Consider the following 47,522-nt stretch of genomic DNA (forward strand, 5'->3'; position numbering starts at 1 on the left):
GGTTAGCTTGACGGAATCTTCCCGGGAGAGCGTCTGAAACTTCCCTCAATCGGTGGCAAAACAAGGCAGCTCTCCTTCTTCATCCACCTCCCAATTCAGGGTCCCGAAGTAATGTGCTTCGCAGAGCTGGCGGACTGCCTGTGCATCCGTTACGACTGCGCCGGTCGATGTCGTCGCTGCTTGGAGTGTTGCCATTGTTCGTACTCGAGGGCGTTTATCTGGCCCTCGCACCCCTTTGGGGATAACAAACTGACCGTGAGAGATGTTGGATCGGTGGTGTGCGACTAAGTCTTCGCTCAGGAGTCGACCGTGACGTTCGCTTCCGCCGAAGCACCTGGTTGGCTGAGCAGTCCCACCTGTTCCAGAAGCATCGTAGCTTTCTCGATTCGCTCTTGGTCGGGCGAGTCCAGTTGCTCGGTGTCGATGCTGTTGAGGTTGCTGAGCGCGCGATGCAGCCGGTATCCAGGTGTGTCTCGTGGGTCCATGATGTACGCCTCCGCCGACTTCTGGCGCAGAAAAAACGGGAGAGACGCTGATGTCTCCCGCCGAAGCCCTGTACCTGTATTAACCAACAACTTCGGGAAGCCTCATTCTACGTTGGTTAAGTCGTTGTTCTGCTGAGTATTCTACTCGGGGGTTGGTCCGTGACGAGGCGACTGACACACCTGGCACTCCCACATCGGCTGGCCAGACCACTCGTCATCAGAGACAGTCTCGAACTCCTGGAATTGATGCTCAGTCTTTCGACCGCACTTGCGACATTCAAGATGTGTTCTCGAGGGAACGCTGGGTTGCCGATCCTCGGAGTGCTCGTCAATGATAGCGCGCTGGAGTGCAATGGCTGGCACCAACCAGACGTCGTTCTCGGCGCTCTCAAGTAGGACTGTAAGCCGATCTCCCTCACGAACGTTGCGGCCTCCCTCATCGTAGAGGAACGTCGTGTGCGCCCCATCACTCCGCGACTGGTTCGACTCTGTCTGTCCCGTCCGTTCACGAGCGACTGCGAGAAGCTGTTCGCCGCTTTCGGAGGTGACTCGAACTGCTTCGGGAAGCGAGGGCCACTGCTCGGTCAACTGTGCGGCGGGCTCTGCATCAAGGTCGTAGATCAGCTGGCAGTCATCGACCGCTGGATCCCTGTCAGCCTTCGTAAGGAGCGTGGCCGCAGCAGCACCCTTCGCGATGGCGGCGTAGAACGTCGACGCCTCGACGAGTAGATGGACGACATGGAGGAGTGTCCACTCCGTATCTGAGGTGGATCTCTCGTCGCTGGTTCCATCAAGATGGTTCGAGAGGCAGAACCGGCACTTCGTCTGGGCAGTAGGAATGGAAGTACCACAAGAGGAACACTCCTTCTGTGTCGATCTCGTTCGGTTTGGATACGATTCCTGCGTTTCTCTTCTCCGCTGTCCTATTCGCCTAGAAGTACCACGTCCAGAAAGCTTGTCGTCGGGAACGTGGGTCGCCTCACCAAGTGGTCGCAGTTCTTCAAAGTCAGATTGTCGCCCGTTCATAGAGTGGTCTGGCAGCACTTTCTTTCGTTTCTGTATTTAAACCTCAGCCACAAACTCTGAATCTCCGCCGGAAGAAGATTCGCAGATAGCGTCTTCAGACCGCTAATTCGTTCAATGTGTCTCGATGCGACCGGATGGTCGTTGACGTGACGCTCGCCGCCTCAGCGACTTCTGCCTGCGTTAGCCATCGTCCCTCTTCGCGACCCGCTTTGTAGAGACAGGCGGCTGCGAATCCTGACGGGTTGACACCCGACGCGGCTCCTGACGATTCTGACTGTTCAGCTAACCTCCGAGCCCGCTGTCGGATGTACGCTGGAACATCGAGTTCTGACGCGAGACGGGGGATGTATTCACTCGGGCGAACTGGCTGAGTCGGGAGCCCAAGTTCTGTATTCAGGGTCTTGTACGCATTCGCGACTCTCGATTGTTCGACGCGTGCTGTGTCGACGACGTCGTCGAGTAACCGCGAGTGGCCGTTACAGCGACAGGCTCCGTACACGCTTGCTGCAGCTATCGCCTCGATCGACCGGCCTCGAAGCAGGTCTTCATTCTGAGCACTCCGGAACAGTTGACACGCTTGGTCACGAATCGAGTCGGAGAGTTCGAGGACACTTGCGACTCTTCGAACTTCGCCCAGCCCGTGTGCGAGGTTTCGCTCGGCTTTCGACTGGAATCGACCACGGTTCTGTTCCCGCCGCATTCGAGATAGCCGCTGGCGCTTTTGCCCAGAGAGTTCGTTCCCGTTCGCATATTTTCGCCGACCGATTTCCGTTGACAGCCCTCGGTCGTGACGTGCCGCAGTCAGTGGAGCGCCCGTCCGCTTTTGCTGGTCTTGATCGTGAGCTCTCCATTCAGGGCCATGATCGATTCGTTGCTCATCGATGACCAGGCCACAGTCCTCACAGGTCGTTTCGATAGCGTTCGTAGTGACCCGCCCGTCGCACTCGGGACATTGGTTCGCGTTCGAGTCCGTACGGACGTCCTCGTCGAAGCCCGTTTCGTAGATGTCTCTGGTTGCCATTGTTCTCATCGTGTTACGGGGAACCCACCAGTACGGTGAGCCCCCCACCCATTGAGGGGACGAAAGACTCTGTGCAGGACTGCCGCATCTACTGAGGGATTTGGCGGGATTGAATTACGGTGTCGTAGTCCTCGAAAACGTAATGAAGGGCACTATGAGCGCCGAGGCCGTTTCTCCTATGTATGCCCATACGGGCATCAACTTTTCAGATATGTTGCTCAACCGGCTCCAAGGCGTAGGACTCCTCCAGTTTGTCCCGGCCGGTCAGGTTTGAATCCGCCATCGCCACAATCAGTTGGTAGCTTTCCAGAATTTCAGGAAGCTCCAACAAGAAGTCCGTAACGTCTGCTGCGTTCTCATCGTCCGGACCATTCCCGTACGGCGAATCAATCAACAGCAGTTTGAGCGGAACCGTCTCGCGCTCCTCCTCTAACTCTGCCAAAACCGTAGTGTGGAAAAGCAGCATATGCAGAAGGAGCTCTGCATCAGTCTGTCCCAACAGTCCTGGCGATTTCTGTGTGTTGTCTGTCCGGTGGATCGTGTAGCTGTACGAATCGCCTCTGTCGAAGCGGACACCGGTGGCATTGGCAAAGGTGCCGCGTGTGAAGACGTCCAAGAGGGATTCCATCCGTTCTTCCAGCCTGTTCTTCAACCGTCGACGGGCTTTCTTCCGCTCCTCGGATATAATGCTTTGATAGGACTCCAACGCATCCATCCGCTGTTCCTTCCTCTGTCTTTCCTCGTCAATTTGGTTCCACTCCCATACCTGCCGGGCAACACCATGCAACGTGCCCTTCTTTGCGTCAATACTGAGCTCAAGAGAAGTGTTCTTGTCCCGCAAATTTTCGATTTCCTGCTCTATCTTCTCCTTCTCACGCTTGTACTCTGCAAAGCCAGACTGCTCCTCCCGCGATTTTAGGGTTTCAAGCTGGTCTCTCTTCTCCTCCAGTTCCTCTTCCAAGAACTTGATCTCACCCTCCAGTGTCCTCTGCCGGCTCTCCAATTCTTCCAGCTCTTCCTGCCTTTTCTCCCGCTCCATTATCTCGCCTTCCTCGTCAACCTCAGACACCGTTTCGTAACGGTCGTCCGGAACATCCTTTCCACAGAGTGGGCAGTCGCCGTGGTCGTTGAAACGTTGCTGCTGCTCCGGATCAACATCCCGGGTGCAGACCGGACACCGGTTCGGCAGCGAGATCAGCTGCTGAATTTCCTGTAAAGCAGGGGCAATCTCGTCGGTTGCGGTCTCATCCTTCAACTTAGAGATCTCCTGCTTCACACTCCGGAACTCGTCCTCCTTCTCTTGGAGACGAGACTGAGTATCCGATATCTCATCCTTCAAATCGATTTTCTCGGAGAGAGCTGAGTCTGCCTCGCTCTTATCGAGAAGCCGGTCAAGTTCCTCCCGTCTTTCTACCTTCTCGGAAAGTTGGTCCTCTACCTGTTCCTGCTCCTGCCGCAGTTCCTGGATTTCGTCATTGATCCGTTTAGCCCGCTGCTTGTACTCCAGCAACCGGGTCTTCGCTTCCTGTTCCTCGTCCTCCAACTTGCACTCATCAAGTTCACTGCGTATCGCCCTATCCACCTTGGTGAGCTTGATACCGAACAGCAGATCAATCAGATCCGTGGCCTCGTCCCAACCATAGAAGCTGCGGAGATCGCCGGAGATAATGCTGAACAAGGAGAATATGTTGAACCGGTTGAAACCCTGCTCATACAGTGGTGTGATTCCGATTAGGTCGTCGACTTCTGACTGGGTGCGCTGTTCCGCCTCGCTGTGTTCACTGTCCTCCGGATTTTCGATGACGTTGGGCTTATTGTGGCCTTCATAGCTCTGATTCCGCTCCATCTCCCGGTGGACTAGGTAGTTGCGGCGGCCCTTCCGCCAGTACCCGTCGGTTTTCAGCTTCTTGTAGTTCCGGTTGATCGGTCTCGTGATCAATGGATCGTCATTATCTCTGCCGAAAAGGTTGAACCGGGTGGCCTCAATGAAGCTGCTCTTTCCTTTCGAGTTTCGTCCGTGAATGATGGTGGCCCGGTCAGAAATGGAAACGTCCAACTCATCGATGACTTTGAACCCTTCAATATCCATCCGTGTCAAGGAGACCAGCTCATCGTCAAACTCGAGGTCCCGGTACTTGGCGTCCAATAGGTCGATGAACTCGTCTACGTACTCGTCGTCGATTGCCTCATCTTCCCGTATCGACTGTCGGACTTCTTCCTTAATTCTGGGTTCAGACATGGCCTATCTCTCCTCCAGCAGAAATCGTGATCCAGGGTTCAGAATCATACTTCACTCGTCTCCCTCTTAGCAGCAGGTCCCGGTCCTCTGCTTCCTTGACCGGGTCCAAGTCCATGATGTATTCGTGGAGTTCTTCCACGGTCATGTGACCGAACTGGAGGACGACGTGGTCAATTGCATCCTCCCAGTCCGACAAGACCTCTGTCTCCAATGATTCAAGCTGGGAAGCGAAACGGTCCATCACCACTTCACCCGACCGTCCCAGTGTGATCCGGTACCGGCAGTTCTCCTCGTTTATCTCCGGTGTCTCCACCTTCGCCATCACCTCCTCATCAATTAGATTGGAGGCGTAGAGACGGCGTTTATCCTCTTCCAATGTCTTGGCGAAAGGTCCGGAGCTCCGCATCCGGTATGTGTAGCGGAATCCGGTTTTCTCCAACTTGCCGTGATCGTATGGCGCAGTGTCACGGTCCATCCGATTCTGGTCTGCGAGCTCTTGGTTCACCAGGTAGACCAGTTTCTGGAACTTGTACCGGCTATCAATCCCCTGAGAAAGGGTTTCCGGGTTTTCCGAGCAAGAGTGAACCAGTTTAAGCAGCATCGTTAGATCCAGAATCTCGTTAACCGAGTACCGAATCTCATTCCAGCTCTGGTAGACCTCGTCGAAAGGAATCTCTCCGGAACTGAAATCCTGGACGATGTCTTCCCCGATGCCGGCCTCCTCCAAGTAGCTGAGTACCTCATCGTGGGTGAAGACATCCTGTTGTAGATGCTGTAAATACTGCTCGTCATAACGGGTGTATGTCGTTTCCTGACGAGAGGAGACCCTTTGAGCCGTATCGATGAACTCCTGACGCCCCGAACGCGAAAGATCCAACCACTGAGACACTCTGAGCAAGGCTTTCTCGTGGCGAGCCATGTTAATTTTCTACCCTGTGGTACGCGCCTTGGCACCAGCTGAGAACCCATGTGCGAGCGGCTCGACCACTACACTCTGGGCAGATAGTCCGGAAGTAGTCCTTGGCTTCGTCCATAATGTCCTGCTTCGATGACGCCCTCTCAATCGGGCGCTGGATCTGGTTCAACTTTAGACCTGGATTCGGGTGGTCTGAATCGTCTATAATGGCTACAACACGGGACGCTTTAGGAATTGTTGTCCCATTGAGATAGTCCTCCATCTTCGTCCCAATGATGAGATCGCAGTGTACCAGGATCAAGCTATTAGGGATAATCTCCTTGTCCCTCTCGATATTGGTCTCGGGTAACCTCTGAGTGTCCGCAGAGAGATCGTTATCTACGTGCCTCCCATCCCCGTTCAGATGTTCACAGTCTAGGACCTCTGCCATGACATCGCCGATTGGCTCTCCAAAACAGGTGTCTGAGCCCGTCAAGAAGAGAACCATCTCCGTATGTGGCCAGACAGACTCGACATCCACAGGTTCATCCATGATTGGCGATCCTCTTTATCCGTTTAATTACTGAGTTAAGCTCCTGTCTCCGATCTTTTAATTCTTGCTGCTCTGGAGATTGCGAACTCCCGGCGATCAGATGCTTCGATGGCTCTGGTCGACCACGGAGATCATCCAAGCAAGCCTCAACATCCTGAGCTAGCCTTGATCCGTCCCGGGTCTCTGCCTTCTTCAGCACATCCGCAGTCTCCTGCATCGAATTTTCCAGTGCTTTGTACCTCCCGGTCAAGTCGATAGGCGGTAGCTCGGTTTTCTCTAAGAATTCCTTCGCCTCGATTAGCCCCTCAGAGGCCTTTTCAAACTGGTAGTAGTCATCTGGAGCTTCGATCTCGTATCGGTCGAAGTAGAACAGAATTGAGAATCCGAAGATCACTCCGATGCAAAGGCCGACCCAGATCTCATTGTTGGTCGGGGAAAGCGACGTCTGGTAAACCCAGGTATGGAGCAAATATCCGACTCCAGTCGCCAATCCACCAAGAAACAGGTAACCTGCTGCGATAAGACCCGGGACAAAATCCGTGTGTAGAATGGAGGAGAACGAGTCCTTGGCAGCACTCCGTGATATGAGATATACGCCGAGACCGGTTACAACGGCGGCAACAGTGAGCACCTCTGTAAACCGCGGCACGACACTGGTATCCAGTAATCCTTCCGAGGTGAAGCTGAAAAGACCGAGAAGGAATACACCTTCCAGAATAACAGCGTAGAAGATACGTCGAGGTGGACCTCCAAACGTGAAGCAGTCCAGATAAAGAGAAAGCCGGTTATCAGACATTTTCCAGCAGTAGATGATGTATCCGCCTGTGATTAACCCATTGGAAAGACTATCCCGTGACTGATTCCCTCCGTCAGTTTGTTTAAACGTCAGGTTCTCGTAGATGCTGAAAAGAGGGATCATCGTGGCCGTGCTCGGCAAAATACAGTCAGGGCTGACTCACCAATATGCCAAAATCCGGGGCGGAGTAACCGATACCAGCGAATACACTGCGGGCGGGGTCTCACGGACAGTATACTGGTTCCGCAACGACAGCAAGCGGATGGGAGACTACTCTCCGCTCGGAACGCTGCTGATGAACGAACAGGCCAAAGACGATTTTTCAATGAACGTCGTTGACTACGTCTTCCTCCACGAAGTCGGACATGACCAAATGGGTTCGATCGGAAGAACCCTTTTCTGGGCGATCTACCTTTCCTCGGGACTGCTCCTCATCGCAGGAATCATAGCATTACCAAGTACTCTTCTGAAGGCAGTCGAATCTGCACCGTCAACCGTGATGCTCCCTGTCTACATTGCAGTCGCAGTCGGGATATCTCTCGGAGCTGTCATACCCTTCACCTTGGTCTGCTGGGTCGATGAGACTCTGGCTGAACTGTTCGCTATCTCCAAAATCGGGATCTCACAATACAGGTCTGTCCTGAAGGAAGTCAAAGAAGAATCTGAGGCCGGACTCCTCCGCAAGATCTGCATCCGAATCCAGTACCCGCCGGAAGCACTCATCTTCTGGGTCGCACGGAAGCGAGGATTCGGCGACACATAGATTTCAGCCGTGGGTTGATTTCCCCGATCAATAATTTTCAACGAGGGTCGCTTCTCTTCTTGTGTCAATTTACCCTGGCAAGCTAGGGAATGCATCATTTTACAGCAATTGGACGACCACGTCCCTGTAATGAGCGACTCCAACGAATCATTTTTCGGTCTCTCAGAGGAGACCCTCCGGGCAGCAACCGACGCACTCCCTTCTCAAGAGGAACTGGACAGCTTGGTAGAAGCTGTCCGCCGAGGACAAGAACGATTAGAACGATCAAGAGAGCACGCAGAAGAATACATCAACATCGGACCTCCCTGGAACTACGACCCTGACAATTACTCCCCCAGCGAGGAAGCAATTCTCACAGCGATGAAGTGGACGTACGAGGGACGTGAATACCTCGAAGGCACTGGTGATCCAGACCTCGAAATAATCGCAGGACGCATCGAAGAAGGCTCGAAATCTTTTGCAGAAGAATCTGACGACTCCGACACCGAATATCCGTACAAAGGACTCCACCTCCTGCTCTCATCGCTTGATGGGCTGATCACCTGGCTATGCGAGAACGATCCGGATATCGATCCCAACCACTGCAACGACGGGGACGAACCGGTTTACCTCGGTCGGCAGAAGAAATCGGCCCTAGAGAAATGGTACGACGAACACGCCATCTTCGGCGTAGAAGACGACGAAGGAGATGCCTTCCGAGAAAAGTGGAACGACTTCTGGCATCACCGACACCGCATCATGCACGGCTCCCCCTATGCCTACTACGACGAAAACATCGGAGTCGCAACTCTCTTTTTCGTTGGACTGACCGCGCACGTCGTAAAAGAACGCTACGACGAACTCAACTGACGTACCTCAAAGTGTTGCTTCTTCCAGGTACTCACAGTCCCCCATGTAGAGAGGGTGACCCTCATACTCAACAAGCTTCGCCTTCAACTCCTCAATTGTTTCCGCCATCTTATCCAAGATCTCCGCTGCTTCGACAGCGTGACTGTAGACTCCTTCGCTGTCAATGTCTTCGATTGCATCGTAGTAGAGTTCAAGAACCTGCTCCTTGATCTCATCATCCAATCCGCTCAGGACATCTAGGTCACCGGACTTCAACTGTGCCTCGTAGGTAATCACTTTCGACCCTCCACGGGCGTCAGCCGAATACGACACAATAGCAGGGTCTGGTCTTGCCGAAGTCTCGTTCTCCACGCTGTCTTCTGCTATCGCCCGCAACCGCTCCTTGTCCGATTCTAGGTGTTCACGGTGAAGCTTCACCGCTGACTTAAACACCCATAAATCGAAATACTGCGTCGACGTCAGTGTATAATCGTCTGTCTCGGCACTGGGTGCTTCAGGGAACTCGTTGCGGAACTGTGCCTTCTTGTCTTCGAACTCCCGATGCCGCTGTTCGATTTCCTCCTTTATTTGCTTGAGTTCGGGAGCGTGATTCTCCAATAGGTCTTGCAGATACCGATCATCCTCAATGGCTTGTGGAACAACTCGAAACTCGGTGTCTCTCCCGACAACATCAATCAGGGCAGGTGCAGGCTGGACAGAGGCACCATGAACCCTCGGAAGATTCGTGTTATCACTGAAGAACCCAGCATCATCGCTTACACCCAACTCGTCGATATCGCCATGCCATGAACGGATACGTTTCCGAAGCGTGTCTGTGTGGCTGTTCCGCACCTCACGGTTGAGTTCCCGCTTCAACAAACCCTGCTGCTGCCGGTAGAGATAGACCAGGCCACCAGTGAGGAAAAGAGAACCAAGCCCTGCGATGACCTGAGACCATTCCTGCAACCAATCAAAAATAGGTTCAAGAGACATACAACTATCCGAAACCTCCAGTATGATGAACTTTTACTGTTGAGAATGATCTTCGAATAGCTTCTCACTGAAGTTCCTCGTCAGAAAGTATGCTTATAATAGCTCAGTCTGTCGTCACATATAATGGTAGATATCGATTTGGACGGAGATGAGTACGTTGTCAAGGAACCGTCTACCGACAAGGAGAATCCAGCGCTCGATCCTGTTGTAGAACTCCGAATTAAGGAGACCGGTAAAACTCAGAAACGCATCTCGATCTGGGAAATTGTGAACCCGGGAGACAAGTACGTATTCAACTTCCAGGTCTGGAAAAAAGGGGGTAGTAGGTACGAACCTTTCCAGCAGGAAGAAGAGATTCAGATAACTGGAACTGATGCTGATGTTTTCCGTGAGTTCATCAAAGAGTTTGAGCAGGTAGAGGACATTGACTCCCAGGCCTATCTATTAACTGAGAACGACCCTGATTTTGCTGACCTACTTTCTCAGATCATCTCCCACGTAGATGGGGCAGACACAGATACAGCTCAAGCCGTCCTCACCAAGATGGTAGAAGGAATCGCAGAGTTCGGAGGAGGGGCAGATCAGATCGAACTCTCTGACGACATTCTCGAAGGCGAACAAGCACTGAAAGCGGAAGGAATGATTCAGCACGCCCGGATTCGACAAGGTGTGGAAGGACTTGAGAAGTTAGTTGAAGCTGAAGAGGTAGAACAAGAGTTTCAAGACCACTTGGACGACCACAAATGGTTCTTCGGGAGTCGATACATTAGGGACCACGATCGGTATATCCTCGGTAAAAAAGAGGTTGATTTCGCACTTGAATCGATCAACGGCTACCTGGACATTATCGAGCTTAAACGGCCCCAACACACAGCAGTTCGGTTTGACGATTCCCACGAGATGTACTACCCGAGTGGCAAGCTCAATCGAGCCACAGCACAGTTACAGAACTACATGAGGAAAGCCGAGAAGAAAGAGACCCATATTCTGGATGAGCATGACGTCCGACCCCTCAAACCCAGGGGAACCGTAGTAATCGGGGCTGATCTGAACGAGGAAGAACGAGAAGGTGTCCGCGTCATCAGCTCCCACCTCAACAACATTGAGATCATCACCTACACAGATCTGGTTAAAAGAGGTCGGCAAATGCTCAACTTTTACGAAAGGGACGACAATGAGAATGGTGAGGAGAAGTAGCGTATAACAGAGTGAAATACCCGATGAGTGCCGAAGTAAGCTATTTATTCATACTACTCTGTTGAACCCGTAGATGGTAGCGAGATTTACTTGATCGGTTGAGTAATTCTGTGCATTCAAAGGGATCATCCGATGTCACCGTTTACAGCGTTCGGCAGGATCACTTACGATCCTGTTTTGAGAAGTGTCACTGACGGGCTTGCTGAGAAACATGCTGAGAGACAATCTCTACGCCGTCAGTTGATTCAACAGAATAAAGATATAATACTGGGTTCGGTTATCCAGTACCGTACAGCTAGCTTCACTCTGCTATCACCGAAGTCCCTACTCGCATCTGTGTTGTTGAATCCGTTCTGGCAATCCAACTTTCTCACAGATCGGACACTCCTGTAACGGCGTTGGCGGCAGGTCGCCCCAGACGCCCAATGCGGCCGTCAACTGTGCCTCGACGACGGGAGAGGTGGTCGCTCGTCTCGCTTCTTCAAGATGAATTCGGAGTCGTTCACGGGCTGTAAGAGTGATTTCCTTGGACATGCTTCGGTGAGGGCACGCTATTGCTGTGCCCTCTGCCCTTCGGGGGGCAGAAAAACACACTCTCCACGGTGATTACGGGACCATCGGCGTTCACCAGTTGACCTCTCGCGAACGCCGGATCTGAGTTGCTCGTTTTAGTCTAGAGGTGACCGGTTCGTCTCTAGCCTAAGTGGGGAGGCTCGTTCCCATAGGCGATGATGCTGAACGCACACCGTCACGAGATTCTCAAGCCGATTGGCCCGCTCGAAGTCCACATCGTCATCCCTGTCCTCGAATGAACTGAGCGGCTGGATATGGTGAACGTGCAGCCCCTTCCCGAACGCCTCCCGATGGGCAGTCTGTGACCAGTCACAGCCCGGCGTTTGACATACGTATTTGTCTCGCTCAAGCGCCTTCGCTCGTTGGGCCTTCCAGTTCGGCCCATAGTATCGTCGCTCATCCTTTGAGTCTGCTTTCCAGTTGCCGTTGGCAGGGCCCGATGGACGACCAACTGGCTCGTAGCCAGCAGCTCGAACTGCGGCCTGCCAGCCGTCCCATCGATCAAAATAGCACCGACAAGAAAACCGACCGTACTCGTCCATATCGCTCGCTGTTGGGACCTTCCCCAGTGCCTCGACGAGCGTCCGGATTTCATCGAGAAGAGCATCGTCGGGGATTCCGTGTTCAAACTGCGGCTCTAACCCAGCAGCTGCTAGTGACTCATTCCAACTCCCAAACAAATTTTGCGCAAGGCTAACAGAGAAATCTCCTTGTTCACGGTACTCTGGCGATGTCGGTGGACGTCCAAGTTTTGTTGCGATTGTTCGGATGTCTTCTTTGACTTCCGTTGGCGGGATGTCGTATCTGTTGTTCGGTGGTAGGCCGATCGCCCGTAGTGCATCGGCCCAGGTACCGAACCGTTGCTTCACACAAGCTGCAGAATACGCACCTCGTTCATCCATCATCTTCGTTGTCGGTGAGCGTCCCGAGACGCTCGCCAGTCGCCGGAGTTCCGTCAGTAACTCTTCCCGGCTGATCTTGAGCTGATGCGCTCGTTTGTGACCGCCCTTTGCTCCTGGTGTTTCGAACTCGGCTCCACAGAGCTCACAGGTATACACTCGCTTCTCTGATTCCATCGAAAATCAGGACGCCGACGAAAGGTCAGCGCCTCGCCGCTTACGGCGCAGAAAAACACCATCTGGTCGGCTTTCGACACCGGCCCTCCGCGAATCCTTGACCTGCGTAACAAGGTCGTGGCTGCGCGCGCAGCGAAGCGAGCACGGAGCGGAGGGTGGGGAGGTGGGGTCTGGGTCGGTCCGGCACGTAGCAAAAAAGGAGACCGCGACGACTGGCTATTCCCACCACCGACCGCGCTCAGGGAAATGTATGGTGGTCCACCCAGTGACGGCCAGTGAGACGCGTCCTTCGTACCAGTTCCGTGCCGCCCCGTGAATGCGCACCTGCTCGCCTTCCTCGATCCACGGAGCATCTGACGCCTCCCAGATCGTCACCCGCGTCTGGCCACTGTCGTCCGCAATGAGTCCGACCTGGGCGATGCTCGGATGTGAGGGATCCCACAACGTCTCGACCCGACCTTCAATGCTCACCTCTTTGCGATTGACGTCCTCGAGCTTCCCGATGGGAACCACCGTCCCGGGCGCCGTCTGCAACTCCTCGAACACCCCGACGACCGCACTCATCATGTCTTTCCCCGTGACGACCGCCTCGGCCAGCCGCCGACTGATCGCCGCCCGCGACCATCCATCCAGCTTTTCGGCCAACCGCATCGATTGTTCGTTCACCGCTGCCAACTGCTCCTGTTCGAGTTCTGCACGCGGGTCAGCCCGTTCTGGGTCTGCCAGCGGGTCCACGCTCGCTCGCCGCTTCTGGAACTCTGCACGCCGCTCAGCGCTCCGCTTCGCCGCGATGTCTCGCGTTCGTTTTTCTCGCCCCTCTTGCGTCCCGAGTTCGGCTTGGGCACTGATGCGCTCTAGCTCAGCCTCTTGCGCCTTGATACGCTCTTCCTGTTCGAGGGTCTTCCCGAACATGTGATCCGGTCCTTCCTCGACTCGTGCGTCCGGATGGTTTGAATCGACTTTCGCCTGCACTTCCATGTCGACCGTCGCCTGGAACTCCGGTGTCTCATCGACGACTTCGAAACCGTCCTCATCGACCGTCGCTTCATCGTGTTTCTCGAATGCCTGTTCATCGACCGAAACTACTTCACTGGAGACGTTCTTACTTGACATTGGAACTCACTGGTTCCTGAAGGCGCTCACGCGTCCGACACCGCGATGCTGCTACATCGCGGATTTCTCTACGACGACAACGGCCAATAGACTCGTCTGCGCGCTCTCGCTCGCGCCTTCGCGAGCGCCCTCTTGGGCGCGAGCGAGAGCGCGCCCGAGGCGGCCAACCATCCAGCCGCGCGCGCCGACCCGCCCGGAGCGAGCGGCCAGCGCATTCCCCGTTCGCCGCGACGCAACCACTGTCCGTCGCGGTCGGCGGAGCCGAGGTCCGGAGGACCCGGACGGGTGAAGCGCTGGCGTCGAGACCATATTCATTTTAGCCCGGAACGGGCGCGGGCGGTGCAGAGAGCGCCCGCATGCCCGGAATGGTCGGTCGCGAGCGACGCGGAGGGCGGCAGCGGCGAGCGGGGCGAGCCGTTACGAATCACCTGTTCATCCACTCTCGACGCTCTGTGCTCCAGCCACTACCTGGTGGACTCAGAAAGGGCGAGGCCGCTTCGGTCGTCCCCCGACTCCGCAAGCACCGAGGGACGAGGCGCGCAGCGTGGGGCGTGGGATGCCGAGCGGCTGAGGGCTTTCGGAATGAGGGTCACTACTCGGTCTAGATCAGCCGCATCGAGTCGCCCGGGTCGTCGCCGATGATGTCCGCCAAGCCGTAGACCGTGATCGCGTCCGTGTACCCTTGCGCTCGAACGGCATTTTTGATGCCTTTTCTGGCGGGCTGATCGTCTGTGAGCACGACGACACCCGTTGTCGAGCGGTCTCTCACATACTGAATGACTAGGCCCGCAAGAATTGCGTCCGTCTTCTCGACCTCGTGCTCGGCTTTAGTCGTTTCACTCGCGATGGTCCGTCTGGCGATATCGCTTGCCGCGACAGCGTCCCCGTCCGTTGGTGATGGCGCATCGATGATCTCGGCCCATCCTTCGTCGAGCGCCGTCCGGACACGATCCGTCTCTGAGCCACCGAGTTCGCCGATCACGCGCCGGGGGAGTTTGCAGACGACGCCGGCGTGCTGGATGGCTCGGCGAAATCGTTGGTACTGCGGATTCGAGGGCTGGCCGATCGCGTAGAAGATGTTCGCGTCGACGAGGACGTCCTGGTCAGCGGATAATGGCGTGTCTCGACCCATCCGATGAACTCACCTATCGGGGTCCGACGAATCCGTCGGGGCACCAGCTATCTCGTCAAGATCGGGAAGATCCATCTCGTCATGCACATCCGGGAAGAGGTACTCGAAGAACGGATCGTGCTCCCGGCCGACGGCAAGCGCGGGTTTGAGCGCGTAGATGATCATCATCGCTTCCGTCTCGCGCACGTCGATGTCGCTGGCGACCATCCGCTGAGTCGTCTTCCCCGCGAAGTGGAGCCCGGCGCCGCGCAATGCAGCGATGAGCTTCCCGAGGCCGTACCGGTCCACGAAGTACTTGATGTCCTCATCGACCTCCTGGAGCCCGAGGGCGTGGAGGGCGGTCGGCGTGATGACGATCGGGACGTACTGCTCGACGATGATGATCGGGTCGGCGGTCAGCTGCTGGGGGCGTGTCGAGTCGTCGCGGTCGACGAGGCCGAGATCGACCAGTCGGTCGACGTACTCGTAGGCCGTCGATTTCGAGAGATCGAGCGCCTCCATAGTTTCCGGTGGGGTGACCGGGCCCCAGTAGCAGATGTAGATGTAGACGCGGGCGAGTGCTGGGCGGTTGAGCAGTTCCACGACTGTTTCGAGCCGGGGCGCGTTCTCGGCCAGCGTCTCCGGCTCGAGCGTGTCTTCGGTGAGGATGTCGATCGGTGGCGGGTCCAGCGTGTCGATTCCACCATCTGGGCGAATGTGCTCGTGATCAGGAGCCATAGGAGTTAGTCCGAAGTCCGTGTACTTCAGACTATCGGTGCGGCAAGTGACGTGCTACTGGCTTATGTGAACGGACGCTGAGGGACGCTCCACCGAGTTAACCGGCTACTCGACAACGTGTGACTCGAAATCTCGCGTCCAGTACGTCGCGGGCCCGCCGGGACTACATCGCCCACACAGCTGCAACGACCCCTCGAGATGGCCGAGTTCCACCCGGAACCGCGTGAGCGCCGCGAGGGCGTCGACGACGAGGCCACACCCGTCGCAGGCGTGATGATCGCGCTCCTCGGGATCAGGCCGCTCTTGGAGCGCACAGTCGACGCAGATCGGGTGGGTGACCCGCTCGTCTTGCCCCCAGGTGTGGGCCTCGCCAGTCTCGGTACCTGGCGGGGCGTCGCAGAACGCACATCCGTTGAGTTCCCGGCAGGTCCATGCAGGAATGTTCGCTTGCTTCCCCGACATCTGCTCTCAGCGTCGCTCCAGTTCCTACTCCTGCCAGAAATGACGTCTCCCGCGCGAACCGATTCAGTGTGACAGCACACTAATTATCCCGCTCTCCCCCGACCGAACAGCTCTGGAAGGGAAGACTACTGCCGGCGGAACAACCCTATGCGACCCCACATCCGGGCCGGACTACTGTGTATCGAGTAGCCGTACCGGATGTGCGGGCCGGCGCGTGAGGAGTGCGTCGAGTTGCTCGAGACACGACGTCCCGCTGGCGACGACAGTACGGTCCGCGGTGTCTTCTGTTGTGAATTCATCGACGAGCGTCTCGCCGACGTCCACGCTGAGCTCGTAGTACTCGGACTTGTAGCCGAAGCTTCCAGCCATCCCGCAACACTCCACGTCCGAGGTCGTCACGTCGAACCCGCAGTCTTCGAGCACCGCCACCGTGTACGGTTCGAGATCGAGCGTCCGCTGCTGGCAGTGGCTGTGGTAGGCGATCCGCTCGTCGTCGCCGCCAGGGAGTACATCGATATCCCCCCCGTTCTCCAGCAGGCCGTAGACGTACTCCATGAGTTCGTAGCTCTGCTCGTGCAGCGCGGCGTAGTCGTCTTCCGGAAGGAGCCGTTCGTACTCGCGGTGGAACATCGCAAGATCTGACGGCTCGATGACGACGACATCGTGACCTGCCGCGATGGCGGGCGCGAGCGCGTCGTAGACGGCATCGGCGTTGGACTGGGCCGTCGACACCATCCCCTGTGAGAGCGGGGCGCGCCCGCTCTCGCCTGCGGGCGGAACGTCGACGCGGATGTCGAGCGCTTCGAGGACGCGGACGGCCGCCTTCCCGCGCTCCGTGCGCACGTAGTTCGTGTACGCGTCGGGGTAGAGTGCGACCTGTCGGCGTGCCTCGTCGCGACCGACGTGTGGCCCCCGCTTCTCGAACCACTCCACGAGTGATTCACGTTCGAACTCCGGGAGTTCACGGCGGCTGTCGACGCCGAGAGTTCGCTCCAGCAGCGAGCGCGCGGGACCGGTCCGTGCGGCCCAGTTCGAGAGCGGTGCGAACGCCGACCCGAGTTTCGCCAGGGTGTCGAAGTTCCCGAACAGCCGTTTCTGGAGGTCGACCCCACCGGGCTCCTCGTCCGGGGTGAGCCCCTCCACGAGGAAGTCGAAGTCGCCGTCCTCCCCGCGATTGATGCGGTCTCGGACGACCGTGTTGATCCACGGGATGTCGATGTTCACCGGACACTGGTTCACACACCGACTACAACCCGTACAGAGGTCGTTGAACTCGGCGGTACTGTCCTCGCCGTGGACGCCGGCCTCCCAGCCGGTGGCGATGCCGCCGGAGTACGTCTCGCCACCGAAGGCGTGGCCGCCGACGTGCTGGAAGTTCGCACAGGAGTTCGCACACGCCGAACACCGGATGCAGTACAGCGTCTCGCGGAGCTGATCGTCCTCGCGCATCTCCATCCGCCCGTTGTCGATGAGCACGAGGTGGAACTCGCGGTCGTCGCCGGATTCGAGTTCGTTCCCGCCGAAGGTGGGGGAGTCACTAGGTGGGGTGAACAGCGAGATGTAGGAGGTAATGTCCTGGCCGGTCCCGGATCGCCCGATCAGTTCGACGAACGGTTGGAGATCCTCGACACTCGGGACGAGTTTCTCGACACCCGCGACTGCGACGTGGGTGTCCGTCGCCTGCACGCACTTGCGGGCATTCCCCTCACTCGTGACCAGCGCGAGCGTGCCGGTGTCCGCGGTGACGAAGTTCGCGCCCGTCATCCCGACCTCGGCGTCCAAGATCTTCTCGCCGAGGTACTCGCGAGCGAATCGCGTCAGCTCCTCGGCAGTCTCCAAGGGCTCTTCGGGATCGAACACCTCGTTGAACAGGGCTGCGATCTCCTCGCGGGACTTGTGGATCGCCGGGGCGACGATGTGTGAGGGAGCCTCGTCGGCGACTTGGAGGACGAACTCTGCGAGGTCGGTCTCCCAGACGTCCCCGTCGCGTGCCTCGAGCGACTCGTTGACCTCGATCTCCTCGCTCGTCATCGACTTCGACTTCACCACGTCGCGGCCGTCGACGACCTCCTCGATGTATCGGTTCGCGTCGGCGGCGTCGTCGGCGACGTAGACGCTGCCGCCGTTGGCTTCGACGGCCTCGGTGACTTGGTCGACCAGTTCAGGGAGGCGTTCGATAGCGTCTTCCTTGATGGCACGAGCCTCGTTTTTCAACTCGTCGTAGTCATCGAGATTCGCGGTGGACTCGTACCGGCCCTCGTTGAAGACCTGGGTGTTCTCGTGAACGGCGTCGCCCTCGGTGTCGAGGAGATGGCGGATGCGCTCGGCCTTCTGCCGGCGGGTGTCGGCGCTCATCTACTTGTCCTCCAGGAGTACGACCGTCACATCCATCGGGCCGTGAGCGCCCGTCACGAGCGAGCCCATGTCCGCGGTTGCGCTCGGCCCCGTCGCGATGATGGACTGTCCGACGCCGTTCCGGATATCCTCGGCGAGCTGGTCGAACGTCGCGTCCATGTCTGGCAGCACGTCGCTGGCGGCGACGACGGCGACGTGTTCGTCCGCATAGAGACTCACCGGCTCCTCGCCGTCGGTACCGCCCTGGATGATCACCGAGCCGTAGTCGGCGATACCGTAGCCGGCAGCAGTGACGCCGGTCGCCGCGGCCTCGAGGTCCGCGATCGACGGATCGGTATCGACGCTGTCCGGCAGCGAGACGGTCTCGAAGGGGAGTGAGGTGCCGACCGTAGGTGCGTCGAGCAGGGGTGAAAGCGTCGACGCGAACTCGTCGGCCGTGGTTCGCACGAGTTCGACGCCGATCTCGTCGAGCGACGACTCGAAGGTCGCAATTGCCTCAGCTGACATGTTCCCCAATATTGAACCAACAGTTAATGGATGTTTCCTCTCCAGCCTAAACATCTCCTTTCTTTCGTTATGAATATCCGCCGGCCGTATCTGCAGGTATATATCATATAGAAAGTAAATCATATATGGCTGGTTGTTCGATGGACCAATAGTGGAGAGATCCAACCATGCCTGATGTTCTCACACTAGCTCTCGTCGGCGTCGTCCCGATCGGCGTCGCGTTCGTACTGCTCGCTGGGTTCCGGTGGTCCGCCGCTCGCGCAATGGGTGTCGGGTGGCTGCTCGCGGCCGGAATCGGACTCACGTACTGGAGCATGGAGCCCACCTGGTTGGTAGCGTCGGCCGTCTACGGCGCGCTGCAGGCCGTCGACATCATCCTCATCGTCTTCGGTGCGATCCTCCTGATGAACTACTTGGAGGGCAGTGGCGCTATTGCTACGATCAGGTGGTACTTCGGGCAGATCGAAGGAGACCGGCGCATCCAGGTGCTGCTCATCGGTCTCGGATTCATGACCATCATCGAAGGTGCAGCCGGGTTCGGGACACCGGGAGCACTCGCCGCACCACTGTTCATCGGCCTCGGATTCCCCCCATTGGCCGCTGCGGTGTTCGGGCTCTACTTCAACGCCCCGAACCCGCCGTTCGGTGCCGCCGGCACGCCTGTCATCGGCGGCACCGGTGCCGTCATCAACCCAGCGCTGTCCGGGTCGGTGAGTGTATCCGAGTTCCTCTCGATGGTCTCTGCGTGGACTGGCGTCATCACGGGACTGACGTACGTGTTCTGGGGACTGCTCGGCGTGTTCTTCCTGACGTACTGGTTCGGGAGCGGTGACGGTGAACGCAGCATTGGAGCCGCCATGCGTAGTACTCTCCCCATCGCGCCGTTCGCGCTCGTACTCGGCGTCGTCACTGGTGGCACACAGCTGGTAATCGCGTGGTTCGTCGGGCCTGCACTCCCCGATATCGCCACGGGGTTCGTGGTGCTCGGCATCGGTCTCCTGCTCGCAAACAACGATATCCTCATCCCTGATGACCAGTGGGATTTCCCCGAGGAATCGACATGGAGCGACACGTGGCTCGGCGGCCTCGATCTTGACGAGGTGTCCCGTGATCAACCCAAACAGGAGATGTCCGTGCTGTTGGCGTGGACACCGTATCTGCTCGTTGCGCTCGCACTGCTCGTCACGCGGTGGCCGGACCTCACCGTCGCCGGCGTCGCTGTCCTTGACTGGATCCAGAGTTTCTCCGTCGGTCTCGATTCGATCCTCGGTACTGAACTTGGATACACCCTTCAGTACCTCTATCTTCCCGGAACGATGCCGTTCATCCCCATCGCGATTCTCACTGGCTTCCTTCACAAGATGGACACCACACAGATGGGGGCAGCGTGGCGACGGTCGATCCAGCAGATCGCTCCGGCCGCCCTCACGCTCATTATCGCCGTCTCGATGACGCAGATAATGATTCAGTCGCAGACGAACACCGCCGATCTCCTCGGCATGATGGAGGCCCTCAGCCGCGCGCTTGCGATGGGCGCCGGCGGTCTACTCCCGCTCATCTCGCCGTGGATCGGCGCTATCGGCTCGTTTATGACGGGGAGCAACACGTCCTCGAACATCCTCTTCAGCGTACTCCAGTACAACGCCGCCGAGACGGTCGGCGTCTCCCGGGTGATCGCCGTCAGCCTGCAGAACGTCGGCGGCGGCCTCGGAAACATGGTCTCGGTGTTGAATGTGGCCGCTATCTGTGGTGTCGTTGGAATCACTGGGCGTGAAGGCGACCTCCTGCGGAAAGCGATCATCCCAATGGCGCTGTTCGCCGTATTCGCCGGCCTGTTCGGGATGCTACTGACGTACGTTCTGGTCCCCGGCCTGTTCTGACCCCGGTCGACAACGTACCGGGGCTCCGCTGCTTCCGGTATAGAAGCGAGATATACGAATAGATCGGCCCGTACTCGCCGGCGCGGTCGTCGTCGTTCATACGACGAGCTGGTGGCTGGCCTCATCGTAGGCGAGTGCGGCTTGCGCGACGGCGAGATTCTGCCGCGTCGTGCGCCATGCCGTGAGATCGTCCCAGCCCTCCGTCTCGTCGGCGTCGAGTTGCTGGGCAAGTTCCTCCGGTGACACCACGTCGTAGCGGTCCTCGTAGCGCCGGATTTCGGCCTTCATGTCCTGGATGCTGTCGAGCAACTCCGGCCGATCGACTTCTTCACGCAGCTCACGGATCCGGGACATCAACACCCGGTCGCTGTTTCGCTTGTACAGCGTCGTTTGGCCGTCCGGTTCCGTCTCGGCGAACCCTGTGTTCACCAGCGTCTTGCAGTGGCGACGTGCCGTCGGCTCGCTCACGAGGGCGCGGTCGGCGATCTCGGCCGCCGACTGCCCGTCGTGGGTCTGTTCGACGATTTCGTACACCCGCTCGAACGGTGTCGTGTCGTCTTTCCAGTCCGCCTTGACCTGTTCGTTGACGTCGTCCCACGTCTCGGTCATACTGGATGCTACGTATTACGTGCGCAAATAGTTTTCTGAGGAAATTATCCTTTCTCCCCAACGGTTGTGGCTGCGCGCGCAGCGAAGTCCTCGTGAGCACAGCGACGAGGGCACGTGAGACGAGCGAGGCGAGTCTCACGGAGCGAGCACGGAGCGGAGGGTGGGGCGGTGGGGCTTGGGCCGGTCCGGGGTCCAGCAAAATGAGGGCCGCTGTTCTCCCAACAAATTACCCTGCTGGCAAATATCGTTTTGAACACCGTGAATACCCGGTAGAAGCGCAACTATTGGTGGGGAAGGAGACTCTGAGAATTCTTTGACGTCCTCCCATTCCTGAAGGAGTGTGCTTTGGGGAGGTGTTAACCAACAAATCCGTGATTTCCCGTTTGTGCTGTTGGTTAAAACCACGACAGTGATTCTGAAGTTCGAAGGCCAATACCGCCCTACTCCACGACAGAAAGCAACGTGTCACGATGATTCCGGACTGTCTCAACCGTCACCCCTGCCGCCGCCGCAGCGGCAGCTTGCGTCAACGGCGCATCGTGGGCACACGCCGCCATGTACAGGCAGGCGGCAGCGAATCCCGCTGGATGTACGCCAGTCGTGACGCCGGCGTCGACGGCCTGCGCAGCAAGCGTCTCCGCCCGACGTCGAACGACGTCGGTACAGCCGAGCTCGGAGGCGAGCCGTGGGACGAACTGTGTCGGACGTACTGGCGGCGTTGGGAGGCCCAGCTCCTCGTTGAGCACGGTGTAGGCGTTCTCGACACGATCCTGTGGAACCTGTGCCATCGGCGCCACGTCGGCGAGGAGCCACGATTGTCCGTTGCACCGACAGGCGCCGAAGACGCTCGCGGCGGCCATCGCCTCGATAGACCGACCTTTGAGGAGTCGTTCGTTCTGTGCCGTCCGGAACAGCTGGCACGCCTGGTCACGTACTGAATCCGCGAGCCCGAGTGCACTCGCGATCCGCCGGATCTCCGTGAGGCCGTGCCCGTGGTTGCGCTCCTGCTTTGATCGCCAGCGTCCCCGGGACTGCTCGCGACGCATCCGAGCAAGGCGCCGACGCTTCTGGCTCGAGGTATCAGTATCTGTCGCGCCTCGTCCGGTACCGATCACCGTCGATAGTCCGCGGTCGTGCCGTGCTGGAGTGAGTGGTGCCCCTGTTCGCTTTGCCGTATCGTCGTCGTCGCCGTACCACTCCGGTCCGTGGTCGATCGACTGTTCGTCGATGACGAGTCCGCAATCTGCACACACCGTTTCGGCTGAATTCGTTCGTACCGGACCCCCACACTCGGGACACGGCTCAGTTGAACCACGCTGGACATCTTCGTCGAACGCACGCTCGTAGGGTTCACTCGTCGTCATCGGTCTCACCTGATCGAGGTCACGCCAGTTCGGCGCGCCCCGCACCCCTCGTGGGGGAAACAAACCTGGTCGCACACCCCTTGCCGCGGTTTGAGGGATAAATCTCAGACCCGATCTCGAGGTCGTGGCTGCGCGCGCAGCGACGGTAGGAGCGAGCACGGAGCGGAGGGTGGGGCGGCGGGGTCAGGGTCGGTCCGGCACACAGCAAAAAAAGAAGGCTGCTCCGACTGGCTATGCGTCCCACCACCGGCCGCGCTCCGGGAAGTGGATGATGCTCCACCCCGTCACAGCCACCGAGATCCGGCCCTCGTACCAGTTCGTGGCCGCTTCGTGGATGCGCACCGTCTCGCCTTCCTCGATCCACGGCGCGTCCGATGCTTTCCAGATCGTCACCTTCGTTTGTCCGCTCTCGTCCGCGATCAGCCCGACTTGCTGGATGGCCGGCGAATCACTGTCCCAGAGCGTCTCCACACGACCTTCGATCGTGACCGTGCCGCGATCGACGTCCTCCAGAGCGTCGATGGGCACGGTACCCCCCGGGGCCGTCTGTAACTCCTCGAACACCCGCACGACCGCACTCGTCATGTCTGTGCCGTCGACGACCGCTTCGGCCAGGCGTCGACTGACCGCCGCACGCGACCAGCCATCCACCCGCGTCGCGAGTCGGTCTGCCTCCGTGTTCACCGTCGCCAGTTCATCCTGGGAGAGCTCCGCTCGGGGATCATCCCGTTCGGGGTCGGCCATCGGGTCCACGCTCGCGGCCCGCTTCTGGAACTCCCGCCGGCGCTTCGTGCTCCCGTGCGCGGCGACCGCCCGCGTGCGCTGCTCCCGACCGTCCTGCGTTCCTAGCTCGGCCTGGGCACTGATGCGCTCCAGTTCGGCTTCCCGCGCCTGAATGCGCTCCTCCTGTTCGAGGGTGACGCCGTGAATCCGATCCTCGCTCGTGTCCGCGATCCCATCCGGGTGATTCGCATCGACCTTGGCCTGCGTCTCCTGCTCGACCGCGGCCTCGAACTCCGGCGTCTCGTCGACGACCGGGAAGCCGTCTTCATCGACTGCCTGTTCGCCCGCTTTCTCGAATGCCTGTTCATCGACCGAAACTACATCCGTGGTGACGTTCTTACTTGACATTGGTCTCAACCAGACCTGAAGGCGCTCACGCGCCCGACACCGCGATGCTACAACATCGCGGTTCTTCGACGACAACGCCCGACAGACTCGTCTGCGCGCTCTCGCTCGCGCCTTCGCGAGCGCCCCTGGGCGCGAGCGAGAGCGCCAAAGGAAGGTCACCTAACCAGCACCGCGCGCCGACCCGCCCGGAGCAAGCGTCCAGCGGAGAAAGCGTGGGGGGTGAGCAGCCACGCCGCGCAACCCCTCGCGCTTTCCCGCTGGCGTCGAGGGCACATGCACTTTAGCCCGGCAGCCCGCCCGCTACTGCAGGCAGGCAGCCCGGAATGGTCGGTCGCGAGCGACGCGGAGGGCGGAACGCGGCGAGCGGTGCGAGCCGTAACGACTCATATCAACAAGACAACCCCGGAAATGAATGCTGTACCTATAGAATCCGTACATAGCGCAACTTGAACAATTATAGTCTATTCGAATTCGACAACACCTTTCGGACTAATATCAATCAGTTCATTAAAACCAGATCCTCCTTCTACTGGTCCAACTAGTTGGTTTCTGATGATTCGTTGAAGGAGTGTTAACGCAGCCTCAAAATCATCTCGAAGTTCACTCCAAGTCGGGTTATTATCTCCGTGAACTACATATTGGCGAGAATAATTGTAAAAATACGTTGACGATACGGCTCGATCAGACGTTCCTGCGAAGTCGACAAGGTCGTCTGTTTCGACCTCTAGCTCCTCAACCAGATATTCGATTCTGTCCTGTGTTCTAGATTGTTGCTTAAATAGATCTGAATACCGTTTTGCAAGCAATTCAATCGCACTACATACACTCAAATAGCGCCCTTCAACGGGCCGCGTCGAATTTAATGCATCCCAGTAGTATCCTAAGACATGTCGAAGTTGAAGTTCGTCTTGGACATGAGAATCATAATTAGCATATGCTATGTCTAGATATTGTGGAAATTCATCTCCCCAGACTAACCTTTCTGACGTGAATGCACCACCAATATCTCCTTGTGTAGACCACAGTTTTGTAAATCGAATTCCGTTATCAACAGTATCGGGGGACTCTCCATCGATGCTGATTACTTCTCCTCGGACGAAATTTGGCCCTATCCCCTGTACAAATCCTGACAAGGATAGTACATCACTCAGCTTTTCGCGAGCTTGATCTACTTGATGTGAGAGACATCCAGGAATATCTAATGTAACTACAACCTCTGCTGTTCGGAGAAGAGTTTTGTGAGACTTGATGAAATCAATTCGCTCATCTATCTCATTTACTGATGATGCTGTCAGACGCCACGTATCCCGATTTATAAGTTCGATCTCGTCTACCGCATTGTGTGGGATGAATGGCTTGAAACCCAGAACATCGAACTGCACACTAACTTCCTCACCCTCGTAGGACACATATCCAACAGAACCGTCAATCACTATTTCGGAGGGCGGTGACAGAGAACTAATGTATCGGTGACTGCCTTCATTCCTACTTGATTGTAAGCCAAGAGAAACTATGACATTAGAGAATTCAACTCTGTCGCCATCCAAGGTTGTTCCTCCAATGGCACCGATATTTTCTGAGAGCTCTGAGGAGACACCGAATCGAGGACTATCGATAACCTCCACATCTATATTCCCTGCTTCTGAGAGTGAGACCTCTGCGCGGACATCTTTGTCATGAATATCTAGATCCACCGTTTCTTGAAAATAGGGGGTTGATGCGTCCATTACCGAAGGGACATCTGTACGTCTATTAGTTCTAAGGGACCACACGTACGAAAAGCAAGCGACCAGCGGGTCGACATCCACTCCACAGATAGGAGCGTCCGCTCGCTAGCGTCGAGGACGCTACGGCGGCACCTCGCGGGTCTGCGCGCTATTCGTTGGGCGTCACTGTGGCCCCCTCGACAGGATACCACTGGTGATCGTCCCACTGGAACCGCACGGGCCGTGCCGTCGGCCTGACTGGTTTGTCCGTCGCCCTTTCGAGCAATGTTCTCGACGCAACGAGATCCGCATGGCCGTCGAAACCACACGGGCAAGTAAGCGTCTCTCGATGACGACGCGTTCGTTCTCGCTCACCGCAGTCTGGACACGTCTGGGACGTCCAAGCCTCTGAAAGTGCTTTCACGTCGATGCTGTACTCTTCACAGACTGATTCGAGTCGATCAATACACCGTCGGTGGGCCCAGAACGACTGTGCTTTGAGATTCGCCTCCACCGACCAGTACTCACCGAGCACTCCGGTGAGATCGCCGTGGTAGAGCGTTGTAACACCAGCTTCGTCTAACCGTTCAACTACGTCACGGAGGAGTGCGTTCACCGCATGATCGCGCCGTCGAGAGCGCTTGCGATAGAGACGCTTGATTCGCTGACTGGAGTGTTGTCTGTCGGGGAGTTTCGCTTGAGCGCTGGCGATAACGTTAGTCGTCTCTCGAAACTGCTCGAACGGCTGGTGGCCACTGTAGATATACTGCCTACCGGTTGTTGTCGTACAGGCAACGAGCACGTTTGCACCGAGATCGAGTGCAGCGGCCTCGGAGCCATCTGATCTGCTCTCTTCGATATCGTCGATGGTTACGGATTGGTGCACGCGGTACGTCTCTTCGACCGAGTCGTACGAGATTTCGAGCCGACCACTGTCCCCATGCCACTTCGGATTGCCCCGAACCGGTAACCGAAGCCGTTCGTACATTCCGAATCCGTACTCGTCTTTGAGATCCATGCCGATGCGGATTTCCAGTCGGGATCGCCTATTCCACTGAATGGTGTACGAATCGTTTCGAATGTAGGTGCGGAGCTCTCGGCCATCGTCTTGATTCCCCCAGTAGCCGGGGGGACTCGGATCGTACTCAGGATTGTCGAGAAGTTCGAAGAAGGATCGCCACGCAGTATCGTTCACGCGAGCGATCTGTTGGGTCGTCGCTCCGCTTAGCACGTCGACGTACTCGTCGTAGTAGCCGTCGCACTCCCAGACACTTTCGCCGTCGAAGAACTGCTGGCGGCGGTCGTAGGTGAGTTTGTTCCACAGGCTTGCTGACGCGTCCAGCACTCGCGTAAGGATCTCTTCTGTTGTTTCAGAGTCGGGAGCGATATCGAACGTATTCGTTCGTTTCATGGTTCTGAACGATATTGCATCCAGGGCACGCCTTCGCCGATTCCGGTTGACTGCACGATTCTCGGAAAACTACTGTCGGATTTGGGCTGGCAACGTCGTTTCATTTTCAATTCCTTTCTGGTGAAGGCACGATCACGTCGCGCCTCCGCCCGTTCCGGGCGCGAAAAACCAACACCAGCAAGTCGAGTTGGGGTCACATCATCGGTCGCTGTGGCCCCACATCCGCGGCACGTAGCCGAGGTGTTCGATGTCGTCAGCGTAGTCACGAAGGAGCCCGATCAGGACGATTTCCGGAACACCGTTCTCGGCTTGTTCGACTAGCCAGTCCTCCAGTTCGACTTCGGTCTCTTCAATCTCGTTCAGTTCGACCGCCACCGGTCATCGCGCCTCCTGCTGACGGTACACCTGTCGCTGGTGGTAGTGTCGCATCTCGAATCACCTGTGCTGTGCAGGCACGACCGAATGCGCCTGCACTTTTTGCAGGTGCTCAAAAACATTACCGTACTACCCAGTCAGAACCCGATGCCGTAGAACTATTGTCACACTTGGATTGAAGCGGTGATTTTGAGACCGTAACTCGGCAGCCCCTCAACTTAATGCCCGTCTGGTCAATGCACCGCGTATGGGATTGTTCGATAAAGTTACAGACGCTATCGGAGGTAATAGCGAGGGGGAAAAGGATACTACTGAAGTGACCGGCGCATTCGATGTTCCAGCTTGGGCCGTTGAAGATAGGGTGAACGTCGATAAACGCACAGAGATTATCCACGAACACTACCACGTAACTGAGGAACAAGCACATACCATTGCTCAGAAACTGAAGGAAGAGCTAGAAAGTACAGAAGGATACAGCCAGCACTCAATCATCTCTAATTTAGAAGACGATCTTGATCTTGACTATGACCTTCTTGAAACCATTGTCTGGACCGAGAGAGCTTCAATTGAAACGATGGACAGGGTGAATACCTATCTCGAACAAAACGACCCTGATAAGCTCTACAAGATTTCTGGTCCAGATGATGATCGTACTCACCCGATTACTCGTGAGGCAATGGAAGAGATTGAAGAGAAGGGTGGAGTAACAATGGAAAAATTAGCGAGGATCTTAATCAGGAAAGCTGAGAAGTATGAAGATGAAGGGGGTACTCCAGAGCGAATGGAACATTGGGTTCCTCATGAGAAGTTCCGATTCTCTATCGTCGCTCACGTTGACTTCTAAAGCTACTCGCCCCCAAGGATCTCCTCTCTCCAGTCCTTCTTTGCCCCGGTAGGCGTCTTCATCTCTTTCTGTATGGTCGCATAGAGAATTCCGAGGGGGAGTAGCAAAATGAAACCAAAGAAGCCTGTTGCGATGAGTCCGTCTGTGATTGAGAGGGAACTCCCAATCACGACTATCCAAATGATGAGGATAAGCCCTCCCAAGAGTATAGAAGCGCCTGCTGCAAGTCCAATTCCAATCGAACCAAGGATTCCGTGTGCTGCTGGTTCATAGCCACACTGCGGGCACTTATCTGCCTCTACCGATATTTTTGAGTCACATTTCTCACATGGCCCAGTTTCCTTAGCCGTCGATTCCTCTGTTTCTAATTCTCCCCCCGGTTCAGGCTCAGATTCCGCTTCATCTGGTCCGGTGAGATCGGCACCACACTCCGCACAGAATGAGTCATTTAGCTCATGTTCGGTTCCACAATTCGAGCAGTAGGGCATATCTCAGCTGTTTACCATCTACTCTCATAAACGTGGGTCTCCGAGTTGTCCATAGAATAAGGATGAGTGATGACGATGAGTACATAGAAAGAATGCGAGAGGTGGTTAAGAATTTGGATAGCCCGAAGTGGAAAGCGAAGTATGAAAATGAATTAGAGACAGTCGAAGAGAGTCATGAATTACTTGCACAGACGTACTATAAGGTAATTCAAGGTGTCATTATTGGCACTCTTCTTCTCCTTATCTTCCTTGTTTTAGTTGATGTGGCACTCTATTTCCACGCTTTGATATATGGTCTGACAATCAACATCTGGGGAACTATGTTTATAATCTATCCATCATTGAGAGGGAGATACATGATAGCTGGTATTTCAGAGAATGTGGACCGGAATGCAATCAGGAGAATTGAAACTCGACGTGTAGTATTCACACTATCTGGATTTAGTCTACTTGCGTTCGGTTTCGTACTCCAGATTCTAGCACATCAATCACTCAGAGGAAGCGAATTCATCACTCAAAACTGGTTAAGCGGGACTCTACCAGAATGGTCCGCAATACTGTTTATATTTATGGGATTTGTCTTTGTCTTCTGGCACTACGGAAAGTAATAGAACGTCAACTCGGACAGCGTCGAGACCAGATTCATTTTAGCCCGGAACGGGCGCGGGCGGTGCGGAGAGCGCCCGCACGCCCGGAATGGTCGGTCGCGAGCGACGCGGAGGGCGGAATGCGGCGAGCGGGGCGGGCCGTACCGAAGCACCTGATCAACTGAGTCCCACGCTTGGTGACCCAGCCGCTATCTTGGCGGATTCAGAAAGGGCGAGGCCGTCTCGGTCGTCCCCCGACCCTGCAAGCACCGCAGGCACGAGGAGCGCAGCGTGGGTCGCGGGATGGCGAGCGGCCGAGGGCTTTCGAGACGAGCACGACTGTCGTTGACGGACTACCAGCAACCGGTCGACGGGCTGGCCCGGAAGCGGACTACTCGAGCAGGTCCTGGACGAACCGGAAGCCATTCACGAACGTCACCGAGTCGCCGTACCCCTCACTTGCGAGGACGGTCTCGGCACCCTCTCCAGCGAGCGTATCCGTCGTGTAGATGTACGCTTGGTCTGCAGCCCCCTCGACAAACGCATGGGCAGCGACGCCTGCCAGCGCTGGATCGGCACGCCCGATCTCGTCGGCCGGCCGGTCATCCGCGTTCGCGATGTATCGCTGGACGCCATCCATCGTCCGCGACACCAGTCCCAGCGAGTAGTCCAGCGGCGCTGCCACACGCGCCCATCCCTCCTCGATCGCCGTGTCGATCGGCGGGGTGTCGACGCCGTCCACCTCAGTGGTCAACTCGTCGTAGACCCGCTCGGGGAAGACGAATGTGATGTCGTTCCGGCGGGCGAACGTGCGGACGGCCTGATACCGCCGGTTCGACGGCTGGCCCAGTCGCGACGAACAGGCTGGTATCCGCGATATGGATGGCGGTCACGCGTCGTCGACGTCGTCCTCGTCGGCATCTTCGATATCCGCAACCGACGCGCCCGACGTCTCGATGTCGAAGTGCTCGAGGACGACGGGCCGGAGTGCCTGCAGAATGATTTCGGCTGCGAGCGGCGAGATATCGAGATCCTGGGCCATCAGCCGGTGGGTGATCTCGCCCTGTTCGCGGTCGACCGCGTAGGTGAGCGCCGTCGCCAGCCCGGCGATTCCGTGCCGGTCGATGTACGTATCGATGTCGTCGTCGGTCGCCCGCCGGCCGACGGCGTCGATGAGCGCCGGCGTGATCGTGTACTCGCGAGTGCCATCGGCCGTTGTCACGGTCAGGTCGATCTCCCGCGCAACGTACCGCCGGGGCTGTTCCTCGCTGGTAGCCTCAATGACGCCGGCGTCGACGAGCCGGTTGACGTAGGTGTAGGCTGTGCCCTGCGCGAGGTCGAGGGCGTCCATCAGTTCCTGGACGGTCGAGTCGCCCTCACGAGCGAGATACGAATACAGCTGGGCGAGGGCTGGTTCTTCGAGGAGGTCCGCGACCGAGAGGAAGTCGCGGATGACCTCGCCGTCGGCCCGGTTCGAGGTTCGGGACATGGCTTCGGCAGTGATTACAGTTTACAGCGAATCAATAAAGAGTGTTGGGGGTCAGTTCACCCCGACTCGGGCATGGCGACGAGATGGTCGTCGAGCTCCCGCGTCCAGTACGTTGCGGGCCCACCTGAACTACAGCGGACACAGAGGTGTAGCGGTCCCTCGAGATGCCCGAGCTCTACGCGGAAGCGAGTCAGCGCTGCGAGCGTGTCGACGACCAGTCCACAGCCGTCACAGGCGACGTGATCGCGCTCGTCGAGATCCGGTTCCGTCTGAATCGCGCAGTCGACGCAGATCGGGTGGGTGACCCGTTCGTCCTCCCCCCAGGTGTGGGCATCGCCAGTCTCGGTACCGGGCGGGGTGTCGCAAAACGCACACCCAGAGAGGGTCTGTTGCATCACGCGTCCTCCTCGCCGGCGTCCTGCGCGGCCACCCATCCTTGATGGAAGACAGCCAGCTGGCTGATCGCGTCGAACGCCTCGCCGCTCGGCTCGTGAATGAGGACTCGCTGCTCGGCGACCGCCGTCACGACACCGTTGTCGACGAGGTCACTGACGAGCTGTCGCGCCGTCGGCTCGTCGACGTCCGCCGTCGCACCGCGGGCTGCATCCCGGTCCTGGGCGAGAAGTTCGGTTTCGAGCCGTTCGTAATCGGCTGTCGTATCGTCGAATGCGTCTGGATCAGGCATGGAAATCACGCGAGGCACGGTCAGGAGCGCGCCTCGCGCCTCCTGGCGCAGATAGACATGAAGCAGAGATCGGGAGCGAAGGGAGGTAACTGCAGGACGCAGACTCGTCCACTACCTCGACGGGAACCTCACAACGCGGTTTGCTCCACCGGTGAGGCGATGATATATTGTGCCGGCCGCTGATAGGACAGATATCGATGGAGATCCAGTTCCAGCACGCGAACCCGTACTCCGGGCGCGAATCCGTCGTTCTGCGGATTGATGGGTTGCTCGCCGACCAGACGGTCTGCGTGCTCGTCGATGCCGGCCAGAATGTCTCAACCGACGATCTCCTCGACGACGACGCCGACGAATATCTCGCCGCGATCTGTCTCACCCATGCCCACCTCGATCACTACCAGTCGCTCGGCGACGCCCTCGCCCACGGCGCGCCGGTGTACGCCGCCACCGAGACGGCCACCATGCTTGAGGACGTCTTCGCCGCCGGGGCGGACCACTACGACCTCTCGAACACGGACCGCGTGCTCGACCAACTGGACCCGATCGGGGGGTGGACGCAGATCGTGCCCGACCTCCGCGTCCATCCCGTGCCAGCCGGCCACACGCCGGGTGCCGCGGGCTTCCTCTTCGAGGTCACGGCCGCCGACGAGCGCCGAACGATTCTCGTCACCGGTGATTTCACGACCCGACGCGCCGCCGGCTATCCCGGCTTCGACCGCGACCTCCCCGTGGACGTCGACGTCCTCGTGCTGACCGCTGCGACCAGCGAGGACTTCGAAGCGACGCTCACCGACGCTGTCGGGACGATCTGTGAACGCGTCTGGGCCGGCTCGACCGTCCTCACGACTGCCAGCGGCCTGACTGGGCTGCATCTCGCGTACCTCCTCGGACAGCTCGCCGACCAGTGGGACGAACGACTCCCCATCACGCTTGCTGGCCACGTTGCGAAGCTCTACGACCGCCTCGAGTACACCGTCCCGAACGTCGAGACGACCGCCGAGTTCGCTGACCCAGCAGCGGTATTGGAGGAGGATGGCGTGACGATCGCCGGCCCGGAGGTGCCGATCGACGGGAGCGCAAAACGCCTCTTCGAGACGATTGCCGACGACCCCGGCGCGACGCTCGTTCAGCTCATCAACAGCGGTACTGATCCGGTGACGAGCGCGGCGTGTACGACCCACCAGTTCTCGCTCAGCAACCATCCGACGCCGAAGACGATCGACGACGTCGTCGAGGCGCTCTCGCCGGTCCACGTCGTCATCACGCATCAACAGGGTGCCGCTGCGAACCAGTACAAGGACAAGTACGCCAGTTACGTCTGGGCGACCGACGACACGGACTGCTACACGCTCCTGGACGACTCGGGCTGGACGCCGCCCCCATGGGTGACGGCGTCGACGAAACGTCGGGTGCAATCCGGGCCGACCACGATGGGTGGGACGCTCGGCGACGCGATCGCGGACGCGGAGATTCCGCTGCCGTCGGTAACGCGACGCGAGGACGTGGATCTCGAGGCGGAAGGACTCGACCTCGCAGCGCTTCGCGACCGGCTCTCGGTGGAGCCCGAAGCGCAGGCGCACCAGGAGACAGCTGCCACACAGCAGGATGCCGACGGAGGGGTAGACGCGACAGGCCCGGCGAGGGCTGACGGGTCGGCCGAGGACTGGGCGGCGACAGACGACGACCCGGACATCGAGACGGTCCTCGCGGGAATGGATGCTCGGCTCGACCGGATCGAAGCGGCCGTCACCGACCGCGGTGTCGACGCCCGCGTCGTCGATGCGGGCGACGGCACGCTCCTGCTTCGCCTCGAAGACCCACCAGACGATCTCGAACACGGGCAACGTCTACGGGTTGTTCTCCCGGGCGGACGGGCTTCGGACGCCGCTGCCGACCACGCTGACCAGGATTCATAGTCGCCTTTTTGAGGGCCAGTTGAGAGAGTGATTGTCTCTCGACGCACACCCGAATTCCTAACCCCTGGCCGTCGTATACTGAACTAATGCGGGGTTCGGGAACGCCGATTAATTCCAGTGAGGAAGCCGCGCTCGAGCACCTTGAGCAGTACGTCGACACGTTGGGGGGTGACGAACGCCTCACGCGAGCGGACGCAGTCGCGCATCTCGTGGAGCAAGGGAGTGAACGGCCCGACGCACGAGAACACATCGAGCAACTGCTCTTGAAGGGCTATCTGTACGAAGTCGACGACCACCTGCGGATTCCGTCACGACCCTGACGAGGGAGGACAATAACTGCTCCTTGCTGCCAGCCGTTCTAGCCAGATTGTCGCGACGACGACAGTGATGACCTCGAGTGCAATCCCCGACTCGTGGTCCAGCGCGTCGATCCCGCATCCGGGGCGAACCGCATTGCAGCTGACTGTCGTTTCGTGCCAGCCGAGACGCACGCTTCGTCGCAGTTTCGCTGTTACTCGGAGCTACTCCCGAACAATCCTTTTGCCCGGCCCCAAACGGACACGGTCTCGGACTCGTTATCGCCCTCACCAGCATCGTCAGAATGCGCGTCTTGGGGATCCCCTGACTCTCGGTCGCGACTTGCGAGTTCCTCGGTGAGTCGCTCGACTTCTGCTTCAAGGGTGTCGATTCGCTCGTTCTTCTCTGCCAGTGTCGCCTCGAGTTCGTCGACGCGTTCGGTCAGCAGCCGGTTCTTCTCAACCAAGTACGCGCGATTCCGCTCCGAGTCATCGGTATCACAGTCTGAGGAAGAGTCGGTAGCGGGGTCGTGGGCGTCCGCGGTGTCGTCGCCGGCGTCTGGCTCGTAGAACTCCGAGGTACTCGTGATTGCTCGCTCGATGGTCTTCTCTCCATACGTTGATCCATCCGCGTAGTGGACCTCATCCCACTTCTCGCGAAGCAACCCGGACTCACGGAACAGGTGGTCCATCTGCGTCCGGTCGCCGCCGGTCCAGAACGCCAGCAGACAACACAGCGCCATATCTGCCTCGGAGTGGCTGTCGTAGCCGCCCGTGTCTCCGTTCCAGAGCCGCTCGAACTTCTCGCCGTTCGACGCATTCCGTGCTTTCTCGAGGAGTTCCTCATCCTCGAGGTCGACATTGACGTCGGCGTCGACCGTATCGGTCGCCGTTGACTGGTCGTCAGTGCCATCACGCTGCTCGGACTCGGAAGCTGTGGCACGCTCGGTATCCTGGACGTACTCACGGTGAATCGCTGTGAGCGCGTCCTGCCGGCGTGCTACACGATTCGGTGTCCGCTCTACGTGGTCGCCAGTGACGGTGAAAAAACGTGCCGTATCGTACAGTTCGACGCTCCCACGGCGGTTCCGACCCTCCGGGAGTTCCCCCTTGATGAGGACGTGGTAGCCGGTGCCGGACGGCGACACCTCCGTGTAGGAGTCCAACCGGTCGATGATGTCCCGCGCGGCATCGTCGACGTCCCCAGTCTCTGGATCGCGACAGTCGTCCAGGTCGACACCGACGATAGGGTCGTCGTCGGTGAATACGAACCCGACCCCGTCCGCGTGCTCTGTCTCGGTGTACTCGAGTGCCGTCTCGAACTCACACCAGGTATCGGATTCCGTCGACGACGCGAACTCGCCACTGCCTGGCGTCACCGGAATCTTCGTTGGCTTGCCGTCTCGCTCCTCTTCGCGCCAGCACACCCACTGCTCGCGTTCGCGCAACGCCTCCGGAATCGCCTCCGGCTCGTCGATGATAGGCTCACTCATCCTCACATAGCACCTCGCATGGCTCTCACTGGCTGTGAGCCAGCACAGAATTCACGCTGCTCTGCGTCTCGATCCAATCCCTTGGTCCCAACGGGGATCCCCCGTTCTATCCTAGTTGGTTGTTGGGTGGAACACTCGCTAAAGCTGGTTGAAAATCGCTGGACGTGAGTGTGTTCCACCCATTTCGGTCGTTTCGTTGGTGTTCCACCCATTGAGTATTTGGGTGGAACATGCCGCCGTCGGGTGATTCTCGACCAGAGGGTCTGATCGGGTGGGATCATGATTCAGTTTGGGTGGAACAGCTCCCGAGAATTTGCGATGATACCGGGAATTGAACCGTGTACCTCCATTTCATGGTTGTGAATCCTTCTCAGGGCGGAGGCGGACACCAGTGTAATGCCGGACGGGTTCCCCGTCGATTCGCTTCTTCGTGGAGTCCACCTCGATGTGGGTGTTGAGCTTCCGTGTGAACCAGCTCTTGTTCAGCGGACCCTCGATGTCATGAGCCTCTGCCCAGTCGTTGTAGAGGCCGAATACGTCATCTTTCGGCACGGCTCCATCTGCGTCTTCGATAAGATATTCGTCGACGAACGATTCGAACGACGGTGGCGATGAGATTTCCTGCTGTTCCTCGACCGTGCTATCTGGTTGAGGAGTCTGGTCAGGTTCTTCAGTGGCCGCTGAACCAGATGATACTGGGTGGAGCGACTCATCGGTGATTGCCGAGAGTGGTCGCTTCTCACCGTCTTCATACACGACCGATTCCGCCTCATCGTGAAGGATAACGATGCCGTACGTCGAACGTGTGTAGTCTGGTACGGGGAGTTCGGCTTCGGGGACGAATGGCTTCTTGATACGCACCCAGTCGTCCTCAAACGCCGATTTCGTCTCGTATATCTGTTGCTCACCGTGCTCGTATACGACGTACTCGTCGGCAGCGTGGTCGTAGCTGTAGATGGCTGGCACACGATCCTTCGAGAGGTTTCCAAGCGACGGGAGGCGGATGTGTTCCGTCCCGCTGGTATCACGGAGGACGATCTCGTCGCCATCACGCTGCCAGATATTGTGAGTCCCGTTCTCGTTGTCGTTCGCCGGTCGCACGGCCGTCACTCCACCTTCTTCGGTCGCTCCACCGTTGAATGTGAGATTCGAGTCAGTCGTGTAGAACCGGGTCTCGTCATTCTGGAGGGTGCGAACGGGTGGTGTGAGAATGCCGTCAACGCGCTTGGCCCACTCAGTTTCGTCGTTTCCAGGTTGAACGACAAACAGCGGGATATCCCCTGCTGCTTGGGCCTTCCGGAGGTTCGTGAGTACCTTTGCGGGATTCTCGGGCGTCGTCGTCTCGACCTCGATAGCGAATCGGTCGTCAACCTCGGGATGGCTCGCCCTCGCGTCAGGTTTCTCGCTGCCATCCTGGGCGAGGATTGAGACGGTGCAGCCGAGTTCGCTGAGTTCTTCTTCGATCTGGAGGAGTGCCGTATCGTGGTCATGTCCGCCGGCGGCTTGTACGCCCCCAGTCTCGGGTGTCGCGATGTCTTCGCCAGCGTCGGTCAATCGAATCCGTATTTTGTCTGCTTCGATATCGACGGTCGTATCGAGATGGCGTGATCGCTCGCGGATATCTGCTAGTTCCTCATACGACGGTGGTTCGGCATCGACTTCTTCGAAGAGCCGCCTGAGTTCCTCGTCAACCGCTTCGACATCTACCCAGCCATTCTCTTCCCGACAGCCGTCTCGAAGCTGGCGGCTTCGAACCACCTTCGCTAGCGCGACGTCTAGGTCGTCGCTTTCGATGCTGAGTACCTCGTGTAATTCGGCAGGTGCGCTCGCTGTGGACACATCTGATTCCGCTGGCACCCCGTAGTCGTCACTGATGTCCTCGTGCATCGAGGCGAGCGTCTCAGTGAACTGTTCTTCTTCACGCTGTGTCAGCGGGTACTCACTCTCGGGATGGCCCGGCGGGATTTCGAGCGGTGTGAGACTGAACGGATACGGCCCGGTTTCTCCGAATGCTGGGCTCGGGACGCTGCCGATCCACTCGCCACGGGGTAACGAGCGAATCCGGTTGGCGAAATCGTCCGGGTCCATCTCCTCGTGGGCCATCGCCCGAGCCAGTTCTCGGTCGACGTTGATCTTGCTGACGAGTGAGGTCCCGATGTTGTTCAGGGCGTTCAGGTAGACTTTCCGCCCACCTTCAGCTTCCAGTTGCTCGGGGAACTGCATTGAGAGGCCCACTGAAAGCCGGAATCCTCGTCCTTTCTCGAGGAGGTCGTTCATGATATCGGAGACCACGACTGAGGCCGCTTCGTCGACGAGAAGGTTCACGACGTAGTCATCGGAGTACTGGGTGAGGTCGCGCTTGCGGTCTTTGAGCGCGTCGTCGAGATTGGTGAGGATCATGCCCGTCATAATCCGGGCGGCCTCGTCGCGAAGATCGCCGAGGTCGAACAGGATGACTTGGTTATCGTCGAGCACTTCTCGGAAGTCGAACTGGTTCTCGGTGTTGTTGAAGATGCGGCGCAGGTGGGGGTTCTGTGAGATGTAGTTGAGGCGGTGTGTGACCCCACCCATCACGTTGTCGAAGGTGGTCGAATCGTGTTGGAATTGCCGCCGGATCATGCGGGAGACCTCCTCGTCGCTCGATCGGGGTGCGTCTGCGAGATTCGGCTGTGGCGGGCCGGCTTCCCACAGCTGGTCGATGACGTGTTCGAGCTGTCGGTGGGCGAAGTAATCGGTTGACTCCCGGTACTGGCCGTTTTCACGGCCGTATTCCTCGTCGAACAGCGCGGTGATGAGCGTCTTGATGAGGGTTGGGGCGACCGTCGCCCGCTTGTATCGGTCCTCGTCCATGACGAGCTTCAGGATCTCTTCGTAGTGGTCGGCTTTTCGCCGGACTGCATCCTCACGGCGGCGGCCACTCTCCAGCGAGGGTTCGAGATCGAAAAAGGAGAATCCGGGAAGCACGTCCGGGATCGGGAAGTGGACGACGTTCTCCTCGAGGTCGGTCATCCCGAATCGGCGCGCGTGGGCCCGCATGTAGTTCTGCGCCATCTCGTCGTTTTTCGGAAGGACGAGGATGGTCGGCCCCTCAGTGTTGTCGTACAACGAGAGCATATCGTTGAGGAGGGCTTTTGACTTGCCTGAGCCGGTGGTGCCGAATCGTCCGTAATGCATCGGCAGTAAGCGGGGCGGAATGTGTGTCGGGACATCTTCGGGGTCGCCAGTGTCGTCGAGGGCATACCCGATAGCCATCCCGTCACGGAACTCGCTCATAATGTCCTGGTGAGGCCGGGCGAGCGGATTCCGACTCTGTTGTTCCGCACGCGTTCCACGTTCGCCTTCCACGGAGAGTTGGTCCGAAGAGGGAACGACGAGGAAGTTCGCGAGTTCGTGGCCGCTCAGGACGAACTCGGGTCGAGTCTTGCCACGGCCGGTCGTAAGCTCGCGGTCCAAAAGCCGTTGCAGCGCGGTTCGTGCGTACTGCTCTTTTTTGGCCTGCCGCAAGCCGTTGTCGCGCACCCGTTCGGCCTCCACTTCGTAGCACGGCCCATCGAGTGTATCGAAGACGGGGGCAAGTGACTCCAACCGCTCGTCGAGTTCCTCACGCTCGTCGTCACTGGATGGAACGCCAAGGGCGCGAATATTCGCGGTAAACGAGCGCTTCGCGTTTTTCGCCTCGATAGCTCCGACACGATCTGCTTGTGTGTCACTCAACTCCTCCCGGCTTCGGCGGTCAGAGCCGTCGTCAAACTCCAAGAGTGGCCCCAAAAACCGCTGCGCCCAGGTATCCCGCCCCTCGATGATGTCTTCCGTACGAACTTCAGCATCGCTCTGCCAGCTCGCCCGTCGCTGGAAGACGACGTGGAACGCTAGTGGGGCACTCGCCTCCGTCAAGTCATCGACGAGCGACGCGAGCGCGCCACCAGGCTGGTCGACAGCATCAGGACTCTCGTCTACATCGTCGCCAGTGAACGGCGAGAGCGAAGACATCCAGTCCTGTTTCCGAGTCGCCGAGCCCTGCCACCGGACGCCGAGTGGGGAGACGGTATCAGTCGCTGGCCGGGCAAGTACTGTTCCCTCTGACGTCATCGTTGGTTTCGCCAGCGTTGTCACCGGCTCATCCCTGGGAATCGCATCTGGTGGGGCGAGTTCGAGGGCAGTATCCCCAATCTCGATGATGTGGTCGACAGATGGGTCAGCGACCGTCTCTCCATCCGCGGCTGATTCGGCTTCTACTAGCTCGGATTGATTGTTGTCGTCAGTCGCCAGCTCGTATTGCTCGTCAGGACCGAATTCGTACTGGAGGTCGTCCGACTCATACTGCTCGACGAATGTCTCCTGGTCGAATTCGACGGGCTGCACGAGTCGCGATGCAACGTCGACCTCGGTGCGTTCGATGTCGAACGTCTCGGGATAGATCGACCGGAGACGCTTCTTGAGAGTGTCCAGATGCTCGTTGGCCCCGTAGTAGAATTCGACGGGCTCATCTGCACCGTCACTGAGTGCGAGGAATTCGAACCGGGGCGGTGTCTCGCTATGTAATGGATTCAGTTTGTCGACCAGCCCTGTCGAGTCCGTTGCGGTCAGTTTGTGGAGGCTTTCCAGTGCTTGGGGCACACGCTCCGGCGTGAGTTGTTCGGATGTCGGCGTCACGCGAAGGTACTCACGCATTTTCATCACCTTCCTCTGAGTCCCCATCGGTCTCCGCTGGCGTCCGCTCGGGTACAGTTTCTCCATTCCCGGTTGCTCGGGCTTCGAGGTCATCCTGGAATGTCTGGATATCCGGATTCACAGCGTCTTCACCAGCACCGGGGAGTGAGGTTCGCCGTTGCTCGGTCGGCTCGAAGTCGATGACCTGCTTCTCCTTGGCCATCGCTTTGACCTGGATGCCACGCCACTCGCCGTCGACGCCCACCAGCGCCTCGGAGAAGCCGGCGTCCTCGTTGCCGGGCACGGCATCTTGGACGAACCGCATCTGCGCGTAGTTCAGGCCGAACTCGTCGGCCCACTCTTCGTCCATCCCGTCGAGGCGGTGGAACTGCTTGACCGCGCACTGGTCCAGAATAGCCTCGGATTCGGCGTGCTCGAAGAACTCGTCGACCGTCTGGGTGACCAACCGAATCGAGAGGTCGTGGTGCCGGTGGTGGCGGAACACCGTTTCGAGGAACGCCAGGCTCGCGGCGTCTTGCATAATGTAGCGTGCCTCGTCGATGTAGAACACGACCTCCTTGTCCGAGACTTTCGCGCGCTCGTACACCAGTGAGATGAGCAGCTGCATCGTCAGTGCCGTGCTGCTGTCGACGCTGCCCTCTTGCTGGGCGAGGTCGAGGTAGATGACCTTCTCGTCCCGAATGTCGAAGTCCGAGGATTGGCCGAGGTTGGCATGCCGACCATCCTCCTCGAAGGGGCGAAGCTGGTCGAGGAGCCACGTCGCGTCCTCCTTGATCTTCCCCGCCTCCTCGTTGGCCCGCACGACGAACTCCTCGGGCTCGTCGACCATGTCCTCGAAGACGTCCATCATATCCCGAATTGTCGGGCTCGGGTTGTCGTGCGTGGAGATGTCGTCGGTGATGCCGTTGCGCTTGTACGCCCGCTTGAGGCCGAGTTCGAGCGTCGTCCGGCGGTCGCCAAGTGAGATGCCGCGGAGGGCGAAGAAGTTGGTGAGGAAGCTCATCGCGTCGTCGAGCTTCTCGTTGAACGGGCTCGCGTCCTCGCCCATCGCTCGCTGGACGTGCTCGGGTGTCTCCCGGATCTCCAAGGGGTTCAGCCCGAGCGTCCCACCAACAGTGATCCGCTTGGCGTCGAGTGCTTCCGCGACGCCGGCCCAGTTGTTCAGCGGCTCGAGGATGATGCCGATGCGGTCCTTGCTCTGCTCGATCGAGCGGATGAAGTTCTGCTTCGAGCTGAACGACTTCCCCGAGCCGGTGTCGCCGACGGTGAACATCGCGTACCCGTTGTCCCGGGCGAACGGGTCGATGACGACTGGGCTCTGGTTGTCCTTGTGAATCCCGAACTCGACGCCGCCCTCCTCGAGGATCGTCGCGTTGTGCGGCGAGGAGAGTAACGCCCCGACGGCGCCGCCGAGCGCGATGGACTCGCGGCCGAACTCGTTGTCACCGATGGGTGCGGCGGACTGGAGGGCAAGGTCCTGCCGGCAGATCGCGGTCTTCGGCGTGAGGTTCGCTGGATCATCGCGGAGCGCACTCTTGACTTCCTGGACGGCGTCCCGGAGTTCCTCTTTCTTGTCGGCCCGGACGGTGATGAACATCCCCTGGTCGAAGACGTTCGCGCCATTCTCGACGGCCTTGTACGTCGCTGCGGCCTCGTTGGCGCGCTCCTGGAGGTAGGCGCTACGGACGCTCTGTTCGATATCGGCGTCGACCTGCAGGTCGTCCGCGATGTCCTGCAGTTCGTTCCGGGCCCGTTCCTGGTTCTTCGGCGTGATGTGGGCCGTCAAATCGAACTGGACGTCCGTCATCTCGAAGAGGTCGCTCAGATAGCCATCGCTGGGATAGTCGGCGTAGTCGGCGATGTACAGTGTCGTCGTCCACTGCTCGCCGACCTGGGCTGCTCGCGTCTCCCACTCGATGGCGGCCGGCGCAGTTACCGTCTTGTGCGACTCTGAGATATCGTCCAGGATCTGGCCTTCTGCGTTGCCTTCCTCCAGCGTCTCTTCGTCGAGGACGTCCGAGAAATCGACTTCCTCCTCATCGTTGGTGCTGTGATATCGACCCCACAGAAGCTTGCCAGCGACGCCGAGGATGACGGCCAGAAGGACGTAGAGCGCTGCGCCTTCGGTCGACGTTGGATTCAGTAACCACTCGGCGACTTGATCGGTTGCCCTCCCACCGGCCTGAAGAAGGACGCTAAGCATCGGACTCGTCCTCCCGGCGCGAATGGCCGACGATCGATTGCTCTCGAACGACGCGCTCTGCGTCGTCGTAGTCGTGTTCCCGACCGTTCCAGAAGTCCATATTCAGCACGAACAGCTCAACCGTACTAAGGCGACGAGCGGACCAACCAGAGGATTGCTGGATGAACTCGGCCCGCAGGTCGTTGACGCGACTGTCCAGCTTCTCGAACATCTGGGTACGGCGCTCGACGTCGGTGAGGTCCTCGCGGCGGGTGACGAACGGGTTGAACAGGAACCCGATGACGGGGAACTGGGTCAGCTTCTCGACGGGGGTACCCTCGTCTTGGTAGCGATCATAGACCTCCAGGGGGCTGACCTCGACACCGATGTAGTACCGGACCTGTTGAATGCCCAGGTCACGCATTTCCTTCGGCCGCGTCTCCCGGTATTCTTCGAGAAGTTCCCGGAAGATCGGGTTCTGCGTGACGTCTTCGTCGGAGAGGCGGTTTTCGATATTTTCGATGATTTGCTCGACCGGGAACGAGCGAGTTGTAGCGTGGACTTTGAGCTTCGAGTCGAGTTCCTTATTAGCGAATTCCTCGCCAGCCTCCTGGAGCTGTGCCCAGTCGTCGGACATGGCGAAATCCATGTTTCCCGGCTGGATCTCGACGAACGCTTCCATCGTCCCGTCCGCCCGCTGGATGGTACCAACGCCGGGCCACGCCCGCTTGACGTTCGTGAGGTCCTGGGTTCGTTCGTCGGGTTTGAACGGCGTATAGTTGGCGAGCCCGCCCTCATTCCGTGTCGTCTCATTTGTGCCGCTCTCTGCGTTGTCTGGGGCGCTGAATGTGATCTGTGGTCGCTTGGCGTACCGATAGACGTCTTTCGTCCACGTCCAGGCGTTCAAGTGATTCGGTGAGACGTAGATGACGGCAACGCCGAACCCCAAGCCGCCAGCTACGAACGGGAGGGCAAGTGACTCGATACCGGTGAGGCCGGCGACGAACAACCCGATAATGGGGAAGGTAATGAGAACGCCGACATCACCCTCCTCGATGTTGAGGTACGGGATACGGCCTTTCTCTCCGAACTGATTCATAATTCGCCGTGCAGCTGCGTCTTTATCGGTTGACATACTTACTGGGTCCCTCGATCAAACTCCGTATCGCGTTTGTCATTCGATGTGTTCGCTGTCGGCTCGCCCGGGTCGTTCTCGGTTCTGCGGTACGACGGCTTACCGCTGCCCTGATCTCCATTGTCTCCACGGGCGGCTGCTTTCTGGGCGACAGCTTGTCCTGCGGCCGCTTTCGGCCCCCACCGGGCGGCAGTTGTCGCGACGCCAGCACCACCGACGTAGGCTCCAGCAGCGACACCGCCGACGAGTGCCGCCCCTTTCGTAGCACCGCCGACGACCTTGGCAGTCAGCGGAGTCGCATATTTGAACGTCTTCCACGTGACATAGAGAGCAATCAGGGGTAGTGAGACTGCTACCAAGTACTTCAGAAACACGCTATTTGGAGCAATTGCATCTTGCGAGTAGAGCAAATCGTATCCTTTGAACACTACTGCTGCCGGGAGGGGAAGAACTGCGAGCGGGACGAACCGTTTGGTAAATCCCATCGCGATATCGGAGAGAACCGGGATATTGCCGTAGCCAAGTGCGAACGCTATCGGCATTCCATACACGTAGACGTAGAGGAGAATCTCTCGAATGAAGTACAGTGCCTCCAGGGCCCACATCGAGAGACCGCCGAGAAGGGCGAATACGAGTGCAAGCCCGGGATTCGTTAGAGAGACTTCGAGGAAATTGACCATCGCATCACCTAGTGAGCTGAGACTTGGCATCAGAGCAATCGTGAATCCATCCACTATGTAGAGGCCCAGAATACTCACCCAGTACCAGCTGATAATAAGGAATGCTCCAACCCAGGCGGTCTTCTTCGTCCGTCTGGCTTCGTATGCACTCCCGAGATTGAAAATTCGGATCGTGTGCCGTCCTTGGACGCACATCAAAAGGAGGAGCAACGAAATCAGCATGATCTCACCGCCCACCAACGCATCTCGGATACCCTGCCAGGGAGCGTTGACCGGGTCGCCGAAGACGAATGCCCCCTCCGTCTCAGGCGTCGGCGTGCCAAACATCTCCTCTGTCAGGGTCTCGTAGCCAGCCGTCAGCCCCTCCATGAACAGGCTAATGACCCAGTCGACGGCGTCTTTGAACCCCTCTAAGAAGACATCAATCAGGTCAACCATGGCTACGCCTCATTGATGGTGATATCACAGTTGTCAGGCTCTGTTGAAGCCGAATACTGGATAGTGTACGTTTTCGAAACTTGATTTGCTCCAACCTGGGTTTCGAGGATGAGATCGAACTCCCCGCTCTGTTGTTCGTCCGTGCAGGATGTCCCCCCGCCCGGGACGAAGGCGAACGGCGACCGAGAACTGTAGATCGTGATTTTCTCGCCAGCGGTTATGACAACTTCGTCAACCTCCGTATCCGCATCCGCATCGTATATCCCACTCACGTCCTCGTTGGCAGCATAGTTCGTGCCTTCTTCGTCTGAGGGATACGGCACGTCCCCAATGAAGAGTAGTTTCGTTATTGCCTCTGGACCACTGCCCTGATTCTCAACCGTCACGAATGCTTCTTCAGCTATTTCGTCGCTTGGCCCGTCCCACATCTTATCGGGCTGGTTTCTTCCGATTCCCATCTCCACAATTCCAAGATCCGGCTGGATGGGAAGTGAGGTTTCGACAACAGTCTCATCGCCTTTCAACGCGAGTACGCGGTACTCACCGGGTGCGTAAGCGGTCCCAATTTCGAACGAAACCTGCTGGGAGCCTGTTGCGACTTCGCGCTGTCCGAACAGTTTCCCGTTCGGTTGAATGAGGTTGATCTGATCGACGTCGGCTTCCGCAGTGAGTTCGACGACGAGAGTTGTTCCATCGACGGCAATGCGCTTGAGCGTATTCTGACTGTCTGGAGAGCCATTGCCACCATTAGGTGTCTCGGTGTCCCCACCGTTGTCGAGACAACCGGCAACGCCAGCAAGCGCGGCACCGGCGACTGTTCGAAGGGCGGTACGTCTGCTGAGTGAGCTGTGGTGAGTCATGGTTTGCTGTCGAAAATGTCGTCCGGACCAAGCATCCGCAGGACCCGGCGTCCCGCGTAGAACATTACGACGAACGGGATGAGCTGCCAGCCAACCTCGAAAATGAACGCGAACCAACCGTCAATGGTTCCGAGCGAATGCCAGCGAGCGGTCGCCGTGTCGCTCACGTACGCCGGATCATGCCCAAGCCACGAACCCGGATGGTAGCGAGCCGTGTAGATGCCCGGTTCATCGATGGGTACAATCGCCACCCCCGAGGCGTTGGTCTCGACGCGCTGGTCCGCAACCGTGATGTACCCGTTCCGGGTGGTGCCGCCGATTGGATACTGACGGCTCTCGTCGAGCGTGATCGGTGCGCCGGTTTGATTGTCGCGAAGTTCGACCCTGACCGTCGCTTGCGACTGGTTCTGCTTGATGACCCCGACAGTGAGATTGCTGCGGCGGAGCTGCCGCTCAGAGCCCCTGCCTGGCTCAGCAATTGAGGCATTCACTCCGCGAACGATGCCCGCTACCTGGAGCGCCTCACGGTCGACATTCTCGGCTCGAACGGCGACGCCGTACGTCGTCGTGTACGACTGGTTGACGATGTCGATGTTGATGTTCTCACCGATGGTGCCGACCGGTGACGGGCGGTCAGTCCCCCAGATCTCGATGAGTTCCGGCCCGTCTCGAACCGGCTCAGCACGCGGGCCGATCCGCGAGGGATACGCGTGAACGTAGACCGGAATCGCGTCCGACTGGACGGTAGCACTATCCGTGCGATTTGACCGGACGAGCGTGTCCCAGTTGGTGTTCCGAGCCGTGTAGAACCGCCAGATGCCACGGACCCGTGTCTCACCGTCCTCCGTGAGCGTGTACCCCTGCCACGGCCGCGACTGGAAGATGGCCACGCCGGCGTCGCCGTTCGGATACTCAGCGTAGTAGGGGGACGCCGAGAGGTCGTAGACCTCGACGGCGATCGAATCGGAGACGTTGCGTGATTCCGTCCGATAGGTGATGTCGACGTCCGTCCGGTCACCCAAGTCGGTCCTGACGGTCTTCTTCAGTCGGACGCTAATCTCCGCTTCCAGCGTGAGATTCGCACTCCAGTCGTCCTCGATCTGGTAGTCGAGGGCAGGCGTATGTGATCCACCACTCTCGGCGATGGTCTCGCCGTTCTTCTTCAACCGAATTTCTTCGATCTCGTGCTCCGTGAGCGACCACGAGACAGTCGTGTTGCCGGAGGAGCTCCCGTTGGGCACGCGAACGCGGTAATCAACGAACCCGCGCATTGTCCCATTCGGCGCGATGTAGAGTGGGGTTTCACCGAACTCGAGGTGTCCACGAGTGGAGGGCTGGACTGCGAAGATCGTCGCGTGAGCATCTTCGATGAAGACGCCGTTCTCGAGGTTCGCGTGCGGCGGATGCACGGACGTATCTGGGCCGCCGGCGTCGAGGTCCTCGAAGTCGTTCCGTGTCCACGTCGCCGCGGTCGCGGGCGGGCTTTTGAACGTGACGTCGGTCCCGTTCGCGACTTGGTGGACGGCGGAGCGGTCCTCGCCGTACCGCTGGCGGTACTCCTCCTGGCTGATGTAGTTGTCCGCATCACGTGACCACAGCGTTGCCGACTCGTTTTCCGTGAGCCCGTTCCCCTCCGTACCTGGTCGCGGCGGGTCAGCGGCGACGATACCCGTGACTAGGCTCGTCGCGAGCAAGCCGGCCATGAGCACGGAGAGCTCTCGATGGTTCATAGGGCTCGCAACGGGGACTGCAGAGTGGTTACCAGGGGACGAGGTCGACACACTGCGCCAGCGGGAGGCCCATCATCGACCCGGCGACGGTGTACAGCGGGCCGAGGACGACGAGGACGACCGCGGACTTCATCGCCGAGCGCTTGTGGCGCTTGAGACCCTTCTTCTGCTCGGGATTGAGGGTGAACATCTCGATGAGGGAGTCCGCCTGCCAGACGATGGCGAGGCCGACGATCCCCAGCGCGGTGGTCAGCTGGAAGAACCCCTCAATCATGCTCGGGAGGTTGTCGGCGCTACAGACCGCGTTACTCTGGGCAGCGACCGGCTGGACAGCGAACAGGCTCAGGAGGACGACGGTGAGCGCTGCCTGCCGGGGGATCTTCCCGGTCAGCGGTGACTGGTTTTCGACGCTAGGCTCAGGGTCGGAGGGAGTCTGGTCCTGTGACATAGCGAGTCAATCATCTGTGGCGTCTCCAGCTGGTGGCTGGTTCTGTTGCTCTTCGACGAGCGACTGGAGGTCGTCGAATCGGTTGGTGTCTTCTGCGATCTCGTCGAGCGTGTAGCCCTGCTCGCGGGCCCGTTCGAGGAGGTCGCGGAGTTCATCGGGGTCAACACCGCGGACTGCCATTTCCTCGCGGAGGGCGCGGCGATAGAGGGCAGAGGCGTTGATGTGGTCGTTCCACATCAGGTACAGGTCATCGATGTCTTCGATGGTGACTGACCTCGTAATCATACATGCGGGTATGGGTATGCACGGCTGTGTTGAATCACTAGACGGCGTCGGGATGGGGCGCTAAATCAAAGGAGTTGAAGCGGAGAGA

The 47,522-nt window shown here is 58.5% G+C and carries 42 protein-coding genes and 1 pseudogene; 8 read left to right on the forward strand and 35 right to left on the reverse strand.

Annotation, left to right across the window (positions count from 1 at the left end):
• Nucleotides 1–296: 296 nt before the first annotated feature.
• From IEX91_RS15160 to IEX91_RS15190, 7 genes are all read right to left on the reverse strand, one after another.
• On the reverse strand, nt 297–485 hold the full coding sequence (locus tag IEX91_RS15160) for a hypothetical protein (protein WP_188880029.1): 189 nt from the start codon (nt 483–485) through the stop codon (nt 297–299).
• Between the two features lie 141 nt (nt 486–626).
• Nucleotides 627–1,511, reverse strand: coding sequence for a biosurfactant protein 1 (locus tag IEX91_RS15165; RefSeq protein ID WP_188880030.1), 885 nt, complete (start codon nt 1,509–1,511; stop codon nt 627–629).
• Nucleotides 1,512–1,605: 94 nt separating this feature from the next.
• Nucleotides 1,606–2,532, reverse strand: a complete 927-nt coding sequence (locus IEX91_RS15170; protein ID WP_188880031.1) for a transcription initiation factor IIB — start codon at nt 2,530–2,532, stop codon at nt 1,606–1,608.
• Nucleotides 2,533–2,737: 205 nt separating this feature from the next.
• Nucleotides 2,738–4,771 carry an AAA family ATPase gene (locus IEX91_RS15175; RefSeq protein ID WP_188880032.1) on the reverse strand — a complete coding sequence of 678 codons (2,034 nt, stop codon included), beginning with the start codon at nt 4,769–4,771 and terminating at the stop codon, nt 2,738–2,740.
• A complete protein-coding gene (locus IEX91_RS15180; protein WP_188880033.1) occupies nt 4,764–5,690 on the reverse strand; it encodes a hypothetical protein in 927 nt (308 codons plus the stop codon). Before IEX91_RS15180 ends, IEX91_RS15175 begins: the two co-directional genes overlap by 8 nt.
• Nucleotide 5,691: 1 nt before the next feature.
• Nucleotides 5,692–6,219 (reverse strand): hypothetical protein, encoded by a 528-nt coding sequence (locus IEX91_RS15185; RefSeq protein WP_188880034.1) that lies wholly within the window; start codon nt 6,217–6,219, stop codon nt 5,692–5,694.
• Entirely contained in the window at nt 6,212–7,138 is a 927-nt protein-coding gene (locus IEX91_RS15190; RefSeq protein WP_188880035.1) for a hypothetical protein, read from the reverse strand. The genes IEX91_RS15185 and IEX91_RS15190 overlap by 8 nt, the downstream gene beginning before the upstream one ends.
• Before the next feature lies 1 nt (nt 7,139).
• Between IEX91_RS15190 and IEX91_RS15195 the strand changes: the two genes are divergently transcribed.
• Both IEX91_RS15195 and IEX91_RS15200 read left to right on the forward strand, forming a co-directional pair.
• The gene (locus IEX91_RS15195) at nt 7,140–7,778 is read left to right on the forward strand and encodes a hypothetical protein (RefSeq protein WP_188880037.1); all 639 of its coding nucleotides are present in this window, start codon (nt 7,140–7,142) and stop codon (nt 7,776–7,778) included.
• A 129-nt stretch (nt 7,779–7,907) separates the two neighbouring features.
• Nucleotides 7,908–8,627, forward strand: a complete 720-nt coding sequence (locus IEX91_RS15200) for a hypothetical protein (protein WP_229772927.1) — start codon at nt 7,908–7,910, stop codon at nt 8,625–8,627.
• 6 nt (nt 8,628–8,633) lie between these two features.
• On the opposite strand, the gene IEX91_RS15205 is transcribed toward IEX91_RS15200, so the two are convergent.
• Nucleotides 8,634–9,599: a hypothetical protein gene (locus IEX91_RS15205; protein WP_188880038.1), complete on the reverse strand. Its 966-nt coding sequence runs from the start codon at nt 9,597–9,599 to the stop codon at nt 8,634–8,636.
• A 123-nt stretch (nt 9,600–9,722) separates the two neighbouring features.
• Here IEX91_RS15205 and IEX91_RS15210 point away from each other — a divergent pair, with 123 nt between their 5' ends.
• Nucleotides 9,723–10,796 carry a Shedu anti-phage system protein SduA domain-containing protein gene (locus IEX91_RS15210; RefSeq protein ID WP_188880039.1) on the forward strand — a complete coding sequence of 358 codons (1,074 nt, stop codon included), beginning with the start codon at nt 9,723–9,725 and terminating at the stop codon, nt 10,794–10,796.
• A gap of 668 nt (nt 10,797–11,464) precedes the next feature.
• Here the strand turns inward: IEX91_RS15210 and IEX91_RS15215 are convergent.
• From IEX91_RS15215 to IEX91_RS15245, 7 genes are all read right to left on the reverse strand, one after another.
• Nucleotides 11,465–12,445, reverse strand: coding sequence for a homing endonuclease associated repeat-containing protein (locus IEX91_RS15215; RefSeq protein WP_229772931.1), 981 nt, complete (start codon nt 12,443–12,445; stop codon nt 11,465–11,467).
• Between the two features lie 216 nt (nt 12,446–12,661).
• A complete protein-coding gene (locus tag IEX91_RS15220; protein WP_188880040.1) occupies nt 12,662–13,558 on the reverse strand; it encodes a replication factor A in 897 nt (298 codons plus the stop codon).
• Between the two features lie 601 nt (nt 13,559–14,159).
• Nucleotides 14,160–14,690, reverse strand: a complete 531-nt coding sequence (locus IEX91_RS15225; protein ID WP_006183560.1) for a hypothetical protein — start codon at nt 14,688–14,690, stop codon at nt 14,160–14,162.
• A gap of 9 nt (nt 14,691–14,699) precedes the next feature.
• Nucleotides 14,700–15,407, reverse strand: coding sequence for a DUF7437 domain-containing protein (locus IEX91_RS15230; RefSeq protein ID WP_188880042.1), 708 nt, complete (start codon nt 15,405–15,407; stop codon nt 14,700–14,702).
• Between the two features lie 105 nt (nt 15,408–15,512).
• Nucleotides 15,513–15,869, reverse strand: coding sequence for a DUF7558 family protein (locus IEX91_RS15235; protein WP_188880044.1), 357 nt, complete (start codon nt 15,867–15,869; stop codon nt 15,513–15,515).
• Nucleotides 15,870–16,040: 171 nt separating this feature from the next.
• Nucleotides 16,041–18,224 carry an LUD domain-containing protein gene (locus IEX91_RS15240; RefSeq protein ID WP_188880045.1) on the reverse strand — a complete coding sequence of 728 codons (2,184 nt, stop codon included), beginning with the start codon at nt 18,222–18,224 and terminating at the stop codon, nt 16,041–16,043.
• Nucleotides 18,225–18,731: a LutC/YkgG family protein gene (locus tag IEX91_RS15245; RefSeq protein WP_173231006.1), complete on the reverse strand. Its 507-nt coding sequence runs from the start codon at nt 18,729–18,731 to the stop codon at nt 18,225–18,227. It abuts the gene before it with no gap.
• Between the two features lie 167 nt (nt 18,732–18,898).
• Here IEX91_RS15245 and IEX91_RS15250 point away from each other — a divergent pair, with 167 nt between their 5' ends.
• Nucleotides 18,899–20,611 carry an L-lactate permease gene (locus IEX91_RS15250; protein WP_188880046.1) on the forward strand — a complete coding sequence of 571 codons (1,713 nt, stop codon included), beginning with the start codon at nt 18,899–18,901 and terminating at the stop codon, nt 20,609–20,611.
• A gap of 96 nt (nt 20,612–20,707) precedes the next feature.
• Here IEX91_RS15250 and IEX91_RS15255 read toward each other — a convergent pair whose 3' ends face one another.
• The 6 genes from IEX91_RS15255 to IEX91_RS15280 form a co-directional block, all read right to left on the reverse strand.
• Entirely contained in the window at nt 20,708–21,220 is a 513-nt protein-coding gene (locus IEX91_RS15255) for a winged helix-turn-helix domain-containing protein (protein WP_173231008.1), read from the reverse strand.
• Nucleotides 21,221–21,660: 440 nt separating this feature from the next.
• The gene (locus tag IEX91_RS15260; RefSeq protein WP_188880048.1) at nt 21,661–22,584 is read right to left on the reverse strand and encodes a transcription initiation factor IIB; all 924 of its coding nucleotides are present in this window, start codon (nt 22,582–22,584) and stop codon (nt 21,661–21,663) included.
• 231 nt (nt 22,585–22,815) lie between these two features.
• Entirely contained in the window at nt 22,816–23,715 is a 900-nt protein-coding gene (locus tag IEX91_RS15265; RefSeq protein ID WP_188880049.1) for a replication factor A, read from the reverse strand.
• Nucleotides 23,716–24,176: 461 nt separating this feature from the next.
• Nucleotides 24,177–25,442, reverse strand: coding sequence for a hypothetical protein (locus IEX91_RS15270; RefSeq protein WP_188880050.1), 1,266 nt, complete (start codon nt 25,440–25,442; stop codon nt 24,177–24,179).
• Between the two features lie 148 nt (nt 25,443–25,590).
• Nucleotides 25,591–26,832: an RNA-guided endonuclease InsQ/TnpB family protein gene (locus IEX91_RS15275; RefSeq protein ID WP_188880051.1), complete on the reverse strand. Its 1,242-nt coding sequence runs from the start codon at nt 26,830–26,832 to the stop codon at nt 25,591–25,593.
• A gap of 198 nt (nt 26,833–27,030) precedes the next feature.
• Nucleotides 27,031–27,207 (reverse strand): hypothetical protein, encoded by a 177-nt coding sequence (locus IEX91_RS15280; protein WP_188880052.1) that lies wholly within the window; start codon nt 27,205–27,207, stop codon nt 27,031–27,033.
• Nucleotides 27,208–27,454: 247 nt separating this feature from the next.
• Here IEX91_RS15280 and IEX91_RS15285 point away from each other — a divergent pair, with 247 nt between their 5' ends.
• Complete coding sequence (locus tag IEX91_RS15285; protein ID WP_188880053.1) at nt 27,455–28,051, forward strand: hypothetical protein; 597 nt, start codon at nt 27,455–27,457, stop codon at nt 28,049–28,051.
• Between the two features lie 2 nt (nt 28,052–28,053).
• On the opposite strand, the gene IEX91_RS15290 is transcribed toward IEX91_RS15285, so the two are convergent.
• Nucleotides 28,054–28,539 (reverse strand): zinc ribbon domain-containing protein, encoded by a 486-nt coding sequence (locus IEX91_RS15290; protein WP_188880054.1) that lies wholly within the window; start codon nt 28,537–28,539, stop codon nt 28,054–28,056.
• A 62-nt stretch (nt 28,540–28,601) separates the two neighbouring features.
• On the opposite strand from IEX91_RS15290, the gene IEX91_RS15295 reads away from it, so the two are divergent.
• Nucleotides 28,602–29,147, forward strand: a complete 546-nt coding sequence (locus IEX91_RS15295) for a hypothetical protein (RefSeq protein ID WP_188880056.1) — start codon at nt 28,602–28,604, stop codon at nt 29,145–29,147.
• A 370-nt stretch (nt 29,148–29,517) separates the two neighbouring features.
• Here the strand turns inward: IEX91_RS15295 and IEX91_RS15300 are convergent.
• The 4 genes and pseudogenes from IEX91_RS15300 to IEX91_RS15315 form a co-directional block, all read right to left on the reverse strand.
• Nucleotides 29,518–30,019: pseudogene (locus IEX91_RS15300) on the reverse strand (hypothetical protein).
• A complete protein-coding gene (locus tag IEX91_RS15305) occupies nt 30,016–30,615 on the reverse strand; it encodes a DUF7437 domain-containing protein (protein WP_188880058.1) in 600 nt (199 codons plus the stop codon). The pseudogene IEX91_RS15300 and the gene IEX91_RS15305 overlap by 4 nt, the downstream one beginning before the upstream one ends.
• Before the next feature lie 56 nt (nt 30,616–30,671).
• Nucleotides 30,672–31,010, reverse strand: coding sequence for a DUF7558 family protein (locus tag IEX91_RS15310; RefSeq protein ID WP_188880060.1), 339 nt, complete (start codon nt 31,008–31,010; stop codon nt 30,672–30,674).
• Nucleotides 31,010–31,300: a hypothetical protein gene (locus IEX91_RS15315; RefSeq protein ID WP_188880062.1), complete on the reverse strand. Its 291-nt coding sequence runs from the start codon at nt 31,298–31,300 to the stop codon at nt 31,010–31,012. Before IEX91_RS15315 ends, IEX91_RS15310 begins: the two co-directional genes overlap by 1 nt.
• Before the next feature lie 197 nt (nt 31,301–31,497).
• Between IEX91_RS15315 and IEX91_RS15320 the strand changes: the two genes are divergently transcribed.
• Entirely contained in the window at nt 31,498–33,216 is a 1,719-nt protein-coding gene (locus tag IEX91_RS15320; protein ID WP_188880064.1) for an MBL fold metallo-hydrolase, read from the forward strand.
• Nucleotides 33,217–33,302: 86 nt separating this feature from the next.
• Nucleotides 33,303–33,536 (forward strand): hypothetical protein, encoded by a 234-nt coding sequence (locus IEX91_RS15325; RefSeq protein ID WP_188880065.1) that lies wholly within the window; start codon nt 33,303–33,305, stop codon nt 33,534–33,536.
• A 191-nt stretch (nt 33,537–33,727) separates the two neighbouring features.
• On the opposite strand, the gene IEX91_RS15330 is transcribed toward IEX91_RS15325, so the two are convergent.
• The 9 genes from IEX91_RS15330 to IEX91_RS15370 all read right to left on the reverse strand — a co-directional run bounded on the left by IEX91_RS15330 (nt 33,728) and on the right by IEX91_RS15370 (nt 47,434).
• The gene (locus IEX91_RS15330; protein WP_188880066.1) at nt 33,728–35,005 is read right to left on the reverse strand and encodes a phage NrS-1 polymerase family protein; all 1,278 of its coding nucleotides are present in this window, start codon (nt 35,003–35,005) and stop codon (nt 33,728–33,730) included.
• A 351-nt stretch (nt 35,006–35,356) separates the two neighbouring features.
• Nucleotides 35,357–39,682 (reverse strand): primase-like DNA-binding domain-containing protein, encoded by a 4,326-nt coding sequence (locus IEX91_RS15335; RefSeq protein ID WP_188880079.1) that lies wholly within the window; start codon nt 39,680–39,682, stop codon nt 35,357–35,359.
• Nucleotides 39,669–41,879: a VirB4 family type IV secretion system protein gene (locus tag IEX91_RS15340; protein ID WP_188880067.1), complete on the reverse strand. Its 2,211-nt coding sequence runs from the start codon at nt 41,877–41,879 to the stop codon at nt 39,669–39,671. The genes IEX91_RS15335 and IEX91_RS15340 overlap by 14 nt, the downstream gene beginning before the upstream one ends.
• On the reverse strand, nt 41,872–42,993 hold the full coding sequence (locus IEX91_RS15345) for a hypothetical protein (RefSeq protein WP_188880068.1): 1,122 nt from the start codon (nt 42,991–42,993) through the stop codon (nt 41,872–41,874). Before IEX91_RS15345 ends, IEX91_RS15340 begins: the two co-directional genes overlap by 8 nt.
• A 2-nt stretch (nt 42,994–42,995) precedes the next feature.
• Nucleotides 42,996–44,111 (reverse strand): hypothetical protein, encoded by a 1,116-nt coding sequence (locus IEX91_RS15350; RefSeq protein WP_188880069.1) that lies wholly within the window; start codon nt 44,109–44,111, stop codon nt 42,996–42,998.
• Between the two features lie 2 nt (nt 44,112–44,113).
• On the reverse strand, nt 44,114–44,971 hold the full coding sequence (locus tag IEX91_RS15355; RefSeq protein WP_188880070.1) for a hypothetical protein: 858 nt from the start codon (nt 44,969–44,971) through the stop codon (nt 44,114–44,116).
• Entirely contained in the window at nt 44,968–46,701 is a 1,734-nt protein-coding gene (locus IEX91_RS15360; protein ID WP_188880071.1) for a hypothetical protein, read from the reverse strand. The genes IEX91_RS15355 and IEX91_RS15360 overlap by 4 nt, the downstream gene beginning before the upstream one ends.
• Nucleotides 46,702–46,729: 28 nt before the next feature.
• Nucleotides 46,730–47,149 carry a hypothetical protein gene (locus IEX91_RS15365; RefSeq protein ID WP_008580508.1) on the reverse strand — a complete coding sequence of 140 codons (420 nt, stop codon included), beginning with the start codon at nt 47,147–47,149 and terminating at the stop codon, nt 46,730–46,732.
• A 6-nt stretch (nt 47,150–47,155) separates the two neighbouring features.
• Nucleotides 47,156–47,434, reverse strand: coding sequence for a hypothetical protein (locus IEX91_RS15370; protein ID WP_188880072.1), 279 nt, complete (start codon nt 47,432–47,434; stop codon nt 47,156–47,158).
• Nucleotides 47,435–47,522 lie beyond the last annotated feature (88 nt).

This window comes from Halarchaeum nitratireducens (genome assembly GCF_014647155.1).
GTDB classification, from domain to species: Archaea; Halobacteriota; Halobacteria; order Halobacteriales; family Halobacteriaceae; genus Halarchaeum; species Halarchaeum nitratireducens.

Bases quoted from the DNA above. Each gene is read 5' to 3' on its own strand.
- IEX91_RS15160 (WP_188880029.1), bottom strand. From the start codon at position 485: ATGGACCCACGAGACACACCTGGATACCGGCTGCATCGCGCGCTCAGC.
- IEX91_RS15165 (WP_188880030.1), bottom strand. From the start codon at position 1,511: ATGAACGGGCGACAATCTGACTTTGAAGAACTGCGACCACTTGGTGAG.
- IEX91_RS15170 (WP_188880031.1), bottom strand. From the start codon at position 2,532: ATGGCAACCAGAGACATCTACGAAACGGGCTTCGACGAGGACGTCCGT.
- IEX91_RS15175 (WP_188880032.1), bottom strand. From the start codon at position 4,771: ATGTCTGAACCCAGAATTAAGGAAGAAGTCCGACAGTCGATACGGGAA.
- IEX91_RS15180 (WP_188880033.1), bottom strand. From the start codon at position 5,690: ATGGCTCGCCACGAGAAAGCCTTGCTCAGAGTGTCTCAGTGGTTGGAT.
- IEX91_RS15185 (WP_188880034.1), bottom strand. From the start codon at position 6,219: ATGGATGAACCTGTGGATGTCGAGTCTGTCTGGCCACATACGGAGATG.
- IEX91_RS15190 (WP_188880035.1), bottom strand. From the start codon at position 7,138: ATGATCCCTCTTTTCAGCATCTACGAGAACCTGACGTTTAAACAAACT.
- IEX91_RS15200 (WP_229772927.1), top strand. From the start codon at position 7,908: ATGAGCGACTCCAACGAATCATTTTTCGGTCTCTCAGAGGAGACCCTC.
- IEX91_RS15205 (WP_188880038.1), bottom strand. From the start codon at position 9,599: ATGTCTCTTGAACCTATTTTTGATTGGTTGCAGGAATGGTCTCAGGTC.
- IEX91_RS15210 (WP_188880039.1), top strand. From the start codon at position 9,723: ATGGTAGATATCGATTTGGACGGAGATGAGTACGTTGTCAAGGAACCG.
- IEX91_RS15215 (WP_229772931.1), bottom strand. From the start codon at position 12,445: ATGGAATCAGAGAAGCGAGTGTATACCTGTGAGCTCTGTGGAGCCGAG.
- IEX91_RS15220 (WP_188880040.1), bottom strand. From the start codon at position 13,558: ATGTCAAGTAAGAACGTCTCCAGTGAAGTAGTTTCGGTCGATGAACAG.
- IEX91_RS15225 (WP_006183560.1), bottom strand. From the start codon at position 14,690: ATGGGTCGAGACACGCCATTATCCGCTGACCAGGACGTCCTCGTCGAC.
- IEX91_RS15230 (WP_188880042.1), bottom strand. From the start codon at position 15,407: ATGGCTCCTGATCACGAGCACATTCGCCCAGATGGTGGAATCGACACG.
- IEX91_RS15235 (WP_188880044.1), bottom strand. From the start codon at position 15,869: ATGTCGGGGAAGCAAGCGAACATTCCTGCATGGACCTGCCGGGAACTC.
- IEX91_RS15240 (WP_188880045.1), bottom strand. From the start codon at position 18,224: ATGAGCGCCGACACCCGCCGGCAGAAGGCCGAGCGCATCCGCCATCTC.
- IEX91_RS15245 (WP_173231006.1), bottom strand. From the start codon at position 18,731: ATGTCAGCTGAGGCAATTGCGACCTTCGAGTCGTCGCTCGACGAGATC.
- IEX91_RS15250 (WP_188880046.1), top strand. From the start codon at position 18,899: ATGCCTGATGTTCTCACACTAGCTCTCGTCGGCGTCGTCCCGATCGGC.
- IEX91_RS15255 (WP_173231008.1), bottom strand. From the start codon at position 21,220: ATGACCGAGACGTGGGACGACGTCAACGAACAGGTCAAGGCGGACTGG.
- IEX91_RS15260 (WP_188880048.1), bottom strand. From the start codon at position 22,584: ATGACGACGAGTGAACCCTACGAGCGTGCGTTCGACGAAGATGTCCAG.
- IEX91_RS15265 (WP_188880049.1), bottom strand. From the start codon at position 23,715: ATGTCAAGTAAGAACGTCACCACGGATGTAGTTTCGGTCGATGAACAG.
- IEX91_RS15270 (WP_188880050.1), bottom strand. From the start codon at position 25,442: ATGGACGCATCAACCCCCTATTTTCAAGAAACGGTGGATCTAGATATT.
- IEX91_RS15275 (WP_188880051.1), bottom strand. From the start codon at position 26,832: ATGAAACGAACGAATACGTTCGATATCGCTCCCGACTCTGAAACAACA.
- IEX91_RS15285 (WP_188880053.1), top strand. From the start codon at position 27,455: ATGGGATTGTTCGATAAAGTTACAGACGCTATCGGAGGTAATAGCGAG.
- IEX91_RS15290 (WP_188880054.1), bottom strand. From the start codon at position 28,539: ATGCCCTACTGCTCGAATTGTGGAACCGAACATGAGCTAAATGACTCA.
- IEX91_RS15295 (WP_188880056.1), top strand. From the start codon at position 28,602: ATGAGTGATGACGATGAGTACATAGAAAGAATGCGAGAGGTGGTTAAG.
- IEX91_RS15305 (WP_188880058.1), bottom strand. From the start codon at position 30,615: ATGTCCCGAACCTCGAACCGGGCCGACGGCGAGGTCATCCGCGACTTC.
- IEX91_RS15310 (WP_188880060.1), bottom strand. From the start codon at position 31,010: ATGCAACAGACCCTCTCTGGGTGTGCGTTTTGCGACACCCCGCCCGGT.
- IEX91_RS15315 (WP_188880062.1), bottom strand. From the start codon at position 31,300: ATGCCTGATCCAGACGCATTCGACGATACGACAGCCGATTACGAACGG.
- IEX91_RS15320 (WP_188880064.1), top strand. From the start codon at position 31,498: ATGGAGATCCAGTTCCAGCACGCGAACCCGTACTCCGGGCGCGAATCC.
- IEX91_RS15325 (WP_188880065.1), top strand. From the start codon at position 33,303: ATGCGGGGTTCGGGAACGCCGATTAATTCCAGTGAGGAAGCCGCGCTC.
- IEX91_RS15330 (WP_188880066.1), bottom strand. From the start codon at position 35,005: ATGAGTGAGCCTATCATCGACGAGCCGGAGGCGATTCCGGAGGCGTTG.
- IEX91_RS15335 (WP_188880079.1), bottom strand. From the start codon at position 39,682: ATGAAAATGCGTGAGTACCTTCGCGTGACGCCGACATCCGAACAACTC.
- IEX91_RS15340 (WP_188880067.1), bottom strand. From the start codon at position 41,879: ATGCTTAGCGTCCTTCTTCAGGCCGGTGGGAGGGCAACCGATCAAGTC.
- IEX91_RS15345 (WP_188880068.1), bottom strand. From the start codon at position 42,993: ATGTCAACCGATAAAGACGCAGCTGCACGGCGAATTATGAATCAGTTC.
- IEX91_RS15350 (WP_188880069.1), bottom strand. From the start codon at position 44,111: ATGGTTGACCTGATTGATGTCTTCTTAGAGGGGTTCAAAGACGCCGTC.
- IEX91_RS15355 (WP_188880070.1), bottom strand. From the start codon at position 44,971: ATGACTCACCACAGCTCACTCAGCAGACGTACCGCCCTTCGAACAGTC.
- IEX91_RS15360 (WP_188880071.1), bottom strand. From the start codon at position 46,701: ATGAACCATCGAGAGCTCTCCGTGCTCATGGCCGGCTTGCTCGCGACG.
- IEX91_RS15365 (WP_008580508.1), bottom strand. From the start codon at position 47,149: ATGTCACAGGACCAGACTCCCTCCGACCCTGAGCCTAGCGTCGAAAAC.
- IEX91_RS15370 (WP_188880072.1), bottom strand. From the start codon at position 47,434: ATGATTACGAGGTCAGTCACCATCGAAGACATCGATGACCTGTACCTG.